The 57,441-nt window shown below is 61.2% G+C and carries 52 protein-coding genes and 1 pseudogene (1 of these 53 only partly in view); 32 read left to right on the forward strand and 21 right to left on the reverse strand.

From position 1 onward, the window contains the following. Window positions 1-154: 154 nt before the first annotated feature. A complete protein-coding gene (locus tag HX792_RS20085) occupies window positions 155-940 on the reverse strand; it encodes a sulfite exporter TauE/SafE family protein (RefSeq protein WP_176997733.1) in 786 nt (261 codons plus the stop codon). A gap of 82 nt (window positions 941-1,022) precedes the next feature. Continuing rightward, window positions 1,023-1,802: a class I SAM-dependent methyltransferase gene (locus tag HX792_RS20090; protein WP_176997734.1), complete on the reverse strand. Its 780-nt coding sequence runs from the start codon at window positions 1,800-1,802 to the stop codon at window positions 1,023-1,025. Window positions 1,803-1,940: 138 nt separating this feature from the next. Here HX792_RS20090 and HX792_RS20095 point away from each other — a divergent pair, with 138 nt between their 5' ends. The 3 genes from HX792_RS20095 (at window position 1,941) to HX792_RS20105 (ending at window position 3,809) form a co-directional block, all read left to right on the forward strand. Continuing rightward, window positions 1,941-2,462, forward strand: a complete 522-nt coding sequence (locus HX792_RS20095) for a DUF3455 domain-containing protein (RefSeq protein WP_176997735.1) — start codon at window positions 1,941-1,943, stop codon at window positions 2,460-2,462. A 154-nt stretch (window positions 2,463-2,616) separates the two neighbouring features. Beyond that, on the forward strand, window positions 2,617-3,144 hold the full coding sequence (locus HX792_RS20100) for a sigma-70 family RNA polymerase sigma factor (protein WP_176997836.1): 528 nt from the start codon (window positions 2,617-2,619) through the stop codon (window positions 3,142-3,144). Continuing rightward, window positions 3,141-3,809, forward strand: a complete 669-nt coding sequence (locus tag HX792_RS20105) for an anti-sigma factor domain-containing protein (protein WP_176997736.1) — start codon at window positions 3,141-3,143, stop codon at window positions 3,807-3,809. The genes HX792_RS20100 and HX792_RS20105 overlap by 4 nt, the downstream gene beginning before the upstream one ends. On the opposite strand, the gene HX792_RS20110 is transcribed toward HX792_RS20105, so the two are convergent. Both HX792_RS20110 and HX792_RS20115 read right to left on the reverse strand, forming a co-directional pair. Then, window positions 3,810-5,111 carry an ATP-binding protein gene (locus tag HX792_RS20110; protein ID WP_176997737.1) on the reverse strand — a complete coding sequence of 434 codons (1,302 nt, stop codon included), beginning with the start codon at window positions 5,109-5,111 and terminating at the stop codon, window positions 3,810-3,812. Window positions 5,112-5,114: 3 nt separating this feature from the next. Further along, window positions 5,115-5,816 carry a response regulator transcription factor gene (locus tag HX792_RS20115; RefSeq protein ID WP_176997738.1) on the reverse strand — a complete coding sequence of 234 codons (702 nt, stop codon included), beginning with the start codon at window positions 5,814-5,816 and terminating at the stop codon, window positions 5,115-5,117. A gap of 320 nt (window positions 5,817-6,136) precedes the next feature. Between HX792_RS20115 and HX792_RS20120 the strand changes: the two genes are divergently transcribed. The 10 genes and pseudogenes from HX792_RS20120 to HX792_RS20165 all read left to right on the forward strand — a co-directional run bounded on the left by HX792_RS20120 (window position 6,137) and on the right by HX792_RS20165 (window position 18,009). Further along, window positions 6,137-7,291: an efflux RND transporter periplasmic adaptor subunit gene (locus HX792_RS20120; protein ID WP_176997739.1), complete on the forward strand. Its 1,155-nt coding sequence runs from the start codon at window positions 6,137-6,139 to the stop codon at window positions 7,289-7,291. A gap of 6 nt (window positions 7,292-7,297) precedes the next feature. Further along, window positions 7,298-10,396: an efflux RND transporter permease subunit gene (locus HX792_RS20125; protein ID WP_176997740.1), complete on the forward strand. Its 3,099-nt coding sequence runs from the start codon at window positions 7,298-7,300 to the stop codon at window positions 10,394-10,396. 128 nt (window positions 10,397-10,524) lie between these two features. Then, window positions 10,525-11,166, forward strand: a complete 642-nt coding sequence (locus HX792_RS20130; RefSeq protein WP_176997741.1) for a DUF1345 domain-containing protein — start codon at window positions 10,525-10,527, stop codon at window positions 11,164-11,166. Between the two features lie 72 nt (window positions 11,167-11,238). Further along, entirely contained in the window at window positions 11,239-12,078 is an 840-nt protein-coding gene (locus HX792_RS20135) for an AraC family transcriptional regulator (protein ID WP_176997742.1), read from the forward strand. 54 nt (window positions 12,079-12,132) lie between these two features. Continuing rightward, window positions 12,133-12,732, forward strand: coding sequence for a LysE family translocator (locus tag HX792_RS20140; RefSeq protein ID WP_176997743.1), 600 nt, complete (start codon window positions 12,133-12,135; stop codon window positions 12,730-12,732). 108 nt (window positions 12,733-12,840) lie between these two features. After that, a pseudogene (locus HX792_RS20145) lies at window positions 12,841-13,883 on the forward strand (LacI family DNA-binding transcriptional regulator). A gap of 97 nt (window positions 13,884-13,980) precedes the next feature. Continuing rightward, entirely contained in the window at window positions 13,981-14,763 is a 783-nt protein-coding gene (locus HX792_RS20150; RefSeq protein WP_176997745.1) for a sugar phosphate isomerase/epimerase, read from the forward strand. Then, window positions 14,756-15,697 (forward strand): sugar kinase, encoded by a 942-nt coding sequence (locus HX792_RS20155; RefSeq protein ID WP_176997746.1) that lies wholly within the window; start codon window positions 14,756-14,758, stop codon window positions 15,695-15,697. Before HX792_RS20150 ends, HX792_RS20155 begins: the two co-directional genes overlap by 8 nt. Before the next feature lie 45 nt (window positions 15,698-15,742). Continuing rightward, window positions 15,743-17,035, forward strand: a complete 1,293-nt coding sequence (locus tag HX792_RS20160) for an MFS transporter (protein WP_176997747.1) — start codon at window positions 15,743-15,745, stop codon at window positions 17,033-17,035. Further along, complete coding sequence (locus HX792_RS20165) at window positions 17,032-18,009, forward strand: D-glycerate dehydrogenase (RefSeq protein WP_176997748.1); 978 nt, start codon at window positions 17,032-17,034, stop codon at window positions 18,007-18,009. Before HX792_RS20160 ends, HX792_RS20165 begins: the two co-directional genes overlap by 4 nt. 130 nt (window positions 18,010-18,139) lie before the next feature. Here the strand turns inward: HX792_RS20165 and HX792_RS20170 are convergent, their stop codons facing one another. After that, complete coding sequence (locus HX792_RS20170) at window positions 18,140-19,765, reverse strand: methyl-accepting chemotaxis protein (protein WP_176997749.1); 1,626 nt, start codon at window positions 19,763-19,765, stop codon at window positions 18,140-18,142. 236 nt (window positions 19,766-20,001) lie between these two features. Here HX792_RS20170 and HX792_RS20175 point away from each other — a divergent pair, with 236 nt between their 5' ends. From HX792_RS20175 to HX792_RS20185, 3 genes are read left to right on the forward strand one after another with little or no spacing between them, the layout of a single operon-like run. Further along, the gene (locus tag HX792_RS20175; RefSeq protein WP_176997750.1) at window positions 20,002-21,429 is read left to right on the forward strand and encodes a nucleobase:cation symporter-2 family protein; all 1,428 of its coding nucleotides are present in this window, start codon (window positions 20,002-20,004) and stop codon (window positions 21,427-21,429) included. Window positions 21,430-21,441: 12 nt separating this feature from the next. Further along, window positions 21,442-21,903, forward strand: a complete 462-nt coding sequence (locus HX792_RS20180) for an LEA type 2 family protein (protein ID WP_176997751.1) — start codon at window positions 21,442-21,444, stop codon at window positions 21,901-21,903. Between the two features lie 5 nt (window positions 21,904-21,908). Further along, on the forward strand, window positions 21,909-22,466 hold the full coding sequence (locus tag HX792_RS20185; RefSeq protein WP_176997752.1) for a GNAT family N-acetyltransferase: 558 nt from the start codon (window positions 21,909-21,911) through the stop codon (window positions 22,464-22,466). Between the two features lie 88 nt (window positions 22,467-22,554). Here the strand turns inward: HX792_RS20185 and HX792_RS20190 are convergent, their stop codons facing one another. After that, window positions 22,555-23,481, reverse strand: coding sequence for a carbon-nitrogen hydrolase family protein (locus tag HX792_RS20190; protein ID WP_176997753.1), 927 nt, complete (start codon window positions 23,479-23,481; stop codon window positions 22,555-22,557). A 92-nt stretch (window positions 23,482-23,573) separates the two neighbouring features. Between HX792_RS20190 and HX792_RS20195 the strand changes: the two genes are divergently transcribed. Beyond that, entirely contained in the window at window positions 23,574-24,458 is an 885-nt protein-coding gene (locus HX792_RS20195) for a LysR family transcriptional regulator (RefSeq protein WP_176997754.1), read from the forward strand. Here the strand turns inward: HX792_RS20195 and HX792_RS20200 are convergent. After that, window positions 24,451-24,705 (reverse strand): hypothetical protein, encoded by a 255-nt coding sequence (locus HX792_RS20200; protein WP_003190904.1) that lies wholly within the window; start codon window positions 24,703-24,705, stop codon window positions 24,451-24,453. The two genes, HX792_RS20195 and HX792_RS20200, sit on opposite strands and share 8 nt — an antisense overlap. Before the next feature lie 164 nt (window positions 24,706-24,869). Between HX792_RS20200 and HX792_RS20205 the strand changes: the two genes are divergently transcribed. Further along, entirely contained in the window at window positions 24,870-25,190 is a 321-nt protein-coding gene (locus HX792_RS20205; RefSeq protein ID WP_016979401.1) for a YqjD family protein, read from the forward strand. Window positions 25,191-25,226: 36 nt separating this feature from the next. Here the strand turns inward: HX792_RS20205 and HX792_RS20210 are convergent, their stop codons facing one another. Next, on the reverse strand, window positions 25,227-26,264 hold the full coding sequence (locus HX792_RS20210) for an Ldh family oxidoreductase (RefSeq protein WP_176997755.1): 1,038 nt from the start codon (window positions 26,262-26,264) through the stop codon (window positions 25,227-25,229). 174 nt (window positions 26,265-26,438) lie between these two features. Here HX792_RS20210 and HX792_RS20215 point away from each other — a divergent pair, with 174 nt between their 5' ends. Continuing rightward, window positions 26,439-31,574, forward strand: coding sequence for a dermonecrotic toxin domain-containing protein (locus HX792_RS20215; RefSeq protein WP_176997756.1), 5,136 nt, complete (start codon window positions 26,439-26,441; stop codon window positions 31,572-31,574). Window positions 31,575-31,594: 20 nt separating this feature from the next. Here the strand turns inward: HX792_RS20215 and HX792_RS20220 are convergent, their stop codons facing one another. Continuing rightward, complete coding sequence (locus tag HX792_RS20220) at window positions 31,595-31,864, reverse strand: PepSY domain-containing protein (protein ID WP_176997757.1); 270 nt, start codon at window positions 31,862-31,864, stop codon at window positions 31,595-31,597. A gap of 153 nt (window positions 31,865-32,017) precedes the next feature. On the opposite strand from HX792_RS20220, the gene HX792_RS20225 reads away from it, so the two are divergent. From HX792_RS20225 to HX792_RS20255, 7 genes are all read left to right on the forward strand, one after another. Then, window positions 32,018-33,013, forward strand: a complete 996-nt coding sequence (locus tag HX792_RS20225; protein ID WP_176997758.1) for a FecR family protein — start codon at window positions 32,018-32,020, stop codon at window positions 33,011-33,013. A 328-nt stretch (window positions 33,014-33,341) separates the two neighbouring features. After that, window positions 33,342-33,794 (forward strand): hypothetical protein, encoded by a 453-nt coding sequence (locus HX792_RS20230; protein WP_176997759.1) that lies wholly within the window; start codon window positions 33,342-33,344, stop codon window positions 33,792-33,794. A gap of 1 nt (window position 33,795) precedes the next feature. After that, entirely contained in the window at window positions 33,796-34,359 is a 564-nt protein-coding gene (locus HX792_RS20235; protein ID WP_176997760.1) for an adhesin, read from the forward strand. A 66-nt stretch (window positions 34,360-34,425) separates the two neighbouring features. Continuing rightward, window positions 34,426-35,133 (forward strand): heme utilization protein, encoded by a 708-nt coding sequence (locus HX792_RS20240; protein ID WP_176997761.1) that lies wholly within the window; start codon window positions 34,426-34,428, stop codon window positions 35,131-35,133. 62 nt (window positions 35,134-35,195) lie between these two features. Further along, window positions 35,196-35,873 carry a C39 family peptidase gene (locus tag HX792_RS20245; protein ID WP_176997762.1) on the forward strand — a complete coding sequence of 226 codons (678 nt, stop codon included), beginning with the start codon at window positions 35,196-35,198 and terminating at the stop codon, window positions 35,871-35,873. 37 nt (window positions 35,874-35,910) lie between these two features. Beyond that, complete coding sequence (locus tag HX792_RS20250; protein WP_176997763.1) at window positions 35,911-36,657, forward strand: hypothetical protein; 747 nt, start codon at window positions 35,911-35,913, stop codon at window positions 36,655-36,657. A gap of 49 nt (window positions 36,658-36,706) precedes the next feature. Continuing rightward, window positions 36,707-38,020, forward strand: coding sequence for a hypothetical protein (locus HX792_RS20255; RefSeq protein ID WP_176997764.1), 1,314 nt, complete (start codon window positions 36,707-36,709; stop codon window positions 38,018-38,020). A 172-nt stretch (window positions 38,021-38,192) separates the two neighbouring features. On the opposite strand, the gene HX792_RS20260 is transcribed toward HX792_RS20255, so the two are convergent. After that, window positions 38,193-39,518 carry a sigma-54 dependent transcriptional regulator gene (locus HX792_RS20260; RefSeq protein ID WP_176997765.1) on the reverse strand — a complete coding sequence of 442 codons (1,326 nt, stop codon included), beginning with the start codon at window positions 39,516-39,518 and terminating at the stop codon, window positions 38,193-38,195. Between the two features lie 344 nt (window positions 39,519-39,862). Between HX792_RS20260 and HX792_RS20265 the strand changes: the two genes are divergently transcribed. Then, on the forward strand, window positions 39,863-40,123 hold the full coding sequence (locus HX792_RS20265; protein ID WP_176997766.1) for a hypothetical protein: 261 nt from the start codon (window positions 39,863-39,865) through the stop codon (window positions 40,121-40,123). Window positions 40,124-40,188: 65 nt separating this feature from the next. Here the strand turns inward: HX792_RS20265 and HX792_RS20270 are convergent, their stop codons facing one another. The 3 genes from HX792_RS20270 to gnd are packed head-to-tail and all read right to left on the reverse strand — an operon-like array spanning window position 40,189 to window position 43,513. Then, on the reverse strand, window positions 40,189-41,013 hold the full coding sequence (locus tag HX792_RS20270; RefSeq protein ID WP_176997767.1) for an HAD family hydrolase: 825 nt from the start codon (window positions 41,011-41,013) through the stop codon (window positions 40,189-40,191). Further along, window positions 41,010-42,533 carry a glucose-6-phosphate dehydrogenase gene (gene zwf, locus HX792_RS20275; protein WP_176997768.1) on the reverse strand — a complete coding sequence of 508 codons (1,524 nt, stop codon included), beginning with the start codon at window positions 42,531-42,533 and terminating at the stop codon, window positions 41,010-41,012. The genes HX792_RS20270 and zwf overlap by 4 nt, the downstream gene beginning before the upstream one ends. Further along, entirely contained in the window at window positions 42,530-43,513 is a 984-nt protein-coding gene (gene gnd, locus HX792_RS20280; protein WP_176997769.1) for a phosphogluconate dehydrogenase (NAD(+)-dependent, decarboxylating), read from the reverse strand. Before gnd ends, zwf begins: the two co-directional genes overlap by 4 nt. Before the next feature lie 272 nt (window positions 43,514-43,785). Between gnd and HX792_RS20285 the strand changes: the two genes are divergently transcribed. The 4 genes from HX792_RS20285 to HX792_RS20300 all read left to right on the forward strand — a co-directional run bounded on the left by HX792_RS20285 (window position 43,786) and on the right by HX792_RS20300 (window position 48,598). Further along, the gene (locus HX792_RS20285; protein WP_176997732.1) at window positions 43,786-43,962 is read left to right on the forward strand and encodes a DUF6026 family protein; all 177 of its coding nucleotides are present in this window, start codon (window positions 43,786-43,788) and stop codon (window positions 43,960-43,962) included. Between the two features lie 162 nt (window positions 43,963-44,124). Then, complete coding sequence (locus tag HX792_RS20290; protein WP_176997770.1) at window positions 44,125-45,867, forward strand: phosphoethanolamine transferase CptA; 1,743 nt, start codon at window positions 44,125-44,127, stop codon at window positions 45,865-45,867. A 129-nt stretch (window positions 45,868-45,996) separates the two neighbouring features. Next, window positions 45,997-48,234, forward strand: a complete 2,238-nt coding sequence (locus HX792_RS20295) for a TonB-dependent siderophore receptor (RefSeq protein ID WP_176997771.1) — start codon at window positions 45,997-45,999, stop codon at window positions 48,232-48,234. Between the two features lie 142 nt (window positions 48,235-48,376). Next, a complete protein-coding gene (locus tag HX792_RS20300; protein ID WP_176997772.1) occupies window positions 48,377-48,598 on the forward strand; it encodes a hypothetical protein in 222 nt (73 codons plus the stop codon). 89 nt (window positions 48,599-48,687) lie between these two features. On the opposite strand, the gene HX792_RS20305 is transcribed toward HX792_RS20300, so the two are convergent. From HX792_RS20305 to HX792_RS20320, 4 genes are all read right to left on the reverse strand, one after another. Continuing rightward, window positions 48,688-49,179, reverse strand: coding sequence for a GNAT family N-acetyltransferase (locus tag HX792_RS20305; protein ID WP_176997773.1), 492 nt, complete (start codon window positions 49,177-49,179; stop codon window positions 48,688-48,690). Window positions 49,180-49,329: 150 nt separating this feature from the next. After that, complete coding sequence (zapE, locus tag HX792_RS20310) at window positions 49,330-50,451, reverse strand: cell division protein ZapE (RefSeq protein ID WP_176997774.1); 1,122 nt, start codon at window positions 50,449-50,451, stop codon at window positions 49,330-49,332. 15 nt (window positions 50,452-50,466) lie between these two features. Continuing rightward, the gene (locus tag HX792_RS20315; protein WP_176997775.1) at window positions 50,467-50,802 is read right to left on the reverse strand and encodes a nuclear transport factor 2 family protein; all 336 of its coding nucleotides are present in this window, start codon (window positions 50,800-50,802) and stop codon (window positions 50,467-50,469) included. 51 nt (window positions 50,803-50,853) lie between these two features. Beyond that, complete coding sequence (locus HX792_RS20320; RefSeq protein ID WP_176997776.1) at window positions 50,854-51,570, reverse strand: YafY family protein; 717 nt, start codon at window positions 51,568-51,570, stop codon at window positions 50,854-50,856. A gap of 159 nt (window positions 51,571-51,729) precedes the next feature. On the opposite strand from HX792_RS20320, the gene HX792_RS20325 reads away from it, so the two are divergent. Further along, the gene (locus HX792_RS20325; protein ID WP_176997777.1) at window positions 51,730-52,776 is read left to right on the forward strand and encodes an aldo/keto reductase; all 1,047 of its coding nucleotides are present in this window, start codon (window positions 51,730-51,732) and stop codon (window positions 52,774-52,776) included. 47 nt (window positions 52,777-52,823) lie between these two features. Here HX792_RS20325 and pepN read toward each other — a convergent pair whose 3' ends face one another. The 4 genes in view from pepN to HX792_RS20345 are tightly spaced (at most 14 nt apart) and all read right to left on the reverse strand, a layout consistent with a single transcriptional unit that may run on beyond the window. Next, window positions 52,824-55,481, reverse strand: coding sequence for an aminopeptidase N (gene pepN, locus HX792_RS20330; protein ID WP_176997778.1), 2,658 nt, complete (start codon window positions 55,479-55,481; stop codon window positions 52,824-52,826). Window positions 55,482-55,494: 13 nt separating this feature from the next. Further along, window positions 55,495-56,325: a DUF2797 domain-containing protein gene (locus HX792_RS20335; protein ID WP_176997837.1), complete on the reverse strand. Its 831-nt coding sequence runs from the start codon at window positions 56,323-56,325 to the stop codon at window positions 55,495-55,497. After that, window positions 56,322-56,582 (reverse strand): YeaC family protein, encoded by a 261-nt coding sequence (locus HX792_RS20340; RefSeq protein WP_176997779.1) that lies wholly within the window; start codon window positions 56,580-56,582, stop codon window positions 56,322-56,324. The genes HX792_RS20335 and HX792_RS20340 overlap by 4 nt, the downstream gene beginning before the upstream one ends. Before the next feature lie 14 nt (window positions 56,583-56,596). Continuing rightward, window positions 56,597-57,441: the 3' portion of a rhomboid family intramembrane serine protease gene (locus HX792_RS20345; protein ID WP_176997780.1), read on the reverse strand. 31 nt of this gene lie beyond the right edge of the window; the window shows 845 of its 876 coding nt (coding positions 32-876); the start codon falls outside the window, past its right edge; it ends in the stop codon at window positions 56,597-56,599.

The following is a 57,441-nucleotide window of genomic DNA, read 5'->3' on the forward strand; positions in this document are numbered from 1 at the left end:
GATTCAAGCCTGCGTTCGGGCACACCGAGCCTAGGCGAGGTGCCGAGTGTTGGGGCAAGAGCGTTTTGCTTACTTTTGCGCTCTATCAAAAGTGAGCCGCCGTAAGGGCGGAACCAATAGCGGCCGTAACCGAAGAAACGGATATGCCCAAAGATCAAAACGCCAACTTATACCCAATGGTCATCAACATCACCGCCAAACAAGGCCGCAACACCCCATCCGGCACCTTCCCCGTCATATGACTGCCAATGTAGATCCCCGGCAACGACCCCATCAGCAAAAACCCCAGCAAATGCCAATCCATATTCCCCATGCTCGCATGCCCCAACCCCGCAACCAGGGTCAGCGGCACGGCATGGGCAATCTCAGTCCCCACCAACCGCCGGGTAGCCAGGAACGGATAAAGGATAAACAACGCCACAGTCCCCAGCGCCCCAGCGCCGATGGACGTCAACGCAACCATGGTCCCCAAGATCGCACCCGTCACCACGGTCAGCGCATTCAGGTTACGCGGGCTCATGTGATAGCTATCACCCGCATGCCGCTGAGCAAAAGCCAACAAGCTTTTCTTGAACAGGATCGCCAGGGCCGTCAGCAACAGCACAAAACCCAACGCCTGCTTGATCACCGCATTCATCGCACTAGGGTCGGTATGCAGGCTGGCGAGGAACCACAAAGTCAGCAGCACCGCTGGCACGCTGCCCAGGGTCAGCCAGCCGGTGATGGTCCAGTCGATATTCTTGTTCTTGCTGTGCACCAGCACACCACCGGACTTGGTGATAGCCGCGTACAACAGGTCGGTGCCCACGGCAGTGGCCGGGTTGATCCCGAACCACAGCAGGATCGGCGTCATCAACGAGCCCCCGCCTACACCCGTCATGCCGACGATAAAACCAACGATCAGGCCAGCCACCACGAAACCAACATTACCCACATCCATTACAGCTACCTGCGGCCTTATAAATTTCTGGCCGCAGGATAGCGATTTTTCTTATAACGACTTATATCAATGTGATCTGACTTTATGCCTTTTTCGCCAGTCGCTGGCAGACATAGGCTTGGGTCTGATAAGGAAACGCCACGGTGTCACGCCCCTGCAGCGCTGGGTGGGTCTCGATCAACGCCTGCAACTGCGCCGTGACCGTGGCTTTTTCGGCAGCCGGCAAGGCCGCGATAAAGCTCACCGACAGGAAGCGATCCATGATTACTTCTTGCGGGCTGCCTACATGGTGGTAGGGAAAACAAGTCATCTGCGGTGCGGAAAAATACTCGCCGGTGAAGGCCTCACGCCAACGGCCAGTATGAAAACGCGGGGTGTCGCCTTCATAAGGCGTGATGATCTCGGTGATCGCCGCCACCCAATCCACCGACTCATCGCGCACATTCCACACCAGGCCAAGATGCCCGTCGGGTTTGAGCACGCGATGGATTTCTGCCAGTGCCGCCTCGGTGGAGAACCAGTGGAAGGCCTGGGCGCAGACCACTGCATCGGCACTGGCTGATTCCAGGGGGATCGATTCGGCGGTGCCGTTGAGCAAGCGCACCTCCGGCAAGAGCTTACGCAACTGTTCGCCCATGGCCGCCACCGGTTCGACGGCAATCAGCGTCGGCGCCAGGCTGCTGAGCAAGCGGGTGAATTTGCCGGTGCCGGCGCCCAGGTCGATCACCGTGGCCTGCGCATCGATGTGCAGCGCGTCGGTCAGCCAGCCGGTGAGTTGTCGCGGATAGTCGGGCCGGCCTTGGGCGTAGGTGACGGCCTGGGTCGAGAAACCCTGTTGAGCAGACGTGTGAACACCAGTCATTGCCAATCTCTCCTCAGGTATAGCGGGGGCCACAGTGTGCGCCCTCAACCGTTTATTTTCTAATCGGTGCATCCAATCGTGCCTTCCCTGGGTAGTCCCTGCAGCAACCCTGCTGTTCTACCCAATGGAGAGTCACCCATGAACGCTAAAGCCCTGCTCTGCCTGACTGCCCTGCTCGCCACTGCGCCGTCCGCTTTCGCCCAGACCGGCCTTCCCGACAGCATCAAGGTGCCGGATGGCCACAAGGTGGCGCTGGAGACCACAGGCGTAGGCGAAATCACTTACGAATGCCGCGACAAGGCCAACGCGGCGGGCCAAGTCGAATGGACCTTTGTCGGGCCCAAGGCGGTGCTCAATGATCGCAGTGGCAAGCAGGTGGGCACCTATTTCGGCCCACCGGCCACCTGGCAGGCCCAGGACGGCTCGAAAGTGACCGGTACACAATTGGCCGTGGCGCCGTCGGGTGCGGGCAACCTGCCCTATCAATTGGTCAAGGCCAACCCGGCTGAAGGCAAAGGCGCCATGAGTGGCGTGAGTTACATCCAGCGGGTCGCCCTCAAGGGCGGCGTGGCACCGAGCAGCGAATGCACGGCGGCCAACAAGGGCAAGCAGGAAGTCGTGAAGTACCAGGCGGACTACATCTTCTGGGCCGCCAACTGAGCAAACTCGACTACGCTGCCCCCTGTAGGAGCCGGCTTGCCGGCGATGGCGGTGAACCAGTAGAGGAATAGGTCGGCTGGAACGCCGCCATCGCTGGCAAGCCAGCTCCTACAAGGGGCGGTGTTCGATATTACGGTGGTGGGAATACGTGTCTTTGCCAGAAGTCGATTTTGATTACGAAGCCTGCCTGCTGGCCTGCGCCCGGGGCGATCACCGTGCCTTGCGCCGGCTCTATGAGCACGACAGCAGTCGCTTGCTCGGCGTGGCGCTGCGCATCGCGCGGGACAAGTCGCTGGCTGAAGATATCGTGCATGACGCGTTCATCAAGATCTGGCGCGGCGCCGGCAGCTTTGACCCCCGTCGCGGCTCGGCCCGTGGCTGGGTGTTCAGCGTGACCCGGCACCTGGCGCTCAATGCCGTGCGCAACCATTACCGCGAAGTCCCCTTGGGCGACGAACACGAGCAAGTCGCTGTAAACGACACCTTTGAATTCGCTGCACGTTCGGGGCAGATCCACACCTGCCTGGAACAGCTCGACCCCGCCCGCCGCAGCTGCATTCTGCATGCCTACGTCGACGGTTTTTCCCACAGCGAAATCGCCCGGAAACTCGACACCCCGCTGGGGACGGTCAAAGCCTGGATCAAACGCAGCCTCGCCGCGCTGCGGGAGTGCATGGCATGAGTAACCCACTGGACGAACTGGCCAGCGAATACGTGCTGGGCACCCTGCCCGCCGAACAGCGTGCCGAGGTGGAACAGCGCCTGCCCCATGATGCGCCACTGCGCGCGGCGGTCGATGCCTGGGAGCAGCGCTTGTTGCCACTGACCGCCCTCGCGGAACCCGTACCGCCTTCGGCGCACCTGTGGCAGCGCATCGAACGCCATATCGCGACGGCGCGCACACCGTGGTGGGATCTGTTGGCGGTGTGGCGCGGTTTGGCCAGCGCCGGCTTGGTCGCCACACTGGTCCTGACGGCGTTGTTGCTGACCCGCCCGCCCACTGCCGAACCGACCTTTGTCGTGGTGCTGGTGGCCCCGCAAAACCAGGCACCGGGCTGGGTGATCCAGGCCAGTAACAATCAACGCATTCAATTGATCCCGCTGGGCACGATGCACGTGCCGGCCGACAAGGCCTTGCAGTTCTGGACCAAGGGCGATGGCTGGCAAGGCCCGGTATCGCTGGGGTTGGTCAAGCCTGGGGAGACGCTGTCGGTGCCTCTGGACACGCTGCCGCCGCTCAGCCCAAACCAGCTGTTCGAACTGACCCTGGAAGACCCGCACGGCTCGCCCACCGGCAAACCGACGGGGCCGATCCAGGCCATCGGCCGTGCGGTGAAGGTGCTGTGATCAGCTGACGGTGGGCAACCACACGCGAAACCGCGCCCCGCCCAGCGGCGATGCCAGGGCAGTCAAAGTGCCGCCCTGGGCCTCGAGGGCGCGCCGGCTGATCGCCAGGCCCAGGCCGAAGCCACCGGTGGCGCGGTCGCGGCTGCGGTCCAGGCGGTAGAACGGCTCGAAGATGCGCTCACGCTGGTCCACCGGTATGCCGATGCCATCGTCATCCACCCAGATCTCACAGCCGTTGGCGCACACCTTGACGCCGACCTGGATACGCTTGTCGCAGTAACGCGTGGCATTGCGCAGCAGGTTCTGCAGGGCGCGCGCAGTGAGGCGCGGGTCGAGGCTGAAGCGCTCCACCGCGCAGTCCAGCGCCACGTCGATCACAATCTCGGGGTTTTCCAGCTCATCGTCGACGCTGCCCAACACGCTGTCGATGAATTCATCGAGTACCACCTCCACCCGCTCCGGTAATTGCGCCGGGTTTTGCAGGCGGCTGTAGGACAGCAACTCCAGCACCAGTTCATCCAGCTCACGAATGTGCGCCACCAGGCTTTGCAGGCGCTCGCGACCGGCGGGCGGCAAGTCTTCTGACAGTGCCAGGGCCAGGCCGAAATCCAGGCGGGTCAGCGGCGTGCGTAATTCGTGGGAGACCGCATTGAGCAGGTCGCGCTGCTGGTTGAGCAGGTGTTCGATGTCATCGGCCATGGTGTCGAACACCGACGCCAGGCTGCCGATGTTGGAGCTGGGCGGAATCTGCGTACGCTCGCTGAGGTTGCCTTTGCCCAGTTGCGCGGCCGTGCTCTTGAGGCGCTCCAGATCACGCCAGTGCGGGCGCAGCCACACCAGCAGGCAGGCGAGCAAGGCGGCGACGATCAGTACGTTGATCACCCAGTACAGCAGGTTCATGTCCATCGGGTCGGGCGGGATCGTCAGCTTGACCACGAACTGCGCATTGATCGGCGAGCTGACCTCTTCCATCCAGCCCCACTCGCCCAGGCGGATCACCGGTTTGCCTTGTTCCAGCAGCAGCTCTTCGGCGGGGGTGTAGCTGGCGTCCTGGCGCAGCAGCAGTTGCACTTTCAGCGGGGCAAAATCACGCCCCAGTTGCTCGGTGACCTGGGACCAGCGCTCCACCGGCGCCCGCAGGTACTGCTTGACGATCAGCTTCTGCTGGCCGCGGGACTGCTCGATGTTGTAGTTCATGTAGCGGTGTTCGAACACCTGGATCACCCCCTTGGGGATCAGGTAGATCGCCGCGCTGTAGGTGACGATGGTGATCAGGTAGAGGCGTAGCAGCACACGAAACATGGATCAGCATTCCCACTCGGAGCGACTGAACAGGTAGCCCTTGCCCCACACCGTCTTGATCTTGCGCGCTTCGCCGGCATGGTCGTCGAACTTGCGACGCAGCTTGGAAATGGCCACGTCCACCGAGCGGTCGGTGCCGTTGAACTCGATACCGCGCAGGCGTTGCAGGATCTGGTCGCGGCTGAGCACTTCGCCGGCGTGCCGGGCCAACACCACCAGCAGGTTGTATTCGCCGCTGGACAGCTCGACCGCCTGTTCGCGCCAGGTCACGGTGCGCTCCGACAGGTCGATGCACAGGTTGCCCATGATGATCTGGTCGTTGGCCGCCAGGGGCTCGGACAGGCTGCTGCGGCGCAACAGCGTGCGCACACGGGCCAGCAGCACGCGGGGCTCGCACGGTTTGGTGACGTAGTCGTCGGCGCCCATTTCCAGGCCCAGCACCTGGTCGTGGCTGTCGTCGCGGGCGGTGAGCATCAGGATCGGCAGGCCCGCCGAATCGGCGCGCAGCAGGCGGCACACTTGCAGTCCGTCGAGGCCGGGCAGCATCAGGTCGAGGATCACCAGGTCCGGTGGGTTGAGGCGCGCACGTTCGCGCACATGGTCGCCACGGCTGAGTACGCTGACGTGGTAGCCATTGCGCTCCAGGTAGCTGGCAATCAGCTCGGAGAGTGCGGCGTCGTCTTCCACCAGGAGGATGTTGGGCATGGTGTTTCCAGATAATACGGTTCGTAGGCTGAGCAAAGACCCATATGGCAGCGGGCTTGTGTGGGAGCTGGCTTGCCTGCGATAGCATCACCTCATTTTCGCAGGGAGACCGAGGTGACTGCATCGCAGGCAAGCCAGCTCCTACACAGAAGCCGTGCTCCCACATTTTGATCTTTGTTGTTTGCAGGATTGTGCAAGGATATACGCCCTTTGCGGACTATGGGCCGCACCTTACATTTCTTCACACACGCCCTACACAGCTTCACAGCACCACGGCGCAGGTGTCTTTAGGATGCGCCAGTCAATATTGGGATATGAGCATGTCGAAGAATCTGTTTGCGCCGTTTTGCCTGCTGGCCCTGACGCTGGCCTTGAGTGCCTGTGACAAGTCCGCCGAGCAAGCGCCGGAAATGCCCCTGGCCAAGGTCCGCATCGAAACCCTGCAGGCCAAGCCCCTCTCCATCACCAGCGAACTGAGCGGGCGCATTGCCGCGCCGCGTATCGCCGAAGTGCGCGCACGGGTGGCGGGCGTGGTGATGCAGCGGGTGTTCAAGGAAGGCCACGACGTGAAACAGGGCGACGTGCTGTTTCGCATCGACCCGGCCCCGTTCAAGGCCGACCTCGACAGCGCCCAGGCCAATCTGAGCAAGGCCGAAGCCAATGCCTTCCAGGCGCGCCTGCAAGAGCAACGCTACAGCCAACTGGTGGAAGGCAACGCCATCAGCGCCCAGGACTACGACAACGCCCGCGCCAACCTGCGCCAGACCAACGCCGAAGTCGCCGCCAACAAGGCCGCCGTGGAGCGCGCCAAGCTGAACCTGGGCTATGCCACCGTGACCGCGCCGATTTCCGGGCGCATCGGTCGCGCACTGGTGACCGAGGGCGCGTTGGTGGGCCAGAACGAGGCCACGCCACTGGCGATCATTCAGCAACTGGACCCGATCCACGCCGACCTCACCCAGTCCACCCGCGAACTCAATGACCTGCGCCGCGCCTTCCGTGCCGGCAGCCTGAAGCAGGTTGGCCAGGACCAGGCCAAGGCCACGCTGATCCAGGACGACGGCAGCCTTTACCCGCTGCCGGGCAAGCTGCTGTTCGCCGAGATCAGCGTCGACCCGGGCACCGGGCAGATCATCCTGCGCAGCGAATTCCCCAACCCGGACCTCGACCTGCTGCCCGGCAGTTTTGTGCGGGTGCGTTTGGAACAAGCCGTCGACAAGCAAGGCATCAGCGTGCCGCAACGCGCCATCACCCGTGACAGCGCGGGCATCCCCATGGTGTTGCTGCTGGACGCCGAGCAGACCGTGAGCCAGCAGCCGGTGGAACTGGGCGCGGTGATCGAGGACCGCTGGATCGTCAGCAGCGGCCTCAAGCCCGGTGACCGCATTGTCGTCGAAGGCCTGCAACATGCGCGCCCCGGTGAAAAAGTCGAAGTGGATGACAGCCCTGCCTCGGGCCATCTGGTAAAGGAATAACCCGCCATGCCGCAGTTCTTTATTGACCGCCCGATCTTCGCCTGGGTGGTGGCCCTGTTTATCCTGCTGGCCGGCGCGTTGGCCATCCCGCAGTTGCCGGTGGCCCAGTACCCCAACGTTGCGCCGCCCAAAGTCGAAATCTACGCGGTATACCCGGGCGCGTCGGCCCAGACCCTGGACGAAAGCGTGGTCAGCCTGATCGAGCAAGAGCTCAATGGCGCCGATCACCTGCTGTATTTCGAATCCCAGAGCAGCCTGGGTTCAGCGACCATCACCGCCACCTTCCAGCCAGGCACCGACCCGGAAATGGCCCAGGTGGATGTGCAAAACCGCCTCAAGGCGGTGGAGCCACGCCTGCCCCAGGCGGTGACCCAGCAAGGTTTGCAGGTGGAGAAAGTCTCCGCCGGTTTCCTGTTGCTGGTGACCCTGACCTCCAACGACGGCAAGCTCGATGACGTTGCGCTCAGCGATTACCTGGCGCGCAACGTGATGAACGAGCTCAAGCGCCTCGATGGCGTGGGCAAGGCGCAGCTGTATGGCGCCGAGCGCGCGATGCGCATCTGGATCGACCCGCAGAAACTGGTGGGTTTCAACCTGACGCCGGCCGATGTGAATGCCGCGATCAGCGCGCAGAACGCCCAGGTCTCGGCCGGCAGCATCGGCGACCTGCCGGGCACCAGGACCCAGGAAATCACCGCGGCGATCCTGGTCAAGGGCCAATTGTCCACGCCGGCCGAGTTTGCCGACATCGTGCTCAAGGCCAACCCCGACGGCTCCACCGTGCGCGTCGGCGACGTGGCGCGCGTGGAAGTCGGCAGCCAGGAATACCAGTTCTCCACGCGCCTGAACGGCAAGCCGTCCACCGCCGTCAGCGTGCAACTGGCCCCGGGCGCCAACGCGCTGAACACCGCCAACCTGGTGCGGGCGAAGATGGACGAACTGTCGCGCTACTTCCCGGCCAATGTGGAATACAAGATCCCGTACGACACCTCGCCGTTCGTCAAGGTCTCGATCACCAAGGTGGTCTACACCTTGCTGGAAGCCATGGCACTGGTGTTTGCGGTGATGTTCCTGTTCCTGCAGAACGTGCGCTATACGCTGATCCCGACCCTGGTGGTGCCGGTGGCGTTGATGGGCACGTTCGCCACCATGTTGCTGCTGGGCTTTTCGATCAACGTGCTGACCATGTTCGGCATGGTCTTGGCCATCGGCATCCTGGTGGACGACGCCATTGTGGTGGTGGAAAACGTGGAGCGCATCATGGCCACCGAGGGCCTGTCGCCCAAGGACGCCACGCGCAAAGCCATGGGCCAGATCACCGGCGCCATCGTCGGTATCACCCTGGTGCTGGTGGCGGTGTTCCTGCCGATGGCGTTCATGCCGGGTTCGGTGGGGGTGATCTACCAACAGTTCTCGCTGTCGATGGCCACCTCGATCCTGTTTTCGGCCTTTCTCGCCCTGACCTTGACCCCCGCGCTGTGTGCCACGCTGCTCAAGCCGATCCCCCAGGGCGAGCACCATGCCAAGGGCGGCTTCTTCGGCTGGTTCAACCAGCGCTTTGAACAGCTCACCAACCGCTACGAAGGCTGGGTGGCCTACGCCCTCAAGCGCAGCGGCCGCTACCTGCTGATTTACCTGGTGCTGCTGGTGGGCCTCGGGCTGATGTTCACGCGCCTGCCCTCCTCGTTCCTGCCGGTGGAAGACCAGGGCTACACCATCACCGATATCCAACTGCCCCCCGGCGCGAGCAAGAACCGCACGGTGCAGGTCGCCGAACAGATCGAGGCGCACAACGCCGGGGAGCCTGGGGTGGGCGACACCACCATGATCATGGGTTTCAGCTTCTCCGGTTCCGGGCAGAACGCCGCGCTGGCGTTTACCACCCTTAAGGATTGGTCCCAGCGCAGCGGCGACGACTCGGCCTCGGCGATTGCCGACCGGGCCAACGCCGCGTTCAGCGAGCTTAAAGATGCGATTGCCTACGCGATCCTGCCGCCTCCGGTGGATGGCCTGGGCACGTCCAGCGGCTTTGAATTCCGCCTGCAAGACCGTGGCGGTGTGGGCCACGCCGCATTGATGGCCGCCCGCTCGCAGCTGCTCGCGGCGGCCGAGAAGAGCCCGATCCTGGCCAACGTGCGCGAAAGCGCCCTGGCTGAGGCGCCGCAGGTGCAACTGGAAGTGGACCGCAAACAGGCGAATGCGCTGGGCGTCTCGTTCGCGGATGTGGGCAACGTGCTGTCCTCGGCGATCGGCTCGGCCTACATCAACGACTTCCCCAACCAGGGCCGCATGCAGCGGGTGGTGGTGCAGGCCGAAGGCGACCAGCGCAGCCAGGTGGCGGATTTGATGAAGATCCACGTGCGCAACAACGCCGGGAAGATGGTGCCGCTGTCGGCGTTTGTCGAAGCCAAGTGGACCCAGGGCCCGGCGCAGTTGACGCGCTACAACGGCTACCCGGCCATCGCGATTTCCGGCGAAGCGGCCCCGGGGCACAGCACCGGCCAGGCGATGGAAGAGATTCAGCGCCTGGTCAGCCAGCTGCCGGCCGGCCTGGGCCAGGAATGGACCGGGTTGTCGCTGCAGGAACGTTTGTCCGGTTCCCAGGCGCCGTTGCTGCTGGGCCTGTCGCTGCTGATCGTGTTCCTGTGTTTGGCGGCGCTTTATGAAAGCTGGTCGATCCCGACCTCGGTGCTGCTGGTGGTGCCACTGGGCGTGCTCGGTGCGGTGCTGGCGGTGACCTTGCGCGGCATGCCCAACGATGTGTTTTTCAAGGTGGGCCTGATCACCATCATCGGCCTGTCGGCGAAGAACGCGATCCTGATCATCGAGTTTGCCAAGGACCTGTACGAGCAAGGCGAAGACCTGATCGACGCCACGCTGAAGGCGGCGCGGCTGCGCCTGCGGCCAATCATCATGACGTCCCTGGCGTTCATCCTCGGCGTAGTGCCGCTGGCGATTGCCACCGGGGCCAGCTCGGCGAGCCAACAGGCGATTGGTACCGGGGTGATCGGCGGGATGATCACGGCGACGCTGGCAGTGGTGTTTGTGCCGGTGTTCTTTGTGGTGGTGATGAAACTGGTGCGCAAACGCCACAAAGCCGACTGACCAACACCACCCTGCCGGTGATGGTGTCTTCAAAGGCCCCATCGCTGGCAAGCCGGCTCCTACAAGGGTTATGGGTTGCGTTCGGGATCGGGTACAGTCTGCTCACACCCCGTCCGCTGTGAGCCGCCATGCCCTTCCTCGCCCGCACCCACCCTCGCCTTTCCGCCGCTGCCGTGCTGGGCATTGCCGTGGGTCTGCTGGCACCGGCCGACACGGTGATCAGCAAAATCCTCATCGGCTGGAACGCCGGCGTGTGGACCTACCTGGTGCTGATGCTGTGGCTGACCATCCGCGCCAAGGCGCCGGACGTGAAGCGCATCGCCGAAATCGAAGATGAAAACGCCGGCCTGGTGCTGTTCGTGGTGTGTATCGCGGCCATTGCCAGCCTGGCAACCATCACCTTTGAACTGGTCGGCAGCAAGGACCTGCCCACCACCGCACGCCTGCTGCATTACGGCTTTACCGGCTTGACGGTGATTGGCTCATGGTTGTTGATCGGGGTGATATTCAGCGTGCATTACGCGCGGCTTTATTACACCTGGGACGGCAAGGAACCGGCGCTGCGCTTTGCCGAGGGCCTGACAACCCCCAATTACTGGGACTTCCTGTACTTCTCGTTCACCATCGGCGTGGCGGTGCAAACGTCGGATGTGGGTGTCGCCACGCGCAGCCTGCGCAAGGTGGTGCTGGGGCAGTCGTTGATCGGCTTTCTGTTCAACACCGCGATCCTGGGGTTTTCGATCAACATCGCGGCCGGGCTGTTCGGTTGACGCTGCACAAACCTTCTAGACGCCCGCCCACTACCGGGCGCTAATGGCAGACCTTATTCGTCTCGGTGAGTCATGGCCGCGCACAATTGGATCGACCTGTCCCAGGACGCCGACACCGGCATCGAGACCCTGCGCGCGCATTTCGAGGGCCACGCCTACGATCCCCATTGGCATGACAGCTACCTCATTGGCGTGACCGAGCAAGGCGTGCAGCAATTCAACTGCCGCCGCACCCGGCACAACAGCACGCCGGGCCAGGTGTTTCTGGTCGAGCCCGGCGAGTTGCATGACGGCGACGCGCCCACCGCAGACGGCTTTACCTACCACATGCTCTACCTCGACCCGCAGTGGTTGGCGCGGGAAGTGAGCGCGGTGTTTGAAGAGGCACCGGTCAACAGCCAACTGAGTGTGGTCAGCACGTTGATCAATGATCCCCGCCTGGCACACGCCACCAGCCACGCCTTCCAGACCCTGCACAGCAATGAACTGCGCATCGTGCGCCAGCGCGCCACCGACCAATTGCTGGAACAGCTCACCGGGCAACTCCATTGGCGTACCCGTTACCGCGACGACCCGCGCCTGCCGTTGGTGGCGCACAAGGCCCGGGAATATTTGCATGCACACCTGCACCAGGACGTGGGCATGGACGAGTTGGCGCTGGCCTGTGGCGTCGACCGTTTCCGCCTGACCCGTGCGTTCAAGAGCGCGTTTGGCCTCCCGCCCCATGCTTATCTGGTGCAACTGCGCCTGGCCCGCGCCCGGCATTGGCTGGCCAAGGGTGAGCAGCCCGCCGACGTGGCGATTGCCCTGGGGTTTGCTGACCAGAGCCACCTTGGCCGCTGGTTCGTGCGCGCCTATGGCCTCACGCCTGCTGCTTACCGCAAGCGCTGCTCAAATCTTCCAGACAGGTAGTACGCGGGCTTGTGAAGATCGACTCCATCGATGGGTTTACCGGAGTCACCCGCCATGCTGTCCACGTTGTTGCCTTTCATGCTGTTTGCATTTGTCGCCTCGATCACCCCTGGCCCCACCAACATCCTGGTGCTGAGCAACAGCGCGCGGTATGGCCTGAAGGCTGCAGTGCCGATCATTTTCGGCGCCTGCGCCGGTGCGGCAGGCCTGGTGTTGCTGGTAGGGACCGGGGTCGGCCAGTCCCTGGTGCAACTGCCCCGGGTGCAGACCGCGCTGCAAGGGTTCGGCGTGGCGTGGCTGAGCTACCTGGCCTGGCAGATCTACCGTGCGCCGCCCCAGGCCGTCGAAGTGAATGCCACTGAAAAGCCCCTTGGCCTGATCGGCGCCGCCTCCCTGCAGGTGATCAACCCGAAAACCTGGATGATGGCTGTCGCAGTGGTCAGCGTGTTTGCCGGCCACGGGGCTGAACGCCAAGGCCAGGTGGTGCTGCTGTCCCTGGTGTTTTTCCTCGTCTCCATGCCGTGCCTGGGCACCTGGGCGCTGCTGGGCGTGGGTTCTGCGCGGGTGTTTCGGTCGCCCAGGGCGATGCAGCGCTTCAACCGGGGCATGGCGGTTTTACTGCTGGCGGCCACGTGGCTGAGCGTGGTGGTGTGAAGCACCGGCTGTCAGGCTTTGTCCTACAACAGCTTGACGACTTTCCTCATTTGATGGTTTCCTGAAACCGGTTTCAGTCATTCCAATAAAAACAGAAGGTCGATGGCCGTGAACACTTTTTCTGCCGCCCAGCGCAGCCGCGTCACCATGCTCGATGTTGCCGAACGGGCCGGTGTGTCCAAGGCCAGCGTGTCGCGCTTCATCGGCGACGACCGCGCCCTGCTCTCCGATGCCATTGCCCTGCGCATCGAGCAAGCCATCGAACATCTCGGCTACCGCCCCAACCAGATGGCCCGTGGCCTCAAACGCGGGCGCACCCGTCTGATCGGCATGCTGGTGGCCGATATCCGCAACCCCTATTCCATTGCCGTGATGCACGGCGTCGAAACCGCCTGTCGCCAACACGGCTACAGCCTGGTGGTGTGCAACACCGACCGCGATGACGAGCAGGAACGCCAGCACCTGGCAGCACTGCGTTCGTACAACATCGAAGGCTTGATCGTGAACACCCTCGGCCATCACCTCGACCAATTGCTCGAACTGCAGCGGGAAATGCCCCTGGTGCTGGTGGACCGCAAGGTCGAGCCCTTGCACAGCGACCTGGTGGGGCTGGACAACCCGGCCGCCGTGCGCATGGCCGTCGAGCATTTGCAGCAACAGGGTTATCGCGACGTGTTGATGGTCAGCGAAACCACCGATGGCACCAGCTCACGGCTCGAGCGCCAGGCCAGCTTCAAGGCCGAAATTGCCAAGCGCCCCGGCCTGACCGGCGCCGTGTTGGAACTCGATGAGGCGTTGGAAAACCACCTGCACACCTTCCTCGCCAAACCCGGCGCCAAAGCGCTGTTCTGTGGCAACGGCGTTGCCGCGCTGGCCTGTACCCGCGCCTTGAAAAACCTCGGTTGCGACCTGTTCAACGAGGTCGGCCTGATCGCCCTGGATGACCTGGATTGGTACCCATTGGTCGGCAGCGGCATTACCGCCCTCGCCCAACCGACTCAGGCCATTGGCGCCACGGCATTCGACTGCCTGCTCAAGCGCCTGCGCGGCGACACCGAGCCGACGCGCACCCTGGACTTCCTGCCCGAACTCATCGTCCGAGGCTCCACCACCCCCCTGTAGGAGCCGGCTTGCCGGCGATTGGTCCGTGAGCCTTGCGGTGTAGCAAGGACGCCATCGCCGGCAAGCCGGCTCCTACGCGGTTTGAATTGTGTGAAAAAATGAAACCGGTTTCAGAGGTCAACAACAATGCATAAATACCCCGTTTCCATCAGCCTCTCCAGCTACGGCGCCGACCTCGTGCGCCAGCAGGGCCAATTGCGTTTTGTCGAGTTGCTCGCGGCCGCAGGCGCCCGGCGCATCGAGTGGCGTGAAGAGCTGTTGACCCATGAACAGCCCGCCGAACTGGCCCAGGCGGCGGCGCAACATCAGTTGGAGTCCGTCTTTTCTTCACCGCTGGAACTCTGGGTCGCCGGACGTGCCCAGCCGAACGCGGCGTTGGTCGCCACCCTGGATCGCGCCCAAGCCTTCGGTTCGCGCTGGCTCAAGGTGTCCCTGGGCTACTTCACCGACACCAACGACCTCGAAAGCCTGCACGCCCTGCTCGACCGTCACCCGGTCAAGCTGCTGGTGGAAAACGACCAGACCCTGCACGGCGGACGCATCGAACCTTTGCAACGTTTTTTCAGCGAAGTCGAACGCCTCGGCCTGCCGGTGAAGATGACCTTCGACATCGGCAACTGGCAGTGGCAGGACCAATCGGCCCTCACCGCCGCTCGCCTGCTGGGCCGGCATGTGGATTACCTGCACTGCAAGGCCGTGGCCCGTCGCCCGGACGGCAAGCTGGTGGCCCTACCGCCTGGCGCCACCGACCTGCATGTGTGGGAACAACTGCTCAAGCACATGACTCAAGGTATTACCCGGGCCGTGGAATTCCCGTTGCAAGGCGATGACCTGATCGACGTCACCGCGCAACAGGTCGCCGCCCTCACCCTGCTTGGCCAGCCCCGTGCGGAGAACGCCCATGTCTGAGATCGATATCCTGTCGTTTGGTGAAACCATGGCGATGTTTGTCGCCGAGCAGACCGGCGACCTGGCCCAAGTGGCGCAGTTTCACAAGCGCATTGCCGGGGCCGACAGCAACGTCGCCATCGGCCTGTCGCGCCTGGGTTTCAACGTCGCCTGGCTGAGCCGGGTGGGCGACGATTCCCTGGGCCGCTTCGTGGTCGACACGCTGCGCCAGGAAGGCCTGGATTGCCAGCACGTCGCGGTGGACCCGCAACACCCCACCGGTTTCCAGCTCAAGTCCCGCGAAGACGCGGGGGCCGACCCGCAGGTGGAGTATTTTCGCAAAGGCTCGGCAGCCAGCCACTTGTCCGTCGCGAACATCAGCCCGGCGCTGCTTGAGGCTCGCCACCTGCACGCCACCGGCATCCCGCCGGCCTTGTCCGACGCAACCCGTGAACTGTCCCGCGAGCTGATGACGCAAATGCGCAAGGCTGGCCGCAGCGTGTCGTTCGACCCGAACCTGCGCCCGTCGCTGTGGGCCAACCAGCAAATGATGATCCGCGAGATCAACGCCCTTGCCGTTCTGGCCGACTGGGTGCTGCCGGGCTTGGGCGAAGGCCGTTTGCTCACCGGCTTCGACGACCCCGCCGACATCGCCGCCTTCTACCTCGACCAGGGCGCCGAAGCGGTGGCCATCAAGCTGGGGCCGGACGGCGCCTACTACCGCACGCAGATGGACCAGGGCTTTGTCGCCGCCGTGCCGGTGGAAAAAGTCGTGGACACGGTGGGCGCGGGCGACGGTTTTGCCGTCGGCATGATCAGCGCACTCCTGGAAAACCTCAGCTTCCCCGAGGCCATCCAACGCGGCAACTGGATCGGCAGCCGTGCCGTGCAGAGCCGTGGCGACATGGAAGGCTTGCCCACCCGTTCAGAGCTGCCCGTTCGATCCGTTGCATAACCCACTCCCTGTTGCCACAACTACAACAAGCTCAGGAGCCACACCATGGATACGCTGAAACTCGCCACCCGCCGCTGGTGGTACATCATGCCCATCGTTTTTATCACCTACAGCCTGGCCTACCTGGACCGTGCCAACTATGGCTTTGCCGCTGCCTCCGGAATGGCCGAAGACCTGATGATCACCCCCGGCATGTCGTCGTTGCTGGGGGCGCTGTTCTTCCTTGGCTACTTTTTCTTCCAGGTGCCGGGGGCGATCTACGCGCAAAAGCGCAGTGTGAAAAAACTCATCTTCGTCAGCCTGATCCTTTGGGGCGGCCTGGCCACGCTGACCGGCGTGGTGTCCAACGCCTACATGCTGATCGCCATACGCTTCATGCTCGGCGTGGTCGAAGCCGCCGTAATGCCGGCAATGCTGGTGTACCTGTGCCACTGGTTCACCCGGGCCGAACGCTCACGGGCCAACACCTTCCTGATCCTCGGCAACCCGGTGACCATGCTGTGGATGTCGGTGGTGTCGGGTTACCTGGTGCAGCATTTCAGCTGGCGCTGGATGTTCATCATCGAAGGCCTGCCGGCAGTAATCTGGGCGTTTATCTGGTGGCGTCTGGCCGATGAAAAACCCAAGGACGCCAAATGGCTGAGCGACGCTGAAAAACGCGACCTGGACAGTGCCCTGGCCGCCGAGCAGGTCGGCATCAAGGCCGTGAAGAATTACGCCGAAGCGTTCCGCTCGCCCAAGGTGATCATCCTGGCGTTGCAGTTCTTTTGCTGGAGCATCGGCGTGTACGGCTTTGTGCTGTGGCTGCCGTCGATCCTCAAGGCCGGCTTGCAGATGGACATGGTCGAGGCCGGCTGGCTGTCGGCGTTGCCTTACCTGGCGGCGGTGATTGGCATGCTCGCGGTGTCGTGGGGCTCGGACAAACTGCAAAAGCGCAAACGCTTCGTGTGGCCGCCGTTGCTGATCGCCTCGGTCGCGTTCTACGCCTCCTACGTGCTGGGGGCCGAGCATTTCTGGTGGTCCTACACGCTGCTGGTGATCGCCGGGGCCTGCATGTATGCGCCCTACGGGCCGTTTTTTGCCATCGTCCCGGAGATCCTGCCGGCTAACGTGGCCGGCGGCGCCATGGCGCTGATCAACAGCATGGGCGCCCTGGGCTCCTTTGGCGGCTCCTACCTGGTGGGCTACCTCAATAGCAGCACCGGCTCGCCCGGCGCCTCGTACCTGCTGATGAGCGGCGCGTTGCTGCTGTCGGTGGTACTGACGATTTTTCTCAAGCCCGGCGCCAGCGACCGCACGCCGGCGCCCCACCTGGAATTGAAGGTAAAGACCGCATGAAAAAGTCTGTCGTGTTGTACAAGAAACTCTCCGCGCCGTTGATGGCCCGCCTGCATGAACAGGCCGATGTCACCCTGATCGAAGCCCTCGACGACACCGGCCTGGCCAAGCTGCGCGACGCCCTACCCGGCGCCCATGGCTTGCTCGGCGCCAGCCTGCGCCTGGACGCCAACCTGCTGGACCTGGCGCCGCAGCTGGAAGCCGTCGCCAGCGTTTCGGTGGGGGTCGACAACTACGACATCGACTACCTGAACGGGCGCGGGATCCTGCTCAGCAACACCCCGGACGTGCTCACCGAAACCACTGCCGACACCGGCTTTGCGCTGATCCTGGCCACCGCCCGCCGCGTGGTGGAACTGGCCGACATGGTGCGCGCCGGCCAATGGAACAAGAACATCGGCCCGGCGCATTTCGGCACCGATGTACACGGCAAGACCCTGGGCATCATCGGCATGGGCCGTATCGGCGAAGCCCTGGCCCAGCGCGGGCACTTTGGCTTTGGCATGCCAGTGATCTATCACAGCCATACGCCCAAGCCCGCAGTGGAGGCGCGTTTTGGCGCGCAGTACCGCAGCTTGAACGACTTGCTGCAACAGGCCGACTTTGTGTGCCTGACGCTGCCATTGACCGCCGAAACAGAGAAGCTGATCGGCGCCGAGGAGTTTGCGCTGATGGGCTCGGAGACGATCTTCATCAACATCTCGCGAGGCAAGGTGGTGGATGAGGCGGCGCTGGTAGAAGCCTTGCAGCAGCGCACGATTCGGGCGGCGGGGTTGGATGTGTTTGAGCGTGAGCCGTTGAGTCACGACTCGCCGTTGTTGCGCTTGAACAACGTGGTGGCGACGCCGCACATCGGCTCGGCCACGCATGAGACGCGGGAGGCGATGGCCAAGTGTGCGGTGGATAATCTGTTGCAGGCGTTGGCCGGCGAGCGACCGAAGAACCTGGTCAATGCAGTCGCCTGGAAGCAATAACCCCTGATGCACCACTGAAAAACTGTGGGAGCTGGCTTGCCTGCGATAACAATCTGTCAGTCAATGCATCACCGACTGAACCACCGCTATCGCAGGCAAGCCAGCTCCCACATGGGTTGTGTGCTGGATGTTAGATCACGAAGCGCGCCACCATCGCGTTCAGGTCCACCGCCAGGCGCGACAGCTCATGGCTGGCCGCGCTGGTCTGGTTGGCGCCCGCCGCCGACTGGGTCGCCAGGTCGCGGATGTTGACCAGGTTGCGGTCCACTTCACGGGACACTTGCGCTTGCTCTTCAGACGCGCTGGCAATCACCAGGTTGCGTTCGTTGATCAGGCTGATGGACTGGGTAATCTGCTCCAGGGCCACACCGGCGGCGCGGGCCATTTCCAGGGTGGTCTGGGTGCGCTGGTTGCTCTGCTGCATCGATTGCACGGCTTCGCCAGTGCCGTTCTGGATGCCGGCGACCATCTTCTCGATCTCCTGGGTCGACTGCGCCGTGCGATGGGCCAGGGCCCGCACTTCATCGGCCACTACCGCAAAACCGCGCCCCGCTTCACCGGCACGCGCCGCTTCGATGGCGGCGTTGAGCGCCAGCAGGTTGGTCTGCTCGGCAATCGCGCGGATCACGTCGAGCACTTTGCCGATGTCACGGCCTTGAGTGGCCAGGCCTTCGATCATGGCGGCGGTATTTTGCACGTCCTGGGTCATGGTCTGGATCGCACCGACGGTTTCCACCACGCGGTCGCGGCCTTCGCGGGCAGCCTGGTTGGACTGGCCAGAGGCTTCGGACGTGGAGACGGCGTTGCGCGCGACCTCCTCTACAGCGGCGGTCATTTCGTTGACCGCCGTAGCAGCCTGGTCGATTTCATTGTTCTGCTGCTGCAAGCCTTTGGAGGCTTCCTCGGTGACTGCGCTCAACTCTTCCGCAGCGGACGCCAACTGGGTGGCCGAACCAGCGATGTGCTGGATGGTCTGGCGCAGGTTGGCTTGCATCGACGCCAGGGCGCCCAGCAGGCGAGCGGGTTCGTCCTTGCCATCGACTTCGATCAGTTTGCTCAAGTTGCCACCGGCAATCGACTCGGCAGCGCTCACCGCTTTTTGCAGCGGAGTGACGATACTGCGGGTGAGCAGCCAGGCCAGCAGCACCGTCATCAAGGCGGCGACCACGGCCACGATGATGATCCCGGTGACCGCTTGCTGGAAACTGCCCTCGGCTTCGCGCCCGGCTCGATCGGCATCGGCACTGTTGATGGCGATCAGCTTGTTCAGTTGTTCACCCATCAAGTCGGTGCCGTCCTTGATACGGGTGTTGATGAGGGTGCGCATTTCTTCAACTTTGTTCTGCTGGGACAGCGACATCATTTCGGACTGAGCTGTGAAGTAGCTGTCGAGGGTGGCGGCGAAGGTCTTGTAGAGTGCCGCCTCTTCCGCGCCGGCCGGCATTACCGCGTAGGCGCTTTGAGCTTGCTTGACCTTGTCCACCAGCACGCCAACACGGGTCTTGGCCTCTTCCAGGGAAGCCGGTTCGCGGTTGATCAAGATACGGAACGAGAGAATGCGCAAACGCAGTACGTTCTCGGTCATGTTGCCGAGGTATTTCACGCTGGGTAACTGGTTGGTCCCCATGTCCAACGAGGCTTGGCGAATTTGTGTCATGCGGTTGACCGCGAACATCCCGAGAAAAGCGACAAGCAACGCAATGAACGCAAAACCGAGAAAAGCGCGTGGGGCAATATTCAGATTACGAAGGGACATAGGGGTGCTCTCGAGAAGTAGTGTTGGCGAGCGTCCCTGCCGCGACACGATCAGTGGGCGTCAACGCGCCGCTCTGACCTTTGGGCACCACTGTTGTAATAGGTTTGGTGGGCCTATCCACGCTATCGGCAGGTGGGCCGATTTAGTGCAGGATGTTTCGAAATATTTTTACACACTTCTGACGACCGGCAGTTTCTGGCATTCTTCGCCTCCATTTTCTGACCCGAGCCCGTATTTTGTCTGACGCTCAAGCCCCCCGCCCCCGCTATAAATCCGACCTGATCTACGGCCTGGAAGACCGCCCGCACTTCACCGCGGCGATCTTTGCCGCGCTGCAACACGTGCTGGCGAGTTTCGTCGGCATCATCACCCCGACCCTGATCGTGGGCGGCGTGCTGGGCCTGGAAAGCGAAGTGCCGTACCTGGTGAGCATGGCGTTGTTCGTGTCGGGGCTGGGCACCTTTGTGCAAGCGCGCAAGTTCGGCCCGGTGGGCTCGGGGCTGTTGTGCCTGCAAGGCACCAGCTTTTCGTTTATCAGCGTGATCCTCAGCGCGGGCTTTATGGTCAAGGCCCGGGGTGGTGGCACCGACGAGATCCTGTCGACCATTTTCGGCATCTGCTTTTTTGCCGCCTTTATTGAAGTGGTGCTCAGCCAGTTCATCGGCAAGCTGCGCAAACTGATCACCCCGGTGGTGACCGGCACCATCATCACCTTGATGGGCCTGTCGCTGATCAAAGTCGCGGTCACCGACATGGCCGGTGGTTTTGGCGCCAGCGACCTGGGTGCCGCCGGCAACATGGGCCTGGCCGCGCTGGTGCTGCTGACCATCGTGGTGCTCAACCGCTTCAGCAACCCCTTCTTGCGCCTGGGCTCGATCGTGATCGGCCTGACCCTGGGTTTTGTGGTGGCCTGGTGGATGGGCCGCGTCGACATGGCCGCCCTGCCCCATGTGCCGCTGATCAGCGTGCCGGTGCCGTTCAAATATGGGTTCTCGTTCGACTGGGTAGCGTTTATCCCGGTGGCGGTGATCTTCCTGATTTCCCCGCTGGAAGCGGCCGGCGACCTGACCGCCAATTCGATGATTTCTCAACAGCCGGTCAAGGGCCCGCTGTACATCAAGCGCATCAAGTCGGGCCTGCTGGCCGACGGCCTGAACTCGGCGATGGCCGCGACCTTCAACAGCCTGCCGATGGTGACCTTCGCCCAGAACAACGGGGTGATCCAATTGACTGGCGTGGCCAGCCGCTACGTGGCGTACTTCATCGCCGGCCTGCTGGTGCTGCTGGGGCTGTTCCCGATGATCGGCGCGGTGCTGCAACTGATGCCCAAGCCGGTGCTGGGCGGCGCCACCTTGATCATGTTCGGCACCGTGGCCGTGGCCGGTATCAAGATCCTCGCCGAAGCCGGGCTGCATCGACGCAATGTGCTGATCGTGGCAATCTCCCTCGGCATGGGCCTGGGCGTCGCCGCTGTACCGGAAGTGCTGCGCGACCTGCCCAAGGCGTTGCACAACATTTTCGAATCGCCGATTACCGTGGGCGCGTTCTGTGCAATCCTGCTGAACATTTTCCTGCCGGAAGAGTTCATAGAACTGGAAGAAGATGAATTTGATCCGGAGTCCTCTACCCTCAAGGTGATGCAGGACCCGGACGTCACGAAATAGGGAGCACTGTTAATGCGCAAGCTCATGGTTCTATCGCTGTTACTGCTGACCTTGAGCGCCTGCGCCCTGTTCCCCAACCGCGACCCGGTGAATATCACCGTGGTCGGCATTGAACCCCTGCAAAGCCAGGACCTGGAAGTGCGTTTCGCCGTGAAGTTGCGGGTGCAAAACCCCAATGAAACGGCGATCGACTACAACGGCGTGGCCCTGGACCTGGACGTCAATGGCCGGCCGTTGGCTTCGGGGGTGAGTGACCAAAGCGGCTCCATCCCACGTTTCTCCGAGACAGTGCTGATGGTGCCGGTGAGCGTTTCCGCATTCTCCGTATTGCGCCAGACCCTTGGCCTTAGCCAGACTCAGAGCCTGAACAACCTGCCCTACGTGCTGCGCGGCAAACTGGCGGGTGGGCTGTTTGGCACCATGCGTTTTGTCGACCGTGGCACGCTTGACCTGCCCAACACGGCCACGTGGTGATCGCCATGCAACCGACGCTCTATACCGAACGCCTGATCCTGCGCCCACTGACCCTGGACCATGCCGACGCGATCCAGCAGATATTCCCCCATTGGGAAGTGGTGCGTTACCTCAACGACGAGGTGCCCTGGCCTTACCCGGCCGATGGTGCACGCAGCTTCCTGGAGAACGTGGCCTTGCCCGGCATGGCGCGGGGCGAGGAATGGTGCTGGTCGATCTTCCTGAAGGACTCACCTGACACGTTGGTCGGCAACATCAGCCTGTTCGATACCGAAGACGACAACCGTGGCTTTTGGCTCGGCCAGCCATGGCACGGCCAAGGGTTGATGACCGAGGCCTGCGCGGTGGTCACCGACTACTGGTTCAACGTGCTCGAACGCCCGGTATTGCGCGCGCCCAAGGCAGCGCCCAACCAGGGATCGCGGCGGATCTCCGAGCGGGGCGGCATGCGCTTGGTCAAGACGGTAGAAGGTCACTTTGTCGAAGGCACCTTTCCCCGGGAAATCTGGGAAATAACCCGCGAAGAATGGCTGAATTTCCAAAAATCGACACCCACCCTGTAGGAGCCGGCTTGCCGGCGATGGCGGCCTCCCTGCCAATAAATTGAGTGACTGATAGACCGCTATCGCCGGCAAGCCGGCTCCTACAGGTTTAACCGGTGGTGAAGCGAACGCCCGGTTTGGCGCGCTCATCCACGCTCAATTCGAACACATCCGGCCGCGCATAGTGCCCCACGACGTCATAGTCATACCGCGCCCGCACCAAGTCATCGGTGTCGATCTGCGCCGTCAACAGCCCTGCTTCTCCCACCAATGGCCCGGCCAGGATGTCACCCATGGGCCCGACAATCACGCTGCCTCCGGCGATCAAGGGACGGTCTGACGGCCAGTTGGCCACCTCCCCCCCCAATGCCGCCGGCGAGGCCTGTACCTGGCAGGCGCTCACCACAAAGCAGCGGCCTTCATGGGCCACATGGCGCATGCTCACTTGCCACATTTCACGCTCATCCACGGTGGGTGCGCACCAGATGTCCACGCCTTTGGCGTACATGGCCGTGCGCAGCAGCGGCATCATGTTTTCCCAGCACACGGCACCGCCGATACGCCCCACCGCCGCGTCGATCACTGGCAGGGTCGAGCCGTCGCCCTTGCCCCAGATCAACCGCTCGGTGCCGGTGGGCATCAACTTGCGGTGCTTGGCCACCCACCCGCCCGTAGGCTCGAAATACAGCACCGTGCAATACAGGGTGTTGCCACTGCGCTCGATCACACCCACTACCAGGCTTGCGCCCGTGCGCGCCGACAAGCCAGCCAAGGCGTCGGTCTCGGCGCCGGGCACATCGATGGCATTGGCAAAGTAGCGGGCAAAGGCTTCGCGACCTTCCGGCAGGCGGTAGCCCAATTGAGTGCCGAAGGCTTCACCTTTGGGATAGCCGCCCAGCAGCGCCTCGGGCATCACCACCAGTTGCGCGCCGCTGCGGATGATTGCGTCCTCGTAGCCAAGGATTTGCGCCAGGGTCTCGCCCTTGCCGCCCGGCAAGGATCCGATTTGCAGGGCCGCTACAGTAGAAACAGGCATTACGATCACTCCAGAGTCAGGGGGGTTGCCCATTCTCCGGCCAGCCATGATCATGAATAAAGCCCACCTCAGTGCTGAATGATATGAACCAAATGAATATCGCCCAGGTTGACCTCAACCTGCTGAAAACTTTTGAAGCCCTGCATGACGAGTCCAGCGCCAGCCGCGCCGCCGTGCGCCTGGGTGTGACGCAGTCGGCCATCAGTGCGGGGTTGCGGCGTTTGCGCGAAGTGTATGGCGACCCATTGTTCGTGCGCACCGGGCGCGGCCTGGCGCCGACATTGCGTGCCAATCAGTTGAAACCGGTGATCAGCGAGGCGCTGGAGCGCTGTCGGCAAAGCCTGGCGATGGTCAACCCGGATAACCAGCACTATCAGGGTCGCTCCGTGGTGCTGGGGCTGTCGGATGATTTCGAGATTGCCTACGGCCGGCGCCTGATGGAAGCAATCGCCCGGCGCGCGCCGAAACTGCGGGTGATCTTCCGCCAGACCCACAGCCAGATCGTCGCCGGTGCCCTGCTCGACCGCACCCTGGACCTGGCGATCACGGCAGGCGGCTTTGCCCACGGTCGACTCAGTCGGCAAGTGTTGGGAGAAGGTGATTACCGCTGCCTGGTGGATTCAGACCAAACCAGCATCAGCCTGGACGAGTTCGTCGCCCGTGAACACGTGCTGGTGTCATCCGGTGGGTTTATCGGGATTACCGACGAGGGTTTGGCGGCACAGGGGTTGAGTCGCCAAGTATGTGCCTCCACCAGCCACTTCGCGGCGCTGCCGTTTTTGCTCAAGGGCAGCCAGGCGGTGGCGACCATTCCCGGGCACGCGGCGCAGGCCATTGCCGCCATGACCGGCCTGCATGTGCTGCCCTGCCCGTTGGCGTTGCCGCGCTACCCGGTGGAGTTGGGCTGGCGGACCCAGGCGCAACTGGACCCGATGCTGCTGAAGGTGCGTGAAGCGATTGTGGCGAGCTTTATTTAGCCGCCGCCATCAACTTGTTGACCTCACTGCGCACCATGTTGGAGAACTCGGGCGGCGACATACCGTCCAGCTCGGCGCGGACCCACTCGGCCCACTTGCCCTTGCGCTTGGCGCGCTCGCCGAACAACCGTGCCGCTTCGCCCTTGGCCTTGCCCAGGTTGGTTTGCCACAGGTCGTAGAGGCGGGACTTTTCATCTTCCAGCTCGGCGCGTTCGGCGAGGGTCTTGTTGGCCAGATTGAAGCTCATGTTGAATTACCTGCTGCACAAATAGACGACATCTTACACTGTAGGTCGAAATTTCCTGATTCGGATTTTTGCCCAGTCGTTGGCAGGCGCAAAAAAACTGCAACTTTTGCCGCTGCCCGGCACTCCATTGTTCACTGTCACATTCACTCGCAAGGAGTCACACAATGGCCCGCAAAACCGCTGCCCAAGCCGTCGAAGACCAAATCAAGGACCAAGCCTTCAGCGAACTGACCGCGCTGATCGAAGAATCGGACAAGCTGCTCAAAAGCAGCGCATCCCTGGTAGGCGAAGAAGGTGAAACCCTGCGCGAGCAGGTCGCCATCAAGCTCAAGCAAGCCCTGGACTCAGTGTCCAATGTGCGCGAGCGCAGCAAGCCCGTGGTAGACGCCACCGAAACCTACATCGGTGGCCACCCGTGGCAGACCGTGGCGATTTCCGCAGGTTTCGGCCTGGTGGTCGGCCTGCTGCTGGGCCGCCGTAACTGATACATGAAGGCTGCGCCGGATACGGCGCAGCCTGTTTTATTGCTCGGCCAGCACGCGCAGCCGCGCCAATTCCTCTGCGTCAATCTCGATACCCTGCTGGTCCGACCGCGCCCGTGTGCGATGACGTCGATCTCCCGGCAAGCGCCGCAACCCCGCCGCATGCATCTGCCGCACCAGTTCCTGGCTGCGCTCGGCGAAGCTTTGCCCGGCGGTCTTGCTCGGGTCGATCAGAATGAGCAGTTGGCCGGTCCACGGCGTGCGGGCGCCCGGGTGATCGGCCCAGTTGAATTCGAAGGAGAAATTGCCGCCCGTCAGCGCCGCTGCCAACAGCTCGACCATCATCGACAGCGCCGAACCCTTGTGCCCGCCAAACGGCAACAGTGCGCCGCCTTCCAGCACGGCCTTTGGGTCCTGGGTGGGCTGGCCCAGGCTGTCCACGCCCATGCCCGGTGGCAGGCGCTCGCCCTTGCGGGCAGCGATCTGCACATCACCGTGGGCGATGGCGCTGGTGGCCAGGTCGAACACGATGGGCAGGCCATCGGCACGCGGTGCAGCGAAGGCAATAGGGTTGGTGCCAAACAGCGGGCGGTCCGCCCCGTGGGGCACCACGCAGGTCATGCTGTTGACCACGCTCAGGGCCACCAGGCCTTGCTCGGCAAACGGCTCGACATCCGGCCATAACGCGGCAAAGTGATGGGAGTTGTGGATGGCCAGCAAGGCGATCCCGGCACTGCGGGCTTTCTCTACCAACAAGCTGCGAGCGGCCTCCAGGGCCGGCTGGGCGAAACCGTTGCCGGCGTCCACTCGTACAAAACCGGAAGCCACGTCGGTGACCACAGGCACTGCCTTGCCATTCACCCAGCCACTGGCCAGGGTGCTGAGGTAACCGGGAATACGAAAAATACCGTGGCTGTGGGCGCCATCCCGTTCGGCGCTGGCGCAATTGTGCGCGAGGATGGCGGCCACTTCAGGTGAAGTGCCGTGACGGACAAAGATGGCGTGGAGCAAGGCCACCAGCTTGGAGAAACCGATGGTGGCACTGGAACTGTCAACAACCGTGGGCTGGGCAGACATCTGAAGCTCCGATTTTATGATTGGAGGGGGCATACAGCGTGAAATCCAGACCTGTGATTAAACAACGCCGCCTGCGGCTACTGTCAATGGCGTTTACGGCAAATATGTAGCCCCATTAGGCAACAGCACCGCCCTAGCCTGCTGGCCCGCCCCGAATGCCACAGAGAAAGGTTGATGGTACAGCTCACTCCACCGTATTTTTTTGATGAATTCCTGCGCCCGATCCGTCGCAAACACCCTTCAGAACGGGAACGCGCGCTGGGCTTGACGTTGAACGATCTCGACTGGCTGATGACGGTCTACACCGCAACCGATGCCGGGCGCCAAGCGTGTGAGTTTCCGATGATCGTCGAATCGCTGGTGATCGAGAGGTCCGGAGAACCTGCAACAACGCTGGCTGGCGTCTTCATGATGAGCCCGACTCCTGATGCAAGAAAGGCCCTGCTGTACAGCCCCTATGGAGGAATCGAAGTATTCGACAACCGCGCTGTGGCCCTTGCTGCCATCAGAGAACGCCTTAGAAACAAAACGCTACATATTGATTTAATTAGCTTTTTATCCATAAAAGAGCGTCAGGCTTTTGCTTTCGACAGCTTATTCGCCCTGACCACTGCACCGGTTGAAGGCATTGTGTTTGTGGAGCAGGAACAGGCGATTGAGGCAAGCCAGCAGCAGAACGTGCAACGTGCCCTGGATGAATTACGCACGACGCCGAGCCTCACCTCAATGCTCGACACGCTGTTGAACATCATGGCGCGCTCTTATTTTCCCACCCTCGATCAACGCTATACGTTGGTAAACACGTTCCTGGTTTCAGCAGTAGATAACGCTGTTGACCGATGGTTAGCCTCGTCGCCCCTCAGTGAAACCCTGTTGCAGTACTACCTGAAACCGGAGTGGCCGCCCAACCGTACGCGCACCTTCACCCACCCCAGGCACGATAGAAGCGCCATGACAGAGGAAAGGCTCAAACAGGATTTCGAACGCTGGGAGCGCGTTGTGGAACACACCGCTGGCGTGCTGTCCTCTCTGTTGAGCAGCCGGTTGCAGACGTGGTGGAATGAAACTGTTGACGGCGATCAATCGCGCATGGATCTGTTTGCTCAACTGATGAGTGACAAATTTCGCGCCGACCTGCTGTTCAAGCACCAAAACGGGATTCTTTCATCCGAAGAAGCGCATCGACTGCGCGCGGTTTTCCTCCCCGACAAGGCATCACGCCGCGACTGGCATGCGACCTTGAATATCGAAAAGATCAGCCTCCATGCGCCCTATCAACATTATGTGGAACTGGCCGCGACGCTGTTGATCAGCGGCCAGCATGCCTACCTCTATACCCAATCCCGCGGGCTGCAAGTCTTGAAGGACCTTGAGGACCTGAAAGATGTCCTGCTGAGCATGCTCAAGGCGGCCGGCCATCAGGACGAACTGTTGAACTTCCTGTCCCTGGACGAGCGCAGCCTGTACCTGGCAATGGATGGGGTGCAAGTCAGCGGACTGCCCGTGGGGGGCAGCGTTTTCGCCGGAATGGTCCAAGACATTGCGCGCAAGCAATCGAGCAACGTGGAGCACGCACTCGCGCTGTTTCGCCGCAGCGATGGCGAAGCCGACCTGGCTGCGCTGCTCGACTGCGCACTGGACCTGCGCCACATGCTCGACAGTCGGCTGCTGGCACTGGAAGCCGGAGGGCGGTGGAGCCTGCACCCGGCCAGCAGCGGCAATGGCCGTCCCTCGACGGTACAGGCAGAGCGCGCCAAACAACATCTGGTCGCGCTGCGTGCAGCGGAAGCAGCCTTGAAGGCACAACGGCAGAAGCACCCCACGTTGCGCAGCCTGGCCGCGCATGCCCTGAAGCAGGAGTTGAACCTGCGTTTGCTGGACCTGGACCCCACGGATGTGTTTGCCAATACCTACGCCACTGAGGCGCAACAACAAGAGGATCGGGACCCTTTGTCTTCACGAAACATGGTCGATTACCTTGTAGAACGTTTAGCAAACGCAGCAACACCTATCGACGGCTCACCACGCACTGGCCTGTACAACGCTCGCCGTGCCGGGACAGCCACGCGCTGGAATAACCTGGACAGCCTTGGCTTCAATCAGATCATAGAGCGGGCCATGCCACTTTTTGTTGAGCAGGACTTACGCGCACTGCCGCGCGCGTTCCTGGAAAGCCATCGCGCCGACATGAGCGCGGCCTTGATGCAGGGGCTACGCAGCGAGGCTCAATTGCGTCTGCTCAACAAGACGTTGAGCCCCCACCATCACGCCATACTCGATACGGTCCTGCGCCCAGACAGCATGACCCGCGACAAGCGTCATGGGCTTGAAGGCTTCCTGCCCGATGCCTATAGCTTGACACTGACCCTCGGCGATGACGAAACACCCCGCGCCCTGGCCAACTGTTTCGTGTTGACACAGCGCGGTGGCACCGACCCTAACCTTTCAGGTGAAGTCGTCCTCTGGACTCCGCAACAGGGCCACGAGCCCTTTGCCTCACTGAAGGTTTTGCGTCAGGCACTTCAACAGCGCCTGGCATTGCCTGATCGATACCTGCTGCAGAACCTGCCCATCAGTCTTCGCGCGCCCCATCAGGTCTATCGCCTCGGTCCCTTGCAGCGCATTGACGAACACTTCCTGAACAACCGCCAGCAGAGCTACCTGGACTACCACCTGGATACGCTCGACTATTGGCTTGCCATGCCATTGAAGCCCACACGGCTGCAAGACCGTCTGGATGATGAAATGCAACGGCTGGCACCGTCGAATCTGCCGCGCGCCCGTGCAATCGCAGAAGCGATCGTTCACCAGCAGACGCTGCCGGTGTGGCTGGGCATGGCGTCCGCCGAAGAGCAATTGCTCCACGCCGAACTGCTTGAGCAATACCGGCTCAGTGCGCCGGACAATCAGGATTACCTGCATGGGTTGCCCCCCCTGCGCGAGCACGTCGCCAGTGCCTTGACGAACCTGCTTAAGGCACGTTATCCGGATGCCGCGCTGGACCCTGAAGCGATCTTGATACCTGCACGCGTGGCGCTCGACGGCCATACTCAAACCCTGACCGATTTTGCCTTGCGCCACCTCCCCGACCTGCTGCCCGACAACCTCACCCCCAGCGCCCTGGGGCTCACGCCGCTGCCAGCGAGCCTGGACGGCATGGCGGTGGTGCAGTTGGTACGCCAACTGGACATTGCCAAAACCTATCGCGAACTGCTCACCACCCACCTCAGCGCCGACACCGACGATGCCCGCAAGCGACGTGACCTGTTTTGCCGGCAACTGCCATGGCAACTGTTGCGCCACGCCCATGAGGAAAAACTTGAAGAACGCATCAGCCCCTCGGCCTGGGGCGTTATTCAGCAAATCTTTGACATGCCGGATGCTGTGGCGCGGGATAAAGTCAGCGGCGCCACTGCAATGATTCGCCCTCTGCAAATGATCGCGACTGCCGGGGCGCTACCGGTGACGGTGCCTTGTGTCTACGTCATCGGTCCCCGGGCGCCGGCAACTGGCCCGCTTGTGCTCTATGCGCCGTATGCGCCACTGCGTGTGCTCACCGAATACGCCAACGAAGACGAACTGCTCAGTGAGATTAATCGAGCCGGTGCCCTTCAGGATTGGATCATCCTGCAACTGGGCGATCCCGACCAAGCGATATGGCGCAACCTGCTCAAACAACCAACCCGTCAGGGCAAAAGCGACGCCCGCCTGGCGTCGAATCCGATCAGGCACAATATTTTACTGCGGCTATTCAGTGATAACGTCGCCCAACTGCTCAAGATGCTCGCCTGCCAATTCACCCGCGACGGCAAGGATCAATGGGACGGAATCACCAGCCTGTTGCGCAAAGGCATTCCCATGGCGCTGCACTTCATTGCGGGCAAGCTCGAATACCCACTGGTGGTCTGGCGCAGCTACAAACTGTTCAAAGCCTCGGCCGAGGCGCTGCAAGAACAGCATTTCGGGGAGGGACTGCGCACTTTCATCCAGGGCGTAGCGACACTGGCCTCCCTGCGCAAGGAGCTTGATGCATTGATGACGATTGTCACGCCCTCACCTCCCACCGATCTGCCAGCAGACTCACCAGCGCCCGCCATGACCATCGAAGGCCTGGATATCACCGACCCTACACGCACGCGGATGCGCCGCTTTGAAGATGTCGGCGCGTCCCTCGCGGATCTGCAGGAAAGCTCCGCCAACCACCTGTTCACCGACCCGACCCGGAACCGGACGTACGCGCCGGTAGCCGGACGGGTGTACCCGGTCCGAAGGGTGGGTGAACGTTGGCGAGTAAGCCTTGCCCAGGCACTGGGGCCCTACCTCGAACGCAACTCGCAGGGCCAATGGGTGCTTGATCTATCCGAGCGGGAGCCGCGCTTCGGTCCTGCACTGTCGCGCGTCAGAAACCGTACCATTACCCGCAGAACCGAGCGTGATTCGATCAATATTGAAGCGGTAGGAATGCCAGCAATCCGGTCGGCGGCCCCCGCCAGAGCGGCCTGCATTGATGGGGCACTCAATGTTGCGGTTTTCTACACATTCAGATGCGCACGCAATCTGGCGCTATTTGCACTGCAAAGCGATCCCAACTCCCCATGCGGACGTTTCTTGACGGAGATGTTCGGCATACTCAACATTACCCCGGGCCAGTTGCTCAAGATTCAAACGCGCGTCGCAGAAATCTTCAATGGGCTGACCCAGCAAGATTTGATCAGCCTCAACTCACCCCGATTTGTCACTGGCTCCGCCCGGTGGTCGCCCACCCAAACCTATGCTTTTGTGATTCCTGAAGACGCGGATCGAAAAATCTACTTGCTGGAACACTTTTTCAATACACGAATGAGCACCTATCAACCGCATCTCATGGTGCCGTTCGACCTTGACGACCATGCCCGTGCAGCGACGTTGATTCACGAGATGAGTCACTTGGTCTCCGATACTGAAGACATCGCGTATATGGACACGATGCGTCCCTTTCTCGATATCATCAATCGTGGAACCGCTGACGGCCTGCGTAAATACACGGCCCTGTCCAATTTGCAAAGCACCGCGCTGTCTGTATTGACACCGGCAACCATGCTATTCAAAAGCTGGGATGACTTGGCAAAGCGTTGGGAGGACTTCGGCAGCGTCGGCTCGACCAAACTGCGCAATAAAGTGCTGCATCTCACGGGCACGAGGACGCTGGACGATGCCCGGCAAACGTTCATGAGTGATCCAGATCGGCGGCTGGACATCATTCTGGCCAACGCAGATTCGGTGACGTATCTGATCACGCACCTGGGCCGCAGATTGGATCCGGGGGCCTGAGCGGCCCCCGGTGGTGGGTATCAATCTTTCTGGTCGCGCAGGATATTGCCCGACGCACCGTCAATGCGTGCTTCGTACACAGAGCCATCGGACTTGCGCCCCTTGACTTCCCAATAGCCGTTGTCGTCAGCCTCGGCCTGGTAGACCTCGACATACCCGGCCTTGGTCTTGGCGACTTCGATGGCCTTTTCAATGGTGATCCAGCCCGCGCCCGGCTTGTCAGCCAGGGCTGAACCGGCGCCCAGCAAGGCAGAAGTGGCACACAGGGCGATTAACGTTTTCTTGAGCATCTTCGTTCTCCATCAAGGGAATATCGGACTCATGTCCTGAATGTTTTAGGTGTTTCCAAACGAGAATAAGTTCCAATTGATGTGCAATCGCCATGATGGCTGTTCTCGTGGTCCACCCGGGGAGGTTAGAATGTGGGAAATCAGGATGAGTTAATGAGCGAAAAGTCCCTTTCAGAAGCCGAATACGACGCTATCACCGACGCCGCCGCGCATTGGTGCATGCGCCTGCATGCCAGTGATTGCACCGCAGACGAACGTCAGGCTTTTGAGCAATGGCACGATGCTCATCCGCTGCACGCCTTCGAATACGCGGCCATGCTGGAGATCTGGGACGTCGCCGATCACCTCCCGCGCACTGAACCCGCGCCGACCGTGGTGCCGTTCAAGCCTCGCAGCCGCCTGCGCACCTATGCCGTGGCGGCTGCCGTCTGCCTCGCCGCCCTGCCTATTGCGGCCTTTACCGGCTGGGAAGCAGGCTGGTTACCCAGCTCGTACGAACACTTCGAAGCGGCCAATGGCCTGCGCAAAGTCACCCTGGGAGATGGCAGCCAGGTGGAATTGAACCTCGGCACGGAGCTGGTCTACAGCAACTACAAGGACCAACGCCGGGTCACGCTGAAAAAGGGCGAGGCATTTTTCAAAGTCACCCATGACATCAGCCACCCGTTTATCGTGCGGGCCGGCGAAGGCCAGGTACGGGTGACGGGCACACAGTTCAACGTCTGGAAATATGAAGACCAGGTGCGGGTGATGCTGCTCGAAGGCTCGGTGCAGATCGCAAGCGACACCGTGCACGGCAGCGTGCCGCTGACCCCAGGGATGCAGGCCAGCTACCAGCATGGCGACGCCACCCCTCGCGTGAACGCGTTCAACCCCAATGACACCGCACTTGCCTGGCGCCAGGGCAAACTGGTGCTAGACAACCTGGCACTGGCCGACGCATTGCCGCTGATCAATCGCTACTTGAACAAACCCGTGATGCTGGCGGACGCCAATACCGGTGCAATCCGCATCGGCGGCATCTACAACATTAATGAGGTCAACAACCTCGTCCCCTCCCTGCCCAAGGTGTTGCCGGTCTACCTGACACAGAACCTGGACGGCAACCCCGTACTCAATTCAATCCCGCGTAAAGCCCCGAAAGGCTGAGCCGCACCTGCACGTCCTGGGCGCTCTCGCGCCTGCAGTGTCCATTTTTGAAACACCCTCCTCCCCTGAACCGCCCGCCCTGAGCGGATTCATCGTTTTGTCATACGCACTGTTCCATCGCTGATACAGCCCGGCGAATGCAACGCGGCGTGCCTGCGTATATCCGGCGCAACAATGGCTGTCTCACGGCTGAAACAGCCTCTCGAAGGAATTTTCATAGACCGACCACAACCCATTGAATACATGAGGAAAACAAAAAGCGGCACGCGTTCTGCTCTATCCCTGACAGCGCTGTTTAGGGTCAGCGCGAAGAATAAGGAACACTGCCATGGACACTCACAATCCAGGCTCACTGAGCCTCCTGCTGATCAGCTGTGCACTGAGTGCCAGCGTGAGCATTCCGGTGCTGGCTGCCGGGGATGGCGAGATCATTATTCAGCGCACTGTTCAAGGCCACATGGCTGGCCGCTCTCCGGGTGTTGACCCGAATCCCGTTACCGCCAACGCCAACCCTTCATCCCAAGTCTTCCGCGCCATGAACGGCGAGCTCAGCGATAGCGACATCGCGGGGATCAGCAGCGGCGCCAGCATCAACCGTACCCTCATGCCGGGCGGCAACCTCTCGGGTTTGAACACCCTTACCGCCAATGGCACTGGCCTGGGTTCAAGCATGGCTGCCGGGCACGGTGGCGGCAGCAGCGTCTCCGGAACCGTCAACGGCGCGATCTCCCAGGGCCTGCAGCCTCTGAATAACCTCGGCAGCATGGTAGGGGGACGCTGACATGAATCACTCCTTGATCCTGCTTGCGATGCTGGCCTGCTCATCGGCGATGGCCGACAGCAATGACAACGCCACCATCGACAACTCGGGCAAGCAATACAGCGGCGTCGTCACGCTCAACCAGGCCGCAGGCGACCAGCAACAGTTGAGCAACAACGTCGCCATCACCATGGGCCACAACGCCCAGGCAAACATCAACGTCACCCAGAAAATCAGCGGCGCACCCGCCGACCGGTCCCTGAACGCCAAGGCGTCGATCCAGGGCAACTCTTTCAGCAATGGCAACGGCGTACTGAGCGTCAATCAGTCGGCCGGGGCCCAGAACCAGATGATCAATGCCGTGCGCATCAGCGTCAACGCTGGCCCGCAGAGCATCGACGACAGTGTCATGTCGCAACAGAACGTTGCGCTTGCAACAGACTCGGGATTGACCTCTACCACTGGCAGCCGCCAGGTCGTTACCAGCGACCAGGCCTTCACCGGTAGCCGTGGAGTGGTACAGGTCAACCAGAGCGCCGGGGTGGGGAACCGAGTGGCTAACACCCTGAATTTACGACTCAACTGATGGAGCTGGGTCGATAGCTAGACCGTACCAACACTTAACCAACTAATAGAAGCAAGGAGATACACCATGAAAACTACAATGGCCCTCAAACCACTGGCTTTCGCTCTCGCTGCTCTCATGGCTGTTGCTGCTCAAGCGGGTCAACCCCATCATCCACAGCCTGCGCCAACCACCAGCGCCAGCGCGACTTCCAATGATGGTCAAAGCAACCATGGCAACGTGGTGATCAATGACAAAACCAAAAACAACGCTTCGGCCAACGATTCGTATGACCACGACAGTGGTGTAACGAACGGCAACGTGCTGAGCGGTGCCAACAACCAAGGCAAAAACGACGTAGTCGTGCAAAACGCCGATGCTGATTTCGTGTTCGCTACCGTGAACTCGGCACAATCGAACACCGGCAACTTCGTGCTCAACAGCGGCACCAAAAACAACGCGTCGCTCAACGACAGCGGCAACAACGCCTCGGGCATCATTCAGTTGAACGCCGCGGCCGGCAACTCCAACCAAGGCAGCAACAGCACCGTTGTACAGGCTAACAAAGACGGCACTGGCGGCGCTGCGACCATCAACGGCGTGCAGGACGTGTCCGGCAACCTGGTGCTCAACCTGAGCAGCGGCCATGGCTGGAACACCAAACCTGTGGTCAACAACGCCAGCGTGAACAACTCGATGAACTACGGCTCCGGGGTGTCGAACTCCAACGTACTGTCGGGTAGCAACAACCAAGGTCAGAACAACGTAGTCGTGCAATCCACCACTCGCTTCTGATCCAGATAGGGCCTTGGCAACAAGGCCCTTTTTCATTCCAGTGTCCAACAGGTCATACGATCATGCGCCTCGTTGCCTTCCTCCTCCTGTTATCACTCACCGGCCCGACCTGGGCAGGGCAAATGGCCGTGGTCATGCCCGGTGGTGGGCTGATCTACAAAAAGGTCGAGAGCATCCGCGAGCGCAAGTTCGCCAACCTGGTGGAACAGAAAACCGATTTCAGCTGTGGTGCTGCCGCGCTCGCGACCATTTTGCGCCAAGCCTATTGGATGGACGTGGATGAAGACCACGTGATCAAAGGCATGCTGGTCAACGCCGACCAGGACCTGGTGCGTACCCAGGGCTTCTCCATGCTCGACATGAAGCGCTACCTGGAAAGCATCGGCATGCGTGCAAAGGGCTACCGGATCACTCCAGAAGTGTTGCTCACGGTGAAAGTGCCCGTTGTGGTGCTGCTGGAAATACGCGGCTACAAGCACTTCGTGGTCATGCAGCGGGCCGATAAGGATTGGGTGTACATCGGCGACCCGGTACTGGGCCACAAACGGTACGCGAAGGACGACTTCGTCAAAGGCTGGAACGGCATCGTGTTCGCTGTGCTGGGCCAAGGCTACGACAAGACCAACGCCCTGCTCGACCCACCCACACCGCTGACCGCCAAGAACAAGTTGAACGAATTCGCCCCAGTGCGGGACAGCGAATTGAAGGACTTCGGTTTCATCCAGAGCGACTTTTTCTAAAAGCGCCACACGGGGCAGGACGCTCCAGGAGCAGACGATGAACACTTACCGTTGGCTGACGGTCATGTGCCTGGCAGCCTCAATGCCCGCTTATGCGTCATCGGCGTTCAAGCCGATCGAACTCAAGGATTCGGAAATGGCCGACCTGCGTGGGCGCTACGTAATGCCCGGGCGGATCATCAGTTTTGGCATTGTCATGAGCAGCACCTGGACCAACGCTGCCGGTGACAGCATCACCGCCAATGCCAGCATGCAGGTCAACTCCTCCACCGTCACACCGCAATTTTATGTCACCACCACCAGCACCGTCGGCAACGGCTCCACACCCAACACGGGCACAGGCACCGTCATCGGCGGCTCCGGCCTGGGCAGCGGCCAGGGTGTGACCCAGAGCGTGCGGGCGGCCGGCGACGGCAACACCGCCAACAATGGCGTCGACATCAATGTGACCCAGAACGGTCTGGCACCGGCCAACATCGTGCAGTCCGGCCAAGCTTTAGTTGCCGGCCAGACCATCACCGGGCAAAGCGGCGCCGGCCAGGTCAGCGTTTCGGCCAAGAATGGCGGGTTGCAAATGGCGATCCTGGCCAACAATAACCAGGGCAACGTGGTCCAGCAGATTGGTGGCGGCAACGTCCTGCAGGGCACGGTTATTCAGGGCAACAGCAACTTTGTGAACAACCTGACTCAGCTAAATGTGGTGCTGGGCAACAACGGTTTGAACAATTTCGCGCAGAACCTCAATTTGAATCAACTCAAGGGCCTACGCACTCCCGGTTATTGAACTACGCTGAGCCTCGACACTTACGCATTAGAAAGGGACGGCTGACTTCATGCATCGATCTTTATCGCTACGTGCCGTGGTTTGTTTGAGTACGCTCCTGCCGGCATCCATGTTGTATGCCGCGCCGGACGCCGATATTGAAACGCTGAAACAGGAACTGCTGGAACTCAAGCAACGCTACGAAGTTCAGCAGAAAGCACTGGCGGTATTGGAGCAACGGGTTCGGCAGGTCGAGGATCAGCCAGCGGCACCACCGCCCAAACGCCTGGCCAAGTCGCCAGCCGACTTCCAGAAAGGTGGCACCACCGTGGCCGGCAATACGCCGGGGGTTGGCGCAGCTGCCGCCTCGGGAGGGGCTGGCGGCGGTGCATCCTACGGTCAGTCGCTCAAGGATGACTCGGCGCCCGCGCAGAGCGTGAGCAACTTGTACAACGAAGCCAGCGGTTTCTTCGGCAACGGCAAGTTCAGCTTTGAAACCGGGGTGACCTATTCTCGCTACGATGCCCGTCAGTTGACGCTGAACGGTTTTCTGGCGCTCGATTCGATCTTCCTCGGCAACATCAACCTGGACCGGATCAAGTCGGATAACTGGACGCTGGACCTCACCGGTCGCTACAACCTGGATAACCGTTGGCAGTTCGACGTGAACGTGCCGGTGGTTTACCGCGAGTCGACGTATCAGTCGGGCGGCGCCAACGGTGGCAGCGGCACCGCCACCTCCGAACAGTCGGTGACCCGTGACCCAACCATTGGTGACGTCAACTTTGGCATTGCCTACAAGTTCCTCGACGAAAGCGTCAACCTGCCGGATGCGGTGGTATCGGTGCGGGTGAAAGCGCCTACCGGCGAGGATCCATTTGGTATCAAGCTGGTCCAGTCGCCGACCAACACCAACCTGTATGTCCCGGAAAACCTGCCGACCGGCAACGGTGTGTGGTCGATCACGCCGGGGATCTCCCTGGTCAAGACCTTCGATCCGGCGGTGCTGTTCGGCTCGCTGTCCTATACCCACAATTTGGAAGACTCGTTCAGCGACATCAGCTCCAACGTCGGCCAGAAAGTGCCGGGCAAGGTCAAACTGGGTGACAGCTTCCAGATCGGTGCAGGCGTGGCCTTTGCACTCAACGAGAAGATGAGTATGTCGTTCTCGGTGTCGGACCTGGTGCAACGCAAGAGCCAGCTCAAGCCGGATGGCGGCGATTGGCAGTCGGTGGTTTCCAGCGATGCCAACGCCGGCTATTTCAACGTCGGCATGACGATCGCGGCCACCGACAACCTGACGATCGTGCCGAACTTGGCCATCGGGATTACACCGGACGCGCCGTCGTTCAGCTTTAGCCTGAAGTTCCCTTATTACTTTTAGCGGTGTGATGGAGGGCCTCATCGCCGGCAAGCCGGCTCCTACAGTTTGAATGCGCTCCCCTGTAGGAGCCGGCTTGCCGGCGATGGCTGCCTAAGGGTCGCAATTAACGGCAGCAAAAAGGAAAAGCCCCGCAACGATAAGGGTCGTTGCGGGGCTTTTCGGTTTACCCGCCCTAGCGGATCTGGTGTTTGTGCAGCAACCGGTAGAACGTCGGCCGGGAAACCCCCAGCACGCGGGCGGCGACACTCAGGTTGTCGCTGTGCCGGTTGAGCACGTCGCACAGTGCCTGACGCTCGGCACGGTGCTTGTAATCCTCCAGTGTAGCCATCGGTGGCGCAATTGCCTGTTCACCCTGCAATCCCAGATCAACGGCTTCGATCTGCCGACCTTCGGCCAGCACCAGGCCGCGGCGTACACGGTTGGCCAGTTCGCGCACATTGCCCGGCCACGGGTGTTGCCCCATGGCCACCAGGGCATCTTCACTGAAGCTGCGCGGGCGGCGGCCGGTTTCCTGGCTGTAAAAGCGCGAGAAGTGATTGGCCAGCATGGCCACATCGCCATGGCGCTCACGCAGGGGTGCGGTGATCACTTGCAGTACATTGAGCCGGTAGTACAAGTCTTCGCGAAAAGTGCCCTTGGCCACGGCGGCCTCCAGGTCGACGTGGGTGGCGGCCAGCACCCGCACGTCCACGGGAATGGGCTGGCTGCCGCCGACACGTTCGATCTGTTTTTCCTGGAGAAAACGCAACAGGTTGGCTTGCAGCTCCATCGGCAAATCACCGATTTCATCGAGGAACAACGTGCCACCGTGGGCCGCTTCGATACGCCCGACTTTGCGTTGATGGGCGCCGGTGAACGCGCCTTTTTCGTGGCCAAACAGTTCGGACTGGATCAGGTGCTCGGGAATGGCGCCGCAATTAATCGCGACAAATGGCTTGGCATGGCGCTGAGACTGGCGATGCAGGGTTTTGGCCACCAGCTCTTTACCGGTGCCACTGTCGCCGCGAATCAACACCGGGGATTCCGTCGGTGCGAGCTTGGAAAGCAATTTACGCAATTCGCGAATCGGTCGGCTATCGCCCAGCAGTTCATGTTCAGGCTCGTCAACCTGGGCAAAACCCTTGCCCCGCAGGCGTGCCATGCCGAACGCGCGCCCCAGGGTAACCTGCACCCGGGCCACGTCGAACGGCAAAGTGTGGAAGTCGAAAAACCATTCGCAGACAAAATCGCCGACATTCTGCAGACGCAGCACGTCCTGGCTGAGCACGGCGATCCACTCGGTACCACTGCGCCCGATCAACTCCTTGACGGCTTCCGGGCGTTCCAGGTGCGAGGGCTGCAGGCGCAACAGTCCGACATCACAGGAACGGTCACCGACGGAGGCCAGGGTGCAACTGTCCACTTCCCACCCGGCGGTGCGCAGGCCTGGCAATAGTTCATGGCAGTCGTCACAAGGATCGACCACAAGCAGACGGCGCTGCACAGGTGTAACAACCATGACTATTCCTTGGCGCCAAAATTGTTAAAGTTATTTAGAAACAACGGTTTGTGGCGCCTGTCGCTAACACTAGCAAGGTCTTGACGCTTTCCTTGTACCGTTTCGCTATAAGTGTTGGCAAAAAGCCACACCCCTGCACTCTCACACAAAAAAGTTAGGGATCGGCGAAACTTTCATTCAGCTTTCAAAACAGGCGCTTACATGACATCAGTCACGGAAAGTCGAAATTTCTTACACTAACATGTGACCCGTACCCTGCCTTCGTGCATCAGTACAAGTAACCCGCCGCACGGTCAGCCCAACCGACGGCACTCACTTGAATGGGCAATGAGAGAGAACCCAACATGAACGCCCCGCTCCGCATCAACGAAGCTCTTTTGATCGCAGACCGTGCCTTCCAGCCCTTTCAGTGCGTGGCCTGGCACGATGGCCATGGCGCCCTCAGCCTGAGCGTTATCGACCGTACCAATACCCGTATCGGCAGCAAACAGCTGTCTTCGAGCGACTATACCGACCCGGCTCAACTGGAAGGTTTGTTGTTGCAGGCGCGCGCTGAACTCGACAAAGATGGCTATCAGTTGCAGTCCTGGGCCATGCCGAAGTAATACCGCACTGTAACTTCCGCCCGTGGATTAAACGGGCGAAAGTTCAGTGTTAGTGCGTAAGGATTTTATTGCGCAGTGAGAATAAAACGCTCGATGGCCTCTGCCGCGCCGTCCTCGACGTTACTGCCGGTCACAACATTGGCTTGGCGTTTAACCGTTTCTTCGGCTTGGCCCATGGCAATCGACAATCCGGCCACATGAAACATCGCCGGGTCATTGCCGCCATCCCCAATCGCCATGGTTTGCTCAAGCGGCACGCCAAGGTGCGCCGCCAATGTCTTCAGCGCCTCCCCCTTGTTGGCCAGCATGGCGGTCACGTCCAGATATACCGGCTGTGAACGCGACACCTGGGCCAGGCCCTGCACCTTGGGTTGCAACTGCGCTTCGAGTTCGACCAGCAACTGCGTGTTGTTGCTGGCCGCGACGATCTTGTCGACGCGGTCCAGGTACGGCTCGAAACTCTCGACCACGCGCGGCCCGTACCCCAGGCCATCCGCTTCGCGCTTGACCATCGGGCCAGGTGGGTCACGGCGCAGCCATTCCCCATCAGCAAACAGCCAGACTTCCACATCGGATTCCGGTGTAAACAGCGCCAACGTCACCAACGCCGCTTCTGCCGGCAGGTAATGGGCGACGAGCACGCTGCCGTCGGGGTTGATCAGGGTGCCGCCATTGAAACCCGCCACCGGCACATCGATGCCAAACGCCTCGACCATCTGCAACATGGCACGCGGCGGTCGCCCGCTGGCCAGGCTGAAGAACACCCCGGCGTCGCGCAGGGCGCGCACCGTGTCGAGGGTGCGCTGGCTGGGCGTGTGATCGGGATGCAGCAAGGTGCCGTCCATGTCACTCAGCACAAACCGGATGGGATGGATCGCTGCATCACTCATCCGAGGCTGTGCCAGGTACGGCCATCACGGGCCAGCAACGCATCAGCGGCCGCCGGGCCATCTTCACCCGCCTTGTAAGCCTGGATACCGTCGTCTTCTTTCCACGCATCGAGGAACGGCTGCACCGCACGCCAGCCGTTTTCGATGTTGTCGGCACGCTGGAACAGGGTCTGGTCGCCGGTCATGCAGTCGTAGATCAGGGTTTCGTACCCGGTCGACGGTTGCATCTCGAAGAAGTCCTTGTAGTCAAAACCCAACTCGATATTGGCCATTTCCAGGGTCGGCCCAGGCTTTTTGGCCAGCAGGTCGAACCACATGCCTTCATTGGGCTGGATCTGGATTTTCAGGTAGGTGGGCTTGAGCTCGTCCACATCGGTATCGCGAAACTGTGCGTACGGCGCGGGCTTGAAGCAAATCACGATTTCGGTGTCGCGGATGCTCATGCGCTTGCCGGTGCGCAGGTAGAACGGCACGCCGACCCAGCGCCAGTTGTCGATCATCACCTTGAGCGCCACGAACGTCTCAGTGCTGCTGTCCGGCGCCACGTTGGCTTCTTCGCGGTAACCGGGCAGTTGCTTGCCACCGATTTCACCCGCGGTGTACTGGCCGCGCACCGAGTTTGCCCGGGCGTCTTCCAGCGACCATGGCCGGATTGCACCGACCACCTTGGCCTTTTCACCGCGCACCGCATCGGCACCAAAGGCCGCAGGCGGCTCCATCGCTACCATGGCCAGCAATTGGAACAGGTGGTTGGGCACCATGTCCCGCAGCGTGCCGGTCTTCTCGAAGAAGTTGCCGCGGGTTTCCACGCCAACGGTTTCGGCGGCGGTGATCTGCACGTGATCGATGTAATGGTTGTTCCAGAACGCCTCGAACAACACGTTGGAGAAACGGCTGATCAGGATGTTCTGCACCGTTTCCTTGCCCAGGTAGTGGTCGATCCGGTAGATCTGCTTCTCGCTCATCACCTTGAGCAGGCAGGCGTTGAGCGCCTCTGCGGTGGCCAGGTCGGAACCGAAGGGTTTTTCGATGACCACGCGACGGAAGCCGTCTTCGGTTTCCGCCAGCAGGCCGGCGCTGCCCAGGCGCTGCACCACTTCACTGAAGAAGCGCGGTGCAGTGGCCAGGTAGAACACGGCATTGCCGGTGCCGCTGTCGGCGATTTTCTTGCCGATGTCGACATAGGTGCTGTCGTCGAGGAAATCACCTTCGACGTAGCTGATGCCTTTGGCCAACTGCGCCCATATTTCCGGGTCCAGGGCGTTCTCGGCATTGCCGCGTACCTTGCTCGCGGCCTCGGTGCGAATGAAGTCTTCGAGCTTCTTGGCGAAGTCGGCATCGCTGATGGCGTTGTGATCAACGCCAACAATGCGCAGGCCATCGCCCAGCAGCCCGTCACGGCTGAGGTTGTACAGCGCCGGCATCAGCAGGCGCTTTACAAGATCACCATGGGCACCAAACAGAAACAGTGTGGTGGGCGGAGCGGGTTCGGCCTCTGGTTTCTTGCCGTTGGCGGTCATTTTTTGGAAGTCTCCACATGGCCGCCAAAGCCGAAGCGCATGGCAGAAAGCATTTTGTCGCCGTAGGTGCTCTGCTGGCGCGAACGGAAACGGGCAAACAGCGAGGTGGACAGCACCGGTACCGGCACCGCTTGCTCCATCGCCGCTTCGATGGTCCAGCGGCCTTCACCGCTGTCAGCCACGGAGCCGGAGTAACCGTCGAGTTTCGGGTCGGTGGCCAGGGCGTCGGCGGTCAGGTCCAGCAGCCAGGACGAGACCACGCTGCCACGGCGCCACACTTCGGCGATGTCGGCCACGTTAAGGTCAAAGCGCTGGTCTTCCGGCAGGTTGTCCGAGTTCTTGGTCTTGAGGATGTCGAAGCCTTCGGCGAACGCCTGCATCATCCCGTACTCGATGCCGTTGTGGATCATCTTGACGAAGTGCCCGGAACCGGCTGGGCCAGCATGGATGTAGCCTTGCTCGGCGCGAGGGTCGGCGCTGGCGGAACGGTCCTTGGTGCGCGGGATGTTACCCAGGCCTGGTGCCAGGCTCTTGAAGATCGGGTCGAGGCGCTGCACGGTCTCGGTGTCGCCACCGATCATCATGCAGTAGCCACGCTCCAGGCCCCACACGCCACCGGAGGTGCCGACGTCGACATAATGCAGGCCCTTTTGCGCCAGGGCCTTGCCGCGACGCACGTCATCCTTATAGTTGGTGTTGCCGCCGTCGATGATCACGTCACCGTCTTCCAGCAGCTCGCTCAGTTCATTGATGGTGTCTTCGGTGGGTGCGCCAGCGGGCAGCATGACCCAGACAGCGCGAGGCTTTTGCAGCCCGGCAACCAGAGCTTTCAGGTCGGAAACGCCCGTGGCGCCCTCTTCGCTCAGGCCTTTCACAAACGCCTCGTTACGGTCGTATACAACGGTGGTATGCCCATTGAGCATCAGGCGCCGCGCAATGTTACCGCCCATGCGGCCTAGTCCGATAATCCCCAGTTGCATGTGCTGATGCTCCTAACTGCCAAATAAATGTGTGACATAGTTTATAGCGCAATGAGGCTAATGAGGGTTAGTCCAGAGCGGATACGTGGAGTTTCATGACAAAAAAGTTGCCATCGTTTCACCATCACCGCATCAAAAGTCACACGACCGCCAAAAATAAAAAAGTTCCATTGCCACAAAAAAGAATTCAGAATTGCTTCCGACTGCTGCCGAGAACCTCGACTCAAGCGTTCTGGCACACCGCGACACACCGGCTATTTGCGAGGTAAGCAATGACCACTGCACAGATGACCCGTCCGCCACAGACCCTCTACGTCACTATCCGTCGCGATGAGTTGCGCCAGTTGAAAGACGAGCGCGATCAGCTGCAGCAGGAAGTCATGCGCCTGCGCTCATACCTGCAAGCCCAGCTCGAACAGCCTTCCGGTTCGCAGCCTGCACTCTGCTAAACCCCGCCGTCAGAGGTTTGTAAGGTAATCACCACATAAATCTCACGAAGTTTTCACACCCCTGTCACGATACTCCTGCCCGAAGGGCCACCCCATGCAAGGGTGGCCTCTGTTGCGTGCACCCTTGCGCGTCAGCTGAGAATTTTTGGGTTGGAGCGCTGGATGGCGATGTTCAAACGCAGCACCACGTCTGCGAAAGGTTTTGATTGGGCGGGCCTTGGCTGGCTGTTCCTGTTCTTCTGGTACTTCTCGGGTATTACCCAGCTGCTTATCCAACTGACCGGCACTTCCGGCTTCAGTGGTTTTCGCCAAGCATTCTTCATGAGCGCGTTGTGGCTGGCGCCGATGCTGTTGTTCCCGCGCCGCACCCGTTTGCTCGCCGCCTTGATCGGCGTGGTGCTGTGGGCCTGCTCCATGGCCAGCCTGGGTTATTTCTTTATCTACCAGCAGGAATTTTCGCAAAGCGTCATCTTCATCATGTTCGAGTCGAACATCTCTGAAGCCGGCGAGTACGCGACCCAATATTTTGCTTGGTGGATCGTCCTGGCGTTCATTGCCCATACCGCCATGGCGGTGTTCCTGTGGAGCCGCTTGCGCCCGGTATACTTGCCGCGCGGCCAGTCTATGCTCGCGGCGGCAGCGATTGTTTTGGCCGTGGTGGGTTACCCGCTGGTCAAGCAGATCGCTACCAGCGACACCATGGAACAGGCCATCGACCGCTTCGAAACCCGTATCGAACCTGCCGTGCCTTGGCAGATGATCGTTGCCTACCGCCGCTACACCGAACAGTTGGACAACATGCAAGGCATGCTGACCAGCGCCAGCCAGATCCCGCCTCTGAAGAACCTCAAGGACACCATGGCCGGCCAGCCGTCGACCCTGGTACTGGTGATCGGCGAATCCACCAACCGCCAGCGCATGAGCCTCTACGGCTACCCGCGCAACACCACGCCGGAACTGGACAAGCTGCGCGACCAACTGGCGGTGTTCGACAACGTCATCACCCCGCGCCCCTACACCATTGAGGCGCTGCAACAGGTGTTGACCTTCGCCGACGAAGAAAACCCGGACCTGTACCTCAAGACGCCGTCGATCGTCAGCGTAATGAAGCAGGCCGGCTACAAGACGTTCTGGATCACCAACCAGCAGACCATGACCAAGCGCAACACCATGCTCACGACCTTTTCCGAACAGGCTGACGAGCAGGTGTACCTCAACAACAACCGCAACCAGAACGCGCGCCAATACGATGGCGATGTCATCGAGCCGTTCTCCAAAGCCCTGGCCGACACGGCCGAGCGCAAGTTCATTGTGGTGCACTTGCTGGGTACGCACATGAGCTACCAGTACCGTTACCCGCCGACCTTCGACAAGTTCACCGACCGCCAGGGCGTGCCAGCCGGTATCAGCGACGAGCAGTTGCCGGTGTACAACAGCTATGACAACGCGGTGCTGTACAACGACTTTGTGGTGTCGAGCCTGATCAAGGATTACGCCAAGACCGACCCCAACGGCTTCCTGCTGTACCTGTCCGACCACGGCGAAGACGTGTACGACTCGGCGGGCCACAGCACCCTGGGGCGTAACGAAGGCAAACCAACGGCGCCGATGTACACCATTCCGTTCATGGCCTACGCATCGCCGAAATGGCGCGAAACCCATGACTGGAGCTTTGCCAGCGATTTGCAGCGCCCTTACAGCAGCTCGCAATTGATCCACACTTGGGCCGACCTGGCCGGGCTGAGCTTCGATGAATGGGACCGCAGCAAGAGCCTGGTCAACGACAGCTTCAAGCCGCGACCGCTGATGATCGGCAACCCTTATGAACGCCAGCAGAAAGGCCTGATCGATTTCAGTCTGATCAAGCCGAAGAAGACTGATACATCAGAAGTCGTCCTCAAGTAACCGCGGCGTTTGGTAACAGAAAGATAACAATCATTCTCGTTTAAACCTAAAGTTCCACGCCTCCTTTCGTCTTTGAGCCAAGGCCTTTCTTTCCTGGAAGGCCGCAAAGACGACAAGGAGTCTGCCGCGATGTTCGCGCCTTTTACCCGTTCCATGACGATCTCCCTGAGCCTGGCCGGCGCCCTGCTGAGCCCGGACCTGCTGGCCGAAACCGACCCTGAACACGCCCCGGCCAAAGCGCTGGAGCTGGGCAGCACCAACATCACCGCCGAAGGCCTGGGCGCCATCACCGAGCACACCGGGGCCTACACCACAGGCTCCATGAACACCGCCACGCGCTTGAACCTGTCCCTCAAGGAAACCCCGCAATCCGTCTCGGTGATCACCCGCCAGCAGATGGACGATTTCAACCTCAATACCCTGACCGACGTGCTGCGCCAGACCACCGGGGTCACCGTCCAGCACCTGGATTCGGACCGCGCCGGCTACTCTTCCCGGGGCTATTCGATCAGCAACTACCAGGTCGACGGCATGCTCAGCACCTTTGGGCGCATGAAGTCGGATGCCGACACCATCATCTACGACCGCATTGAGGTGGTGCGAGGCGCCACCGGCCTGACCACCGGCGCCGGCGACCCATCGGCCACGGTCAACATGATCCGCAAGCGCCCCACCGCACAGTGGCAGGCCAAGACCGGCGTGAGCGGTGCCAGCCATGACAACTATTACAGCTACGTGGATGTGGGTGGCCCCCTGGCCTTTGACGGGCGACTGCGCGGGCGTACGGTGCTGGCGTACCGGGACAGCCAATCGTTTCGCGACAACTATGCGCTGCAACGGGAAGTGGGCTACGGCATTCTTGAAGGCGACCTGACAGACGACACCGTGCTGGCTGTAGGCTTCGACTACCAGAACAAGCATGTGCAAGGCACCTCGTGGGGCACCCTGCCCTACTGGAACAGCGACGGCAGCAAGGCGCGGCTATCACGTTCGGCCAACATGGCGGCTGACTGGAGTTCCTGGCCGCTCAAGGACAAGACCACCTTTGCGTCGATCGACCACCGGCTGTCCCCGGACTGGCGCTTGAAAGCCGCCTACACCCACCGGCAAAGCGACACCGACGGCAAGGTCTACTACGGCGGCGCCGGGTTCCCCAACCCGGATGGCAGCGGAATGACCGCCTGGGCCAGCCAGATGGTGGGCACCTCGAAAATGGACGTGGCAGACTTCAGCCTCACCGGCACCTACGCGCTGCTCGGGCGCGAACATGAACTGATGGTGGGCTACGGCGAGTCCGAACAGCGCGACAGCGCCCCGTACCAGCGCAACGGCCTGCCCGCCGGCTACCTGACCATCGAAGACTGGCGGCACATGAGCGGCATCGGCAATTTCGCCGACCGCACCACCGGCCTCAAGGGCGCACACAGCAGCAAGACCCAGAAAGCGGGCTACCTCGCCACCCGCCTGAGCCTGACCGAGCGCCTGCATGCCGTGCTGGGCAGCCGTTATGGCAGTTGGGAGATCGAAAGCGTCGAGCCCGCGTACAACAGCAGCAACCAATTGATCCAATCCACCAAGACCCGCCAGACCCACAACGACATGCTCACGCCCTATGCGGGCCTGCTCTACGACATCACGCCCGAGTACACCGTGTACGCCAGCTACACCGATATCTTCAACCCGCAGGACGAGCGCGATGCCAACCGCAAGTATCTGGAACCGGTGGTGGGCAGCAACTACGAGGTTGGTCTCAAGGGCAGCCTGCTCAACGAACGCGTGAACCTGGCCACTGCGTTCTTCTGGAGCACCCAGGACAACGTTGCCGAACTCGACAGCACCGTACAACCGGACCCGGACACCGGGGAGCAGTTCTACAAATCCGGCGGCAAAGGCACCAAGGTGCAAGGGTTTGAAGCCGAGGTGTCAGGGGAAGTCATGCAGGACTGGAACCTCACGGCGGGCTACACCTACACCCACTCGCGCAACGGCGATAACACGCGCGCCAACACCGCCCTGCCGTTGAACCTGTTGAAGGTCTCCACCGCTTACCGCCTGCCGGGAGAATGGCGTGCATTGACAGTGGGTGGCGCAGTGAACTGGCAGAGCGACTTCTATGATTTTGCCGAGCGCCCTGTCGGTGGTCGCGACGCCGATGGCTACCTGCTCACCGAGTCCACCAAGATCACCCAGCAGGCTTACACCGTGGTCAACCTGATGTCGCGCTATCAATTTGACGAGCACTTATCGGCATCGCTTAACGTTAATAACCTATTTGATAAAAAATATTACGAGCGCGTCGGTTTTTACAATGGCGTGTATTGGGGAGAACCGCGCTCCGTCACGCTTGCACTGGATTGGAGGCTTTAACCCCACGACCGGAAGTTAACGAAATCGTTAACTTCCGGGTGCGTGTGCGTTAATTCCCACTTAATAAGGTCACCCCACAATCGCCCCATGAATCTGATCAAGGACAGAGCGGATACCGATCACTCTTAATGGGAACACTGCCATGAAACTCTCTACCTTGATGCTCGCCAGCCTGATGACCCTGACCTCCGTCGCCGCCTTTGCAGAAGGCGGCTCAGAGCGCTCGAAGGAGTTCTACAACAACTTCACCTTCGTTCAGCAGAAGCTTCACGGCACTACCGATCAAACGGCCATCGCCGATGGCAAGAGCATGAAAAAAGACAGTGCAGATCAATCCAGCACCGAGCAACAACCGAACTCCTGATTTAACCGCACTACCCTCTGCCATTCCGCTCCTATGGCTAAGGTCTACTTGGCGCCACTAAGTGGCGCCTTTTTTTTGAGTGTTATTCATTAAAGCGGCTTATTCCAGAACAACATGCGGCCGTAGGCGGGATCAAACTTGGAATCATCGAAACCAAACTTACGATAAGCGGCCTGAGCCACCTCATTACCCTCCAGCACTTCCAGGGTGATCTTGCAGCAACCGCGTTGACGGGCGATTTCCTCGACCTTCTGCAACATCTTCTGGCTCAGCCCCAGGCCACGAAATTTATCCATCACCACCACATCGTGGACGTTGACCAGCGGGCGACAAGCGAAGGTGGAAAACCCCTCGAAGCAATTGATCAACCCAGCCGGCTCACCGCCGACAAACGCCAGCACGCTGAATGCATGGGGGCGCTTGGCCAATTCAGCGGGTAATTGCTGTAACAGGTCAGCCGGCAAGGCATGGCCGCCACCCATGGGGTCTTCTGCATAGTGGTTGAGCACCAGCCCGATAGCATCGGCGTGCACAGTGTTGGTGTAGCTGGCTTGCAGCACCAGAATGTCTGGGGTGTCCATTGCCTTCCTCGATAACGACAACCAGGGAGTCGGTTCCCTTGAAGGGGCACGATTGTAAGCGTGGAGTCGGCAGTAGATGAAGGAGATTAACTACAAATAGCCGTCAGAAAGTGCGAAAGCTGGGCGTATCAAAAAAGCACATTGTGCAGTTCAAATCGACTTTTCCGAGGCCCCGAAGCGCTGTAGCTGCATCTCTTGCAGGCGGCTCAAGGTGCGCCGGAACGCAAACTCCAGATAGCCTTCGGTATAGAGTTTTTCCAGCTCGACCCTGGCCTCGATGAACAGCGGTACCTTGCGGTCATAACACTCGTCCACCAACGCAATAAAACGTCGCACGCTATCATCGTGCACCGACAGCTCCGGCAGTTCACGGTCGCCAGCCACCACTCGCTGGGCGCCGTCCTCGGTACCCCGGGCAATCCGGCCCGGGCGTTTTTGCGCACTCAGGTTGGGCACTTCCCCCAACAAGATCGCCTTGAACCGGTCACACACCAACATGAAGTCCATGGCCGCCAAGGGTTGCTCGCACAGGTCGGCGTAACGGCACCACAGCACTGAGTCGCTGGCCTGCACAACCGTGATCGTGCGATAGCCGACAGTGACCGGCCCGCTGCTCACAGCCTGGCCTTGGGTCAGTTGCTGGAATACCGTGGCGAGAGCGTCCGGGCCGTTCACCCAATAACGCTGCACGCCCAGCCCCGGATGCAGGCGGTGGTCTTCATCACCGTCGACCGCCACTACCTGCATATGCTGCTTGATGGCCGCGATCCCCGGCAGGAAGCGCTCGCGGTTGAAGCCATCGGCGTACAGCTGGACAGGCGGTTGGTTGGAGGTACAGACCATCACTACGCCTTCGTCGAACATCACCTGGAACAAGCGGCCGAGGATGATTGCATCGCCGATGTCGTTGACGAACAACTCATCGAAACACAGCACGCGCACTTCCTGGCTCAGCTCGCGAGCCAACGCCTGCAGCGGATCCGAAATGCCCGTGAGCTGGAACGAACGCTGGTGCACCCAACCCATGAAGTGATGAAAGTGCTGACGCCGCGCGGGCACCCGCAGGCTTTGGTAGAACTGGTCCATCAACCAGGTCTTGCCCCGCCCCACCGGCCCCCACAGGTAAACCCCGTTGATCGGTGAGCGCCCTTGGTGCAAGGCCTCATGACAGGCTTGCAGGGCCTGCACCGCCCGACGCTGGGCGTCGTCGGCAACGAAGCCCTGCTGGGTCATGGCGTGTTGGTAAGCGGCGAGCGGGGAGTCAAAAGTCATGGGCGCCAGTATGGCTTACAGGGAGATGTCCAGTCGCGAAATCTTGCCCTGCTCGTTCAGGCGAAAGGTGTAGCGCAACTCCAGCGGGCTGCCGGGAAAATTGCCGGAGACCACGTTGCTGACCAACACTTTGCCGGTGCGATGCTGCACGTTGAGCACTTCAACCCGTGGCTGGTAACGGCGGCCCGTGTCCTCCATCCAGCGTGCAATGGCGGCTGTACCGACCTGATGCTCGCCCTCGTCGAACACATTGGCATCGTCGGCAAAACACTGGGCAATGGCTGAGGTGTCGCGTTTATTGGTCGCCGCTATATAGGCCACGATGGCCGGGGCCAATTCGGGAAGGGACATGGCATTGCTCCTTTTTGATGATTTATGACGCCATGCTAAGCCAGGGTTGTGTCAGTTTTTGTCAGGAGTAAAGGGGCCGTTCTGCTGCTGTTCCATCAGCTTGCGCCAGCCCCGCAGCAGGTCGCTGCGCCGCCCCGGGTAGCGCTCACCGGTAGCGTCGGCGGCGGCCACCCGGTCGGTGCGAAAGGTGCGATAGGCACCGCGCAATTCACACCAGGCCACAATCACACGCACCTCATTGAGAAAGCCCAGGGCCAACGGCCACACCAGGCGCTGGCTCTGGGATTGGCTGGCGTCGGCATAATCGATATGCAGCTTGGACTGGTTGCGAATGGCTTCGCGGAAAACGTTGAGCGGCACGCGGTTTTCCGGGTAGCCAAAACCGGGCGGGCCGGGCAGCAACGTCGGGTTGCGCAGGGCTTCCTGGGCGGCGGGATCAAGCACATCGGCGATCTTCGCCAGCGCATTCGCGGCGGCACGGCTCAGCACGTCATCGCCGCGTTGGTCCACATAGCGCAAGCCGAGCACGATGGCCTCGGTTTCCTCGGCGTTCAGCATCAATGGCGGCAGGAACAGCCCACTGCGCAACACGTACCCTACCCCGGCCTCACCGAAGATCGGCGCACCCAGGGCGGTCAACTCGGCAATGTCGCGGTACAGCGTGCGCTCGGACACTTCCAGTTGTTCGGCCAATACGGCGGCCGTCACCGGGCGTTTTTTGCCGCGCAGGGCCTGGAGCAACGTCAGCAATCGTGTAGTACGTGACACGGTGATCCCGCCGAGAAGAAAAACGTGTCGCAGCTTATCAGAGCGCCCTGTCAAAAAATGTCAGCAGCAAAAAAGCCCCTTGACCGAATAAATTACCGCGATCATATTATTTAAATGTCACCAAACATTTAAACAACACCTGAGCGTCAAGGAGTGTGTATGCGCAACAAAGTTTTTGGCCGCCGCAGCGGTCTGCAGGTCTCGGAACTGGCACTGGGCACGGGGAATTTTGGTACAGGCTGGGGGCATGGCGCCGAGCGTGACGAAGCCAAACAGATGTTCGATGGCTACCTTGAGGCCGGCGGCAACTTCCTCGATACCGCCAACGGCTACCAGTTCGGCCAGGCGGAAGTATTGCTGGGCGAGTTTATCGCCTCCGAGCGTGACAACCTGGTGGTCGCCACCAAATACACCCTGCGCACCCAACCGGCCGATGCCGACACCATCAAGCTCGGCAACAACCGCAAGAACATGGTGCGCGCCGTCGAAGAGAGCCTCAAGCGCCTGAACACCGACCACATCGACCTGCTCTGGGCGCACATGAGCGACAACGTCACGCCCATGGAAGAGATCCTGCGCGGCTTCGACGACTTGGTGCGCGCAGGTAAGATCCACTACGCCGGCCTGTCCAACTTCCCCGCCTGGCGCATTGCCCGCGCCGACCTGCTGGCGGAAGTGCGCAACTTTTCTCCGATCATCGGCATCCAGGTGGAATACAGCCTCGCCGAACGCACCGCCGACCGCGAATTGCTGCCGATGGCCGAAGCCCTGGGTCTGGCTGCCACGCTGTGGTCGCCACTGGGAGGCGGTTTTCTGACCGGCAAGTACCGTGAAAGCCAGGGCGATAACCGCGCCAACAAACTCGGCATGCTGATCCACGCCGAAAAAAGTGCCCGGGAAACGGCCGTGCTCGACACCCTGCTGGCAGTGGCCGCCGAGCTGGACGCCACGCCCACCCACGTCGCCATCGCCTGGCTGCGCGAGAAGGCCCGACGCTCCACCACCGCGCTGATTCCGATCCTCGGCTCACGCACCCGCGCCCAGCTGGACGCCACCCTCGGCGCCCTGAATGTGGTGTTATCCGCCGAGCAGGTGGCGCGCCTGGATACCGCCAGCGCGATCCCACTGGGCGTACCCCACGGCATCATCGCCGAGCGTTTCCCGGTCGACAACCTGCTGGACACCCCACGGCCACCGGTTATTTGAGGCAAAAAAAACGGCCCGAACGGGCCGTTTTTCATTACACGGAATGCTTAGGCAAGGCTCTTGCTGACCACCTCAAACACATCGCTGGACAGCTCACCCGAGCCACGAATGCGCTCCAGTTCGGCCTTCATCAAGGCCTGGCGCGCAGCGTCGTATTTGCGCCAGCGGGTCAGCGGCGCCAGTTGGCGCGAGGCGATCTGCGGATTGAACCCGTTCAGCTGGATCACCAGGTCCGCCAGGAAGCGATAACCCGAGCCATCGGCCGCATGGAAGTTGATCAGGTTCTGCCCGGCAAATGCGCCCACCAGTGCCCGTACCTTGTTCGGGTTCTTGATGTTGAACGCTGGGTGCTCCATCAACGCCTTGACCCGCGCCAGCCCGCCCGGCAACACACTGCCGGCCTGCACGCTGAACCATTGGTCCATGACCAGCGGGTTGTCCTTGAAGTTCTCGGCAAATACCGCCAGGGCCTGGGCTTTTTCCGTCTCGAACGGCGAATTCACCAGCACCGCCAGTGCCGTCAGGCGCTCGGTCATGTTGTCGCTGGTGTCGAACTGATCCAGGGTGGCGGCCAACACTTCAGGCTTGCCACTGAGCATCAGGTAAGACAGCGCGATGTTCTGCAAGGCGCGACGGGCAAAGTGCTCGGCAGCGGCCACGTACGGGGTCGTCTTCGACAGTTCGCGATTGGCCTGGTAACGCAGCCACAAGCCTTCGAACAGCTGATCGGCCAATTGCTTGCGGGCGAACTCGCGGGCGGTATGAATCGCTTCTACATCCGCCACTTCGCTGATTTCGGTGAGGTAGGCTTCGCTCGGCAGCGAGAGCATTTCGGCAACCATCGCCTGGTCCAGCGACTCATCACTGAGCACCGTGCGCAATGCGTCGATCAGGCGCTGGTCCAGCTTCAGCGGCTGGCCGGCCTGATGGTGGCCGATCAGCTCCTGCAACACTTGCACCGACAGTTGCTGGCCCGCATCCCAGCGGTTGAAGCCATCGCTGTCGTGCTGCATCAGGAACATCAGTTGGTCGCGGTTGTACGGGAAGCTCAGCTTCACCGGTGCCGAGAAGCCTCGCAGCAACGACGGCAACGGCTGTTCGACGATGTCGACGAAAGTGAAGGTCTGCTCGGCCTCGGTCACGGAGATCACACGGGACGTGCCACCCGCCGCCGCTTCACCGGCCAGGCGCAAGGCAATACCCGCGCCCTTGCCGTCCAGCAAGCCCAGTTCGACGGGAATCACGAACGGCAGTTTTTCCACTTTGTCCGGCGTTTCCGGGCAGCTCTGGCGGAAGGTCAGGCTGTAGGTCTTGGCCGCAGCGTCATAGGACTCGCTCACCGCCAGACGCGGCGTACCCGCCTGGCTGTACCAGCGCTTGAACTGACTCAGGTCGGCGCCGTTGGCGTCTTCCATGGCCTTGATGAAATCGTCGCAGGTCACCGCCTGGCCGTCGTGACGCTCGAAGTACAGGTCGCTGCCTTTGCGGAAGCCTTCGGCGCCGAGCAAGGTGTGGATCATGCCGACCACTTCCGAGCCCTTTTCATACACGGTGAGGGTGTAGAAGTTGGAGATCTCGATGAAGCTGTCCGGGCGCACCGCGTGGGCCATCGGGCCGGCGTCTTCGGCGAACTGGTGGGTACGCAGGTACGCCACGTCCTGGATACGCTTGACCGTGGCCGAGTTCATGTCGGCAGAGAAGCCCGAATCACGGAACACGGTGAAACCTTCCTTGAGCGACAGCTGGAACCAGTCGCGGCAGGTCACGCGGTTGCCCGACCAGTTGTGGAAGTATTCGTGGGCGACGATCGCCTCGACGCGCTGGTGCGCGGCGTCGGTGGCGGTTTCGGCGCGGGCCAGTACGGCGCTGGAGTTGAAGATATTGAGGCCCTTGTTCTCCATGGCGCCCATGTTGAAGTCGTTCACCGCGACGATCATGAAGATGTCGAGGTCGTACTCACGGCCGTAGGTTTCTTCGTCCCAGCGCATGGATTTCTTCAGGCTGGTCATGGCGTGCTGGCACTTGTCGATGTTTTCCGGCTCGACGTAGATGCGCAGTGCCACAGTACGGTTGGTCATGGTGGTGAAGCTGTCTTCGACGCACCACAAGTCACCGGCCACCAACGCAAACAGGTACGCCGGTTTCTTGAACGGGTCTTCCCAGGTCGCCCAGTGGCGGCCGTCTTCGCCCGGGCCGCTGGCGATCGGGTTGCCGTTGCTCAGCAACACCGGGTAGCTGTGCTGCTCAGCGATCACCGTGGTGGTGAAGGTGCTCATCACGTCCGGGCGGTCGAGGTAATAGGTGATCTTGCGGAACCCTTCGGCTTCGCACTGGGTGCAGAACATGCCGCTGGACTTGTACAAGCCTTCCAGCGCGGTGTTGGTTTCCGGGTGGATCTTTACCGTGGTGTCCAGGGTAAAGGTCTCACTCTGCGGATGCACTGTCAGGTGGCTGTCGGTCAACTGGTAGTCAGCGGCCGTCAGTTCCTGGTCGGCCAGGTTCACGCTCAACAGCTCCAACTGCTGGCCATCCAGCACCAGCGGCGGCAAGCCTGCGCCACGCGCCGGGTTGCGGCGCATCACCAGCTGCGCGTGGACCAGGCTGTGGTCCTCGAACAACTCGAAGGTCAGGTGCGTCTCGTCGATCAGGTAGTCCGGCGCCTGATAGTCCTTCAGGTAGATCATCTTCGGTTGTTCGGTGCGCATGGATAGCATCCTTCTACTGATGCACGGCGAGCTGGTAGGCCGTGTACTTACGAATGTTGATAACGCCGGTGTCGAAGATCAGGTACTGGCCCTTGATCCCCAGCAGCGTGCCTTCGGCAATCGGGTTCTTGTCCAGGTTGAAGCTGACGATCTTGGCCGGGTACTGCTCCACCGGGTAGCGAATTTCGATCGGCTCCAGGTCGGTCACCGGCTGGATCGCCTGCAGGCCAAAGCGCTCCTGCAACCCCAGCAGGCCTTCGGCGCACGAGGCGAACAGCTCGTCGCGCACCTGCTTGAGGTCGACAGACTGCGCATCGCCCTTGAGCAGTGCGCGCCAGTTGGTCTTGTCCGCCACCTGGCTGCGGAACAGGTCTTCGACGAAACCGGACTGTTGGCGGGTGGCCACACGCATGATCGGCAACGCCTGGCTCGCGCCCTGGTCCAGCCAACGCGTTGGCAACTGGGTGGCGCGGGTGATGCCGACCTTGATCCCCGACGAGTTGGCCAGGTAGACCACGTGATCGGTCATGCAGAACTTCTCGCCCCAGCCTGGATCACGGCACGTGCCAGCGTCGTAGTGGCAACGCTCGGGGCTCATGATGCACAGGTCACACTGGGCCAGCTTGGTCATGCACGGGTAGCAATAACCCTGGCTGAAGCTGGTCTTGGTCTTGCGACCGCAATGGCTGCAATGGATGGCGCCGAGGTATTCCAGGCGCACGTGGGTGCCGATCATGGGGTTGACCGGCACCTCGGTTTCGCCGAGGCGAAACGCGTATTGAACGGTCGGCTCACCGAGTTGCGCCGACATCTTGCTGACTGCACCACGACCGATTTCAATCAATGGATCGCATCCGACTTGAACAGGATGTTCGGCACCGGCGCCGACTTGGACGCGCATTCCTGCGGGCCCATGTAGCCGGTGCGCTCTTCTTCCGGCAGGTTCTGGATTTCCCAGGCAATCACCGCCTGCAGGGACAACTCGCGCTGTTCGGCGGTGAGCTTGCGGCCATCGGACCACTTGCCGATTTCCACGGCCAGCTTGAGGCTCTCGTAGATATCCGGGGTGATGTTTTCGATCATTTCAGCAAAAGAGGACATAAGGCTCTTCCTTATCAAATAGAGGCTTTGCGGCGGTTGTACAGCCCGCCCAGCAAACCCGTCAGGCAACCGATGAGCAACCCGCTCACATGCGCCGCGTTGGCGATTTCGCCGAAGCCGATCATCGAGATCAGCCCCGACATGCAGAGCACCAGCCAGATCAGCATCATCGCCAGCACGCCACGGGGCAGACGATAAGCCGGGTTAGGCGATAACAACTGGAAAATCCAGCAATGCCCAAGCAGACCATACAACACGCCGGACAACCCGCCAAACAGGCTCGGGCCGCCATAGGCGTATTGCGCGTAATTGGAGACCAGGCTGAACAGCAAGGTCAGGCCAAGCAGGTTGATGCTGCCCTGGCGCACTTCGATGCGCCGGCCCAGTTCCCAGTACCACATGCCGTTCATGGCCAGGTGCAGGATGCCAAAGTGAATCAGCATCGGCGTGACCAGCCGCCACCACTGCCCCGACGCCAGGCTGTCGGCCAGCGGTGTGAACTGGATGTACTCACCCAGCACGCGAAACGGCAGGAAGGTCAGCCAACCCATGGTCTGCAGGTTTTCACCGAGCAACGTCACCGCACCCACGATGATGCTCGCCAACAGTACCAGCGCGGTCACGGGGCTCATGCGCAATTGCTGGGCGAAACTGGGGCGGGTCTGCGGCGCCTGGAACTGTTCGGGAATATCCAGTTGCTGGTCCGGGTCGCCGGCAGGAAAGCGCTGATACAGCACGCGCACATCATCACTGATGGTTTCGGGCACCCACAGCACCTGCTCCCCGGCTTCTTCGCTGACGCGATGGGGTACCTGCATGCGTTGCAGCAACTTGACGAAACCGCCCAGGTCGACGCTCA

Origin of the sequence: Pseudomonas sp. B6002 (assembly GCF_013385985.1) — a bacterium.
Lineage (GTDB): Bacteria > Pseudomonadota > Gammaproteobacteria > Pseudomonadales > Pseudomonadaceae > Aquipseudomonas.

Coding starts and splice junctions, on each gene's coding strand:
- HX792_RS20085 (WP_176997733.1), bottom strand. CDS start 940: ATGGATGTGGGTAATGTTGGTTTCGTGGTGGCTGGCCTGATCGTTGGT.
- HX792_RS20090 (WP_176997734.1), bottom strand. CDS start 1,802: ATGACTGGTGTTCACACGTCTGCTCAACAGGGTTTCTCGACCCAGGCC.
- HX792_RS20095 (WP_176997735.1), top strand. CDS start 1,941: ATGAACGCTAAAGCCCTGCTCTGCCTGACTGCCCTGCTCGCCACTGCG.
- HX792_RS20105 (WP_176997736.1), top strand. CDS start 3,141: ATGAGTAACCCACTGGACGAACTGGCCAGCGAATACGTGCTGGGCACC.
- HX792_RS20110 (WP_176997737.1), bottom strand. CDS start 5,111: ATGTTTCGTGTGCTGCTACGCCTCTACCTGATCACCATCGTCACCTAC.
- HX792_RS20115 (WP_176997738.1), bottom strand. CDS start 5,816: ATGCCCAACATCCTCCTGGTGGAAGACGACGCCGCACTCTCCGAGCTG.
- HX792_RS20120 (WP_176997739.1), top strand. CDS start 6,137: ATGTCGAAGAATCTGTTTGCGCCGTTTTGCCTGCTGGCCCTGACGCTG.
- HX792_RS20125 (WP_176997740.1), top strand. CDS start 7,298: ATGCCGCAGTTCTTTATTGACCGCCCGATCTTCGCCTGGGTGGTGGCC.
- HX792_RS20130 (WP_176997741.1), top strand. CDS start 10,525: ATGCCCTTCCTCGCCCGCACCCACCCTCGCCTTTCCGCCGCTGCCGTG.
- HX792_RS20135 (WP_176997742.1), top strand. CDS start 11,239: ATGGCCGCGCACAATTGGATCGACCTGTCCCAGGACGCCGACACCGGC.
- HX792_RS20140 (WP_176997743.1), top strand. CDS start 12,133: ATGCTGTCCACGTTGTTGCCTTTCATGCTGTTTGCATTTGTCGCCTCG.
- HX792_RS20150 (WP_176997745.1), top strand. CDS start 13,981: ATGCATAAATACCCCGTTTCCATCAGCCTCTCCAGCTACGGCGCCGAC.
- HX792_RS20155 (WP_176997746.1), top strand. CDS start 14,756: ATGTCTGAGATCGATATCCTGTCGTTTGGTGAAACCATGGCGATGTTT.
- HX792_RS20160 (WP_176997747.1), top strand. CDS start 15,743: ATGGATACGCTGAAACTCGCCACCCGCCGCTGGTGGTACATCATGCCC.
- HX792_RS20165 (WP_176997748.1), top strand. CDS start 17,032: ATGAAAAAGTCTGTCGTGTTGTACAAGAAACTCTCCGCGCCGTTGATG.
- HX792_RS20170 (WP_176997749.1), bottom strand. CDS start 19,765: ATGTCCCTTCGTAATCTGAATATTGCCCCACGCGCTTTTCTCGGTTTT.
- HX792_RS20180 (WP_176997751.1), top strand. CDS start 21,442: ATGCGCAAGCTCATGGTTCTATCGCTGTTACTGCTGACCTTGAGCGCC.
- HX792_RS20185 (WP_176997752.1), top strand. CDS start 21,909: ATGCAACCGACGCTCTATACCGAACGCCTGATCCTGCGCCCACTGACC.
- HX792_RS20190 (WP_176997753.1), bottom strand. CDS start 23,481: ATGCCTGTTTCTACTGTAGCGGCCCTGCAAATCGGATCCTTGCCGGGC.
- HX792_RS20195 (WP_176997754.1), top strand. CDS start 23,574: ATGAATATCGCCCAGGTTGACCTCAACCTGCTGAAAACTTTTGAAGCC.
- HX792_RS20200 (WP_003190904.1), bottom strand. CDS start 24,705: ATGAGCTTCAATCTGGCCAACAAGACCCTCGCCGAACGCGCCGAGCTG.
- HX792_RS20205 (WP_016979401.1), top strand. CDS start 24,870: ATGGCCCGCAAAACCGCTGCCCAAGCCGTCGAAGACCAAATCAAGGAC.
- HX792_RS20210 (WP_176997755.1), bottom strand. CDS start 26,264: ATGTCTGCCCAGCCCACGGTTGTTGACAGTTCCAGTGCCACCATCGGT.
- HX792_RS20215 (WP_176997756.1), top strand. CDS start 26,439: ATGGTACAGCTCACTCCACCGTATTTTTTTGATGAATTCCTGCGCCCG.
- HX792_RS20220 (WP_176997757.1), bottom strand. CDS start 31,864: ATGCTCAAGAAAACGTTAATCGCCCTGTGTGCCACTTCTGCCTTGCTG.
- HX792_RS20225 (WP_176997758.1), top strand. CDS start 32,018: ATGAGCGAAAAGTCCCTTTCAGAAGCCGAATACGACGCTATCACCGAC.
- HX792_RS20230 (WP_176997759.1), top strand. CDS start 33,342: ATGGACACTCACAATCCAGGCTCACTGAGCCTCCTGCTGATCAGCTGT.
- HX792_RS20235 (WP_176997760.1), top strand. CDS start 33,796: ATGAATCACTCCTTGATCCTGCTTGCGATGCTGGCCTGCTCATCGGCG.
- HX792_RS20240 (WP_176997761.1), top strand. CDS start 34,426: ATGAAAACTACAATGGCCCTCAAACCACTGGCTTTCGCTCTCGCTGCT.
- HX792_RS20245 (WP_176997762.1), top strand. CDS start 35,196: ATGCGCCTCGTTGCCTTCCTCCTCCTGTTATCACTCACCGGCCCGACC.
- HX792_RS20250 (WP_176997763.1), top strand. CDS start 35,911: ATGAACACTTACCGTTGGCTGACGGTCATGTGCCTGGCAGCCTCAATG.
- HX792_RS20255 (WP_176997764.1), top strand. CDS start 36,707: ATGCATCGATCTTTATCGCTACGTGCCGTGGTTTGTTTGAGTACGCTC.
- HX792_RS20260 (WP_176997765.1), bottom strand. CDS start 39,518: ATGGTTGTTACACCTGTGCAGCGCCGTCTGCTTGTGGTCGATCCTTGT.
- HX792_RS20265 (WP_176997766.1), top strand. CDS start 39,863: ATGAACGCCCCGCTCCGCATCAACGAAGCTCTTTTGATCGCAGACCGT.
- HX792_RS20270 (WP_176997767.1), bottom strand. CDS start 41,013: ATGAGTGATGCAGCGATCCATCCCATCCGGTTTGTGCTGAGTGACATG.
- zwf (WP_176997768.1), bottom strand. CDS start 42,533: ATGACCGCCAACGGCAAGAAACCAGAGGCCGAACCCGCTCCGCCCACC.
- gnd (WP_176997769.1), bottom strand. CDS start 43,513: ATGCAACTGGGGATTATCGGACTAGGCCGCATGGGCGGTAACATTGCG.
- HX792_RS20285 (WP_176997732.1), top strand. CDS start 43,786: ATGACCACTGCACAGATGACCCGTCCGCCACAGACCCTCTACGTCACT.
- HX792_RS20290 (WP_176997770.1), top strand. CDS start 44,125: ATGGCGATGTTCAAACGCAGCACCACGTCTGCGAAAGGTTTTGATTGG.
- HX792_RS20295 (WP_176997771.1), top strand. CDS start 45,997: ATGTTCGCGCCTTTTACCCGTTCCATGACGATCTCCCTGAGCCTGGCC.
- HX792_RS20300 (WP_176997772.1), top strand. CDS start 48,377: ATGAAACTCTCTACCTTGATGCTCGCCAGCCTGATGACCCTGACCTCC.
- HX792_RS20305 (WP_176997773.1), bottom strand. CDS start 49,179: ATGGACACCCCAGACATTCTGGTGCTGCAAGCCAGCTACACCAACACT.
- zapE (WP_176997774.1), bottom strand. CDS start 50,451: ATGACTTTTGACTCCCCGCTCGCCGCTTACCAACACGCCATGACCCAG.
- HX792_RS20315 (WP_176997775.1), bottom strand. CDS start 50,802: ATGTCCCTTCCCGAATTGGCCCCGGCCATCGTGGCCTATATAGCGGCG.
- HX792_RS20325 (WP_176997777.1), top strand. CDS start 51,730: ATGCGCAACAAAGTTTTTGGCCGCCGCAGCGGTCTGCAGGTCTCGGAA.
- pepN (WP_176997778.1), bottom strand. CDS start 55,481: ATGCGCACCGAACAACCGAAGATGATCTACCTGAAGGACTATCAGGCG.
- HX792_RS20340 (WP_176997779.1), bottom strand. CDS start 56,582: ATGTCCTCTTTTGCTGAAATGATCGAAAACATCACCCCGGATATCTAC.